The following is a 50,992-nucleotide window of genomic DNA, read 5'->3' as shown; positions in this document are numbered from 1 at the left end:
AGCAGCGCGATCTGCTCGATCAGCTTGGCTTTGGGCACCTGATAGGGAATTTCGGTAATTACGAGCTGCCAGGTGCCCCCGGTCAGCTTCTCGGGCTCACCGAAGCGCGCGCGGGTGCGGAAGGAACCGCGGCCGGTCTCATAGGCCTCACGGATCGCGGCCGGCGCGTCGGCGACGATGCCGCCGGTCGGGAAGTCGGGGCCCTGGACGTACTGGAGCAGGTCGGCGGTGGTCGCCTCCGGCTTGTCCATCAGATGAACGACCGCGTCGATCAGCTCGGCGGCATTGTGCGGCGGGATCGAGGTCGCCATGCCGACCGCAATCCCCGACGCGCCATTGGCGAGCAGGTTGGGGAACAGGCCGGGAAAGACCTCGGGCTCTTCCTCCTCGCCATTATAGGTCGGGCGGAAGGCGACGGTGTCCTCGTCGAGTCCGTCCATCAGCAGGATCGCGGCCTGCGTCAGCCGGGCCTCGGTGTAGCGCATGGCCGCGGCATTATCGCCGTCGACGTTGCCGAAATTGCCCTGCCCGTCGACCAGCGGGTAGCGCAGCGAGAAGGTCTGCGCCAAGCGCACCATCGCGTCGTAGATCGACGCGTCGCCATGCGGATGATATTTGCCCATCACGTCGCCGACGACGCGCGCGCATTTCTTGTAGGCCGAGGTCGGATCGAGCCGCAGCAGCCGCATCCCCCACAGCAGCCGGCGATGCACCGGCTTCAGCCCATCGCGGACGTCGGGCAGCGAACGCGCGGTGATCGTCGACAGCGCATAGACGAGATAGCGCTGCGAGAGCGCCTCGTCGAACGGCGTGTCGGTATAGGGGACGGGAGCGATCGTGTCGGGTGCGGCCATGCTTGCGGACTAGCAGGCGGCGCGGGCGGTTGGGAAGCGGGGGGAGAACACAATAGAAACCGTCATTCCCGCGAAGGCGGGAATCCATATGCGCAGCGCCCGATCATCGGGCGCCGCGTCTATGGATCCCGGATCAAGTCCGGGATGACGAAGAAGAAGTTACACGGCGCGGCTCGATTCACCTTACCAGACGTGCACCCGCTCGCTCGGCGCCAGATAGAGTTTCTCACCGGGCTTGACCCCGAAGGCGGCATACCAGGGGTCGACGTTGCGGACGATGCCGTTGACCCGGAAGGCGTCGGGCGAATGCGGATCCGACAGCAGCTGCGAGCGCAACGCGCCCTCGCGCTCCTTGCCCTGCCAGCTCTGCGCATAGGCGATGAAGAAGCGCTGGTCGCCGGTGAAGCCGTCGATCACCTTCGGCTCGCCGTGGCGCGACACATAGCGGCGGTACGCCGCATAGGCCGCCTCGAGCCCGCCGAGGTCGCCGAGATTCTCGCCGAGCGTCAGCTGGCCCTTGATGTGCGTGCCGGGGATCGGCTCATAGCCGTCGAACTGCTTGACCAGATTCTGCGCGTGCGCGGTGTAGCGATCGGCGGACTCCTTGGTCCACCAGTCGCGCAGCCGCCCTTGCGCGTCGAACTGCCGGCCCTCGTCGTCGAAGCCGTGGCCCATTTCGTGGCCGATCGTCGCGCCCGTCTCGCCATAGTTGACCGCGGGGTCCGCTGCGGGATCGAAGAAGGGCGGCTGCAGGATCGCCGCGGGGAAGGTGACCTGGTTCATCGTCGGATCGTAATAGGCGTTCACCGTCTGCGGGGTCATGTCCCACAAGGTGCGGTCGACGGGCTTGCCCAGCCGGGAGAGCTGCAACCGCCACTCGAAATGATCGGACGCGACGGCGTTGGCGAGCGGATCGGTCGGGCTCACCACCATCGTCGAATAGTCGATATATTTGACCGGATGCCCGATCCGCGGATCGAAGGTTCCAAGCTTCTCGAGCGCGGCCTTGCGCGTCGCCGCGTCCATCCAGGGCGCATGGTTGATCTTGTCGGCATAGGCGGCGCGGAGATCCTCGATCAGCTCCGCCATCTGCTTCTCGGTGTCGGCCGACCAATGTTGCTGGACGTAGAGCTGCCCGACCGCCTCGCCGAGATCGGCGTCGAGCAGCCGCACGCCACGCTTCCAGCGGTCGCTCTGCGTCTGCACGTCGCGCAGCGTATGGCTGTAGAAATCGAAATGCGCGTCGTCATACGCCTTGGGCAGGAACTGCGCATGATCGCTGAGGAAGCGGAAGGCGAGCCAGTCCTTCCAGGTCGACAGCGGCACGTCGCCCAGACGCGCACCGGCGGCGGCCACCGCGCTCGGCTCGGACACCACAACGGTCGGCATCGCGCCGAGCCCGATCTTGGCGAGCACCGGCGTCCAGTCGAGCTGCGGCGCGAGCGTATCGAGCTGCGCGCGGCTCATCGGATTATAGGTCGCCTGCGGATCGCGGCGGCGCTCGGGGGTCCACTGGTCCTGCGACAGCCGCGTCTCGAGCGCGATGATCGCGTCGGCCTTGGCGGCGGCGTCGGGGATGCCCGCGAGCGTCTGGATGCGGATGATGTAGGCGCGATAGGCCTTGCGGATCGCATCGTATTTGGCGCCGGGGAGCAGATAATAGTCGCGCGTCGGCAGACCCAGCCGCGCCTGGCTCGCACCGACGGTATAGCGCGTCGGATCCTTCTCGTCGGGCTCGATGCCGATGTCGACCGGGCTGGCGAAGCCGGGCTCGGCCATCAGCTGCACGAGCTGCGCGCGCGTGTCGATCGCGGCGATCTGCGCCAGATAGGGCTGCACCGGCTTGAGCCCGCGCGCCTCGATCCCGGCTTCGTCCATCCACGCCGCGTAGAAATCGCCGATCTGCTTGGCGATCGGGCCGGTAGGATGCTTCTGCGCCTCCTCGACGATCTGCCGCACGTCGCGCTCGGCGAGATCGGGGAGATCGCTGTTGTAGCCCGCGCTCGCCTTGTCGGGCGCGATCGGCGTGGTCTTGAGCCACGTCCCCTCGGCATAGCCGAAGAAATCGTCGCCGGGCTTCACGCTCTTGTCCATCGAGGCATAGTCGACGCCCCAGGGACCGTAGACCGGTTTGGCGGGCGCTGCGTGGACGACGGCGGACAGGCTGCTCCCGACGAGCAGCGCGACGGCAAGACGGGCGATGGACATGATGGGCCTCCCTATTTGCACCAGGGCTAGCAGCGCGCCGGGCCGCGGACAATCGGAGAGAGGACGGCAAACGACCCTCCCTGAAGGAGAGGGGAGAATGAACTATCGCAGCCGATTGACGCCCTGCCTTACGCCCCGCATCCTGCTGCAAACGGAAGGAAATCCATGTCCGCCATCGCGCTTGTTCTTGCCCTTGCCGCCGCCGATCCCGCGCTGCGCGCAGAGACCAACACGCAGGCGGCGATCGCGCGCGTAAAAAGGCTCAATCCGCAGATCCACGCGGTGCTCGCGCTCGATCCGACCGCGCTCGATCAGGCGCGCGCGCTCGATCGCAGCCGGGCGGCGCGCGGGCCGCTGTTCGGCATGCCGATCCTGATCAAGGACAATATCGAGGCCAAGGGCCCGCTGCCGACCACCGCCGGCAGCCTCGCGCTCGCGGCCAACGTTACCAACCGCGACGCACCGCTGGTCGCGCGGCTGCGCGCCGCGGGCGCGGTGATCCTCGGCAAGACCAACCTGTCCGAATGGGCGAACATGCGCTCCTCCGCCTCGATCTCGGGCTGGAGCGCGATCGGCGGGCAGACACGCAACCCGTTCGCGCTCGATCGCGACCCGTGCGGCTCATCGTCGGGCAGCGGTGCCGCGGTCGCCGCCGGGCTGACCGACGCCGCGATCGGTTCGGAGACCGACGGCTCGATCACCTGCCCCGCTTCGCTCAACGGAATCGTTGGGCTCAAGCCGACGGTCGGGCTGGTCAGCCGCACGCACATCGTTCCGATCAGCCACAGCCAGGACACCGCGGGCCCGATGGCGAAGGACGTGCGCACTGCCGCGCTGGTGCTCGCCGCGATCGCAGGCAGCGACCCCGCCGACCCTGCAACGGCAGCGGCCGACGTGCACAAGACCGACTATCTCGCCGGACTCAAGCCCGATGCGCTCAAGGGCGTGCGGATCGGCGTTCTGCGCTTCGTCGGGCCGTGGTCGCCGCCGGTCGACACGCTGTTCGCGCGGGCGCTGGACGTGCTGCGCGCGCAGGGTGCGACGCTGGTCGACATCGCCGCGATGAAGGATCGCGACAAGATCGGCCCGGCCGAACTCACCGTGCTGCTGACCGAGCTCAAGGCCGACATGAACGTCTATCTCGCGACGACACCGAAGACCGTCGAGTCGCGTACGCTCGCCGACCTGATCGCGTTCAACGCGGCACACCCGCGCGAACTCGCGCTGTTCGGGCAGGACAGTTTCGAGAAGGCCGAGGCGACCAAGGGCCTCGCCGATCCCGCCTATCTGGCGGCGCGTGCGCTGTCGCTGCGGCTGGCCGGGCGAGACGGCATCGACGCGATGCTCGCCGCCAACAATGTCGTCGCCTTGGTCGCGCCGACGATGCCGCCGGCGTGGAAGATCGACGCGGTCAATGGCGATCAGATCGCCGGCGGCGGCCCCGCCGATCTCGCCGCGGTCGCGGGCTATCCGCATCTGACCGTCCCGATGGGCGCGGTGCGCGGACTGCCGGTCGGGCTGTCGTTTGTGGGGCCGGCGTGGAGCGAGGCCAAGCTGCTCGGTCTGGGCTATGCCTATGAGCAGGCGGCCAAGATGCGGCTGGTGCCGACCTTTGCGGCATCGGTCGAGGGGACGGAGCCGACCGCGAGCCTGCTGGCGCCGATGGGGGCGCGATGAAACTAAAAGCCCTCTCCCTCTGGGAGAGGGTTGGGTGAGGGTCTCCCACCTCGAATGTGGGACACGACGCTAACGCGTGGCTCCCCTCTCGCCGCCGGGGAGAGGGGGGTAAATCACCGCGCCGCCATATCTGCCGCGATCCGGTCCGCGAGCTCGCCGATCAGCGCGCCGAACGCCTGCGCGGTCGGCACCGGCGCGATGCCCGCGCCCGGCGTCGTCAGCGACAGCTGCTGCACCGGCCCGCCTGGCCCCGCGCGATAGGCAATCTGCATCGTCGCACCGCTCGCGCCCGTCTGGAAGCCGAGGATCGTGACGTCGAGCGTGCGCGCCTTGCCCGCCGTCCCGACGGTCCCCGGCGGCAGTACGGCGCCGGCCGGCAGCCGCACGGTCAGATCTCGCACCAGCGCGTCGCGCGCCAGCAGCCCGAGCGGCGCGGTCCAGCGGGCGAAATCATCGACCTTGACCTCGCCCGCGCTCTCCTGATGGACGAACTCGGCGCGGTCGAGCGACGCCGGCAGATGCACCGCCGGCACCGCGATCGGCAGGCCGCGATAGCCGCCGTGTACCGCATCCGACGGCGGCGGCGCCGCGTCGAGCGTCAGCAGCACCGTCTTGGGGCTGGTGCAGCCGGCCAGCGCGAGCAGCGCCGCCACACCGACCGATGGCAAGGCTTTCATCATTTCTTCTCCTTCGCCTTGCCGCGGATCAGCGCCTCGGGATGGCGCCCGAGATAGTCGGTGAGCGAGCGGATCGAGCGCGACATCTCGTCGAGCTGCTGGATCGCGTCGGGAAGGCTGCGATCCTGCGCCGCCCCCTCGCCCGACAGCACCGTGCGCGCCGCCGCCGCGGTGCCGTGCAGCTCGTCCGCGGTCTGGCTGAGCTTGGTCATCAGCGGCCCGATCTGCGGCTTGACCTGCGTAAGGATGCCGTCGAGCTGCTTCAGCGTCCCATCGAGATGCGCGATGCTGTCGCGCACCTGTCCCGACCCGCTGATCTGCGCCAGATTGCCGCTCAGCTTGTTCAGATTGTTGCCAATCTGTTCGAGCGGGATGCGGTTGATCTTCGCCATGATCTGGTTGGCGCTGGCGATCAGGTCATCCGCACCCCCTCCGGCCTCAGCGACCGGGATCAGCGGATATTGGCCGCCGTCGTGGCCGAGGTTCGCGGGCCCAGTGCCGTGGTCTGCCGCGAGCTGGATCACGTGCGCGCCGACCAGCGGCGGCGACTGGACCATGTGCGCGCGATAGCCCTGCTGCAGCAGCCGCGTGACCGCGCGGTCGGCGGCCTGACGCCACATGTCGGCCGGCGCGTCGATCGGCAGGTCGATATCGAGCTTGCGCGGGAAGATCGCGAGCACCGCCTCGGTATAGGGCCTGCCGCCGGGCGCGAAGAGCAGCTTGGCCGAGCGGATCCGGCCGATCGTATAGCCCAGCATCGAGACCGTCGATGTGCTCGACAGGTCGCCGGCCGCACCGGTCAGGATCAGGCGATAGGGGATCTCCGGTCCGGTCGGGCCCTGCTCGGCGCTCGACTGGTCGTCATAGAGCGTGAAGCTGGTTCCCGCGGGGGCCTGCGGCGCGGTGCGCGCGCGGTGCGGTACCTCGAACTGCACCGATCCCTGCAGCAGGCTGGCGGGCGATGCCAGCCCCGCCGACAGGCTGGCGCCGCTCAGCGACAGTTTGAGCGGGCTTCCCGTCCAGAATTGCGCGCCCTGCTTGATGTAGCGGTCGTAGGGCGCGTTGACGAACATCTCCATGCGGAACCGGTCGAGACCGACCATCTCGGTCTGCACGATCTTGCCGATCGCCAGCCCGTGATAGCTCACCGCGGCGCCCGCCTGCAGCGAGCCGACCGCGGGCGCGGTCAGATAATAGGGCGTCCCCTTGGCGTCGGGCGGGATCACCGGCGGCTGGTCGAGACCGATGAAGCTGCGCGTCGGCGTACCGCCCTTGCCAGGGGCCATCGCGATGATCACGCCGGCGACCGCGGCGCGGATCGACTGGATGTCGGTGATCGTCGGGTTCTCGCCGATCAGCCAGAAGGTGGTGTTGGAATTGAGCGCCGCCTTCTCGCGCGGATCGAGCCTCAGCGTCACCTCGACATGATGCGCGTCGGGCGAGACGCGGATCTTCGACACCTCGCCCGCCTCGACGCCCGACACGAGCACCTTGGTGTTGCCCGGTGTCACGCCCTCGGCATAGCCGAAGGTGACGACGACATCGACGCCCTTGCGGGTCAGCGCCCGGACACCGAGGAAGCCAACGATGATCAGCGCGGCGAGCGGCACCGCCCACACCAGCCCCGGCCAGCGGCTGCGGATGCTGCGCGCCTCGGGCAGATCGTCTTCCTGTCGTACGTCGTTCACACCCGTCTCCTGGCGGCATCCCACATCAGGCGGGGATCGAAGGTTTTTGCGCTGATGATGGTCAGCACGACCACGGCGGTAAAAGGCACGGACGCCGCCTCGGCGCGTCCGTAGATCAGGGCGTTATAATTCATCACCGGTACGAACGCACCGATCACGAACGGGTCCACCATCGACCAGCGGCCGATCTCCTCGACGACGCGGTAGGTGCGCGCCTTGGCGACGAGATGGCGATCCGACCGGCGCAGCACCGAGACGACACACCAGGTCAGCCCGACCAGCTTGAGGAAGGGAATGAGAAAACTGGCGCAGAAGACCAGGATCGCCAGATCCCACAATCCCGCCTGCGCCAGGTCGATCACGCCTTCGAGCACCGTATATTTGGTCGGCTTGTAGTTGATCGGCAGCGTCGCAAGCGGATAGAGATTGGCCGGGATATAGAGCAGCAGCGCGGCCGAGGTCAGCGCGATCGTGCGGCTGATGCTCTGCGGCTTGCGGTGGCGGACGGGGGCGGCGCAGCGCGGGCAGCCGCGGCCCTCATGATGCGCGGGGAGCAGCAGGTCGCAATCCTGGCACTCGATCGCGTGGGCGGGATCGGCGACCTCGGCGTCGGGCGCGATCCGCGCCCATACCGCCGCCTTGTCGAGCGTCGCACGCACCACCAGCGCGAGCACACCGGCTGCGATGAACGTCACCGCGCCCGGCCCGACCCGCACCGCAATCGAGTCGGTGAGCCGCGCATAGGCGACCGCCAGGCCCAGCAGGAACACCTCCGGCATCGCCCAGGTCTCGAGCCGGTTCGACCAGCGAAAGGCGCGACCCATCCACGGCTCGACACGGCCCAGCTCGAGCAGCCCCAGCACCGCGGTCAGCAGGCCGAAGCGGACGATCGGGAAGAGCACCACGAACAGGAACACGACCAGCGCCAGCCACGGCCAGCCCTCGGTCAGCATCGCGCTTGCCGCCGAGCCGAGGTGGCTGCTGCGCGACACACCGAGCGCATCGGTGCGCAGGAACATCGACAGGTTGGCGGGGACCAGCAGCAGCACGATTGCCAGCGAGCAGGCCAGAGACGCGCTGAGGCTGCGACCCTGCGTGCGTTCGAGCGTGCCGTCGCAGGTGATGCAGCGGACGACGGTGGATCGGACAGCTGCAGGCAGGCGCTGCCGCGTACCGCAATCGGGGCAGCCGACGATCCCGGCCCCCGCCCCGCTATACTCCATGGCCGTCACGATGCGGTCACAACCCTTTCGCGTCCAGCCTGTTCCGCCCGCAGACAGTTCCAGCCACCCCTATGTCGTATTGCAGCCTGCATGGCACGACGACCTTCGTCGTGCATTGACGGATCGTGCGCGATTGTCGAGGCTTCGCGCTACTCCAGGGGACGATCCATGCTCGTATCAGCCGAATTGCGCGAAGACCGTCCGCCCCTCGCGCGCGACCTCCGCCGCGTCGATGCGCATCCCGACCATTGGTATCCGATTGCGTGGAGCCGCGAGCTCAAGGCGGGCAAGATGCTCGCGCGCAAGTTTGCCGGCGAGCCGATCGTCGTGGTCCGCGCTAAGGAGGGCAACGTCTTCGCGCTCGAGGATCGCTGCGCGCACCGCCAGGTCCCCTTGAGCCACGGCGTCGTCAAGGGCTGCACGGTGCGCTGCGGCTATCATGGCTGGGCCTATGACGAAGCGGGCAAGTGCGTCGACGTGCCCTATCTCGGGCGCGAGCGGCTGCCCAACGGGGTCAAGGCCTATCCGACGCATGAGGTCGACGGACTGATCTTCATCTTTCCGGGCAATGCCGATCGCGCCGAGGCCCGCCGCCCGGCGTCGCTCGGCGCGCGCGGGCGGCGCGACTACAAGACGCGCGAGCTCAACCGCGAGGTCGCCGCGCACTATACGTTCATGCACGAGAACCTGTTCGACATGAACCACCAGTTCCTCCACCGCCGCCAGATGGGGATGATCAAGGCCACGTGTCTGGGCCGCGACAGCGGGCCCGACTGGGCCGAGGTGCAATATACGTTCGACCGCGTCTCGGGCTCGGCGACGATCGGCGAAGGCGCGATCCTGGGCCTGATGCGCGCGACCGATGAATCGACGCGCAAGGACCGGATGGTGATCCGCACCGACTATCCCTACCAGACGCTGACCTTCGCGATGGACGACGGCGATCCGGTGCTGTCGGTGTGGCTGGGCTACACGCCGCTCGATGCCGAGCAGAAGACCAACCGCACCTTTGGCTATCTTTCGGTCAAGCGGCCGGGCGTGCCGCTGCTGATCGATGCGGCGTGGCCGTTCATCACCATGTTCACCGAGTCGATCTTCAAGGAGGACAAGGAGATCGTCGAGATGGAGCAGGCCGCGCACGATGCGCAGGGCGGCGACCGCAACCATGAGGTGTTTCCGCCGATCAAGGAGTTGCGCGCCGTACTGGAGCGCTGCGGGGCGTAGCCCGAGGCGGGGTGGCGCATCCCGCAAGAACTCCCTCTCCCCGGCGGGGAGAGGGTCGGGGTGAGGGGAAGCGACGCGTCAGCGTCGCGTCCCAACTTTGAGGCTGGAACCCCTCACCCAACCCTCTCCCTGCGGGAGAGGGCTTTCGGTCGCACTACGCCTTGAGCTTGCGGTCGAACAGCGCCAGCATCTCCGCCCAGCCGCGCTCGGCCGCCGCCTCATCGTAGACCGGAAGGTCGGGCTTCATCCAGCCGTGCGCCGCGCCGGCATAGGTCTCGTGGCGGTAGACGACGCCGGAGTCGCGCAGCGCCGCTTCGAATTTCTCCGCCATCTCGGGCGGATAGCTATGATCCTGGTCGGCGGCCGCGACATAGAGCTCGCCCTCGACCTTGGGCAGGAACAGATGCGCGCTGGTCGGCTGGTCGGTGTAGAGATTGCCGCCGTGGAAGCTCGCCGCCGCCGCGATGCGGTCGGGGAAGGCGCCCGCCGCGGCGATCGCGAGACCGCCGCCCATGCACAGGCCGATCGTGCCGATCGGCCCGGCGACGTCGTCGCGGCTGTCGAGATAGGCGACGAACGCTGCGGTGTCGGCTACCGCCTTGAGCGTATCGGTCGACGCCATCAGCGGCGCGATCACGGTGCCGAATGTGTTCTGCGCGAACACCTCCCTGGGCACCAGCGTGTCGTAATGGCCGTGACGGTAGAACAGGTCGGGCAGCAGCACGACATAGCCATTGTCGGCCAGGCGCGCCGCCATCTCGAACAGCGTCGGCCGGATCGCGAACGCGTCCATGTAGAAGATCGCGGCGGGCCACGGCCCTTCGCCTTTGCCCTCAGGGGTGAACAGGTGGGCTTGGCATTCGCCGTCCCGGGTGGTGATGGCGATCTGTTCGTGGCCCACGCTGTTCTCCTCGATGCTACGGCTCAATAGTGGCGGCGATAGCCGCCGCCCGGCCGGCCGCGCCAGCCCCCACGGTAATGGCCGTAATACCAGACATGGTACGGATAGGGGCGATAGACCCACGCGCCGCCGTAAAACACCCACGGGCGATACCAGGTCGGTGCGGCATAGAAATAGGGCGCCCCGCCATAGCCGCCGTAGGCGAACGCCGGTGCGCCGCCGCGCGTGACATAGCCCGGCGGGCAGCCGGGGCTGGTGTCGCCACTGCCCGATGCACTGCCGACCGCCGCGCCGACGCCGGCGCCGCCGAGACCGCCGAGGATGGCGCCCTCGCCATGGCTGTGGCGCCCGGCGACCGCCGAGCCGAACAGCGCGCCGGCGATGCCGCCGATCACCGCGCCTTCGCCGGTATTGCCATGCGCCTTGACGCAATTGACCTGCGCCCACTGCTGCGCATAGCTCGCATATTGCTGATCGGCCTGCTGCTGCTGCGGGGAGACCGCACCGGGCTGGTAGCCGGGCGGCGGCGGCGGCGGCGCCTTGCCGTCATAGCCGGGGGGCGGCGAATTGTCGTAGGCGGGATCATAGCCGGGCGGCGGACCGCCATTGGGGCCACCATCATAGCCCGGGGGCGGCGCGCCATTATACTGGCCTTGCTGGCCGTAGCCCGGAGGCGGCGCCTGATTATAGCCCTGCGGCGGCTGGCCATAGCCCTGTTGCGGATAGCCCTGCTGGCCGTAGCCCTGCTGCGGGGGATAGCCCTGCTGGTCATAACCCTGCTGGGGATAGCCACCCTGCTGGGGCGGATAGCCCTGGTTCTGGTCATAGCCCTGATCCTGCGGATAGGGCTGTCCCTGCGCGACGGCGCTCGAGGCGAACAACGGCGTCCCCGCCATCGCGAGCCCGGTGGCGAGAAGGATGCTGCGGGTCATCAGTCTTTGGGTCATGAGACACATCCGTTTCCGAGAAGCTGTAGCCCGATCATGACGATGCCAGACTGAACGGCGGCTGAGCCATCGACTCGGCGTTCGTTCAGGCGCCGCACGATCGGGCCATCGCTCAATACGCATCAACCCGTCGCGCGGGTCCGCGGCCGCGCCAGACCTTCAGTGTGCGGGCGCGGCCGGTGTCTGTGTCGGCGCAGGTTGCGCGCCCTCGAGCGCGGCGTCGGCAGCGACGATGTCGGCGGGCATTTGCGGCATCGTCGACCAGGGGAGGCTTTTGTGCAGCGTCGTTGCGAAGCGCTCGAGCCATTCCTCGCCGTCGGGGCCGACATAGGTATCGGCGGTGCGATAGGCCGGATCGGCCATCGCCTGGTCGAGCGTCACCGGCGTCAGATCCTGCGCCTTCAATATGTCGGCGAGCGCATCGATGCTGTCGGCGTTGAGCTGGCTGGCGTGGAGCAGGAAGACGAACGCCGGCTCGCGCCCGAACACCGCGGCGCCCGCCTGACGGTACCAAGGCACGACACGGGCGGTGAAATCCAGATAGGCGGCGCGGATGTGCGCCGCCTGCGCGGCGTCGCCGCGACGCAGCGCGTCATCATAGGGTTCGGCGAACTGCCAGTCCGAATTTTCCATCGTCACCGGTGCCACGCGATAGCCATGCGCCGCGAGCCAGCCCTCGAACCGCTGTCGCGCCGCCAGCGTCGGCCCAGTCTCGAGGAAGGGATAGCGATACCAATGCTCGGTCTTGCCGCGCGTAGCCATCAGCGGGCGGGTCACGACGTCGCCGCGCGCGACGTCGGCGATATAGGTTTCGACCGGCGTGTTGGTCAGCGATGGGTGCGAATAGCTGTGGTTGCCAAGATCGAGCCCGGCGTCGAGCCAGCGCGTCAGCAGCGCGATCCGCCGCGGCTTGTCGGCGGCCTCGAGCTGGATCTCGTTGACGAAGCCGATCGCCGGCCAGTGATGCCGCTCAATCCCGCCGACGAGCGTGTCGGTGAGCGCATCGGCTTCGGCGATCGGGCGGAATTTCCCGAAGATCGGCAGGTCGTCGAAGGTAAGCGCGACCGTGCCGGCATGCGCCGTCGGCGCCGCGCCGATCGCGAGCGCGCCGGCAACGGCTGTGAGGACTAGCCGCCTGAACCCACCAAACCCTTGTGCACCCACGGTCTTCCCCCTTTGTCGTCGCGACCGCCGCCTATCGCGCAGCGGCTTGGCGGCATAGCCCGAAACGGATAGCGTCGGCGAAGACCAATGGATGAGGAACGGTACAATGCGCGGCATGACGATGACAGGCGTGGCAACCGCGCTGATCCTGGCCTCGGCGCCGGCTGCGCTCCTCGCCAAGCCCGCGCCGGCAGCGCCCGCCGCAACGCCGTTCAAGCTCGGTGCCGCGACGCTGGTGCCGCTGCGCGACATGCTCAATGTCGTTCCCAATGACGGCAGCGTGTTCGGCAAGGGGCTCGATCCCGCGCAGGTCGCCGCCGTGCTCGCCAAGGCGGGCGCACCGACCGACAGCCTGACGCTCGGCGTCGACGCGCTGCTCGTCGAGATGCCCGGCCGAACCGTGCTGATCGACACCGGGCTCGGCCCCAAGGTCGGCGGGATGCTCCAGGCCAGCCTCGCGGCCGCGCACGTCGCGCCCGATGCGGTGACCGACATCCTGATCACGCACTCGCACGGCGACCATATCGGCGGCCTGCTCACCGCCGACGGCGCCCTCGCCTTTCCCAAGGCGACGATCCGCATGGCCGCGGCCGAATGGGCGTTCCTCAAATCGCATCCGGCGTCGGCCGCGACGGTCGCGGCGATCGCGGCCAAGGTGCAGACTTTCGCGCCCGGCGCCGAGGTCGTGCCCGGCATCCGCTCGGTGGCGCTCGCCGGCCATACGCCCGGTCATTCCGGCTATGAGATCGTCTCGCAGGGCCAGCGGCTGATCGACATCGGCGACACCGCGCACAGCGCGATCGTCTCGCTCGCCGAGCCCGACTGGACGGTCGGCTACGACACCGACGCCGCCGAGGGCAAGGCGACCCGCCGCGCCGAGCTCGCCAAGCTCGCCGCATCGCACGAATGGCTGTTCGCGCCGCACTTCCCTTATCCCGGCACCGGCAAGATCGTCGCCAAGGGCAGCGGCTTCGCCTTCGTCCCCGGCCATCCCTGAGCCCGGGCACGCCCGGCGCGACAAACCGCGCCGGTCCCCTATAGATAGGCGATGCACCTGCTGTCCCCTCGTCTGATCCTCGGCTGGCTCACCGTCGCGGCCTTCCTGCTCGCGGGGCCGGCGATGATGGCGGCGGCGGCGCCGGTCGTCTCGATCGCGCTGTTCGCCTGGCTGCTCGGCGTGATCCTGTGGTCGGCCTTCGGCGTCGTCCATGAGGCCGAGGAGCTTGCCGAGCGGCTCGGCGAACCGTTCGGCACGCTGATCCTGACGCTGTCGATCGTGGTGATCGAGGTCGCGCTGATCGCCGCGGTCATGCTCGGCGCGAAGAGCGAGCCGACGCTCGGCCGCGACACGATGTTCTCGGTGCTGATGATCGTGCTCAACGGCGTCGTCGGGCTGGGGCTTCTCACCGGCGGGCTGCGCTATCAGCAGCAGAGCTACAATCTTCAGGGTGCAAGCGCCTATCTCGCGGTGATCATCCCGCTCGCGGTGATCGCGCTGGTGCTGCCCAATTTCACCACCTCGACCGCCAGGGGCACGCTGTCGCTGTTGCAGGCGGGCTGCTTCTCGGTCTTCACCATCGCGCTCTACGGGCTGTTCCTGTGGCTGCAGACCGGGCGCCACCGCGGCTTCTTCACCGCCCCCGACGAGCATGCCGACGCCCCCGTTGCGCCACACGGCGAAGGCGGCGCGTCGACCGCGCTGCGCTTCGCGCTGCTACTCGCCAGCATCCTGCCGATCGTGATACTCGCCAAAAGCCTCGCCAAGCTGCTCGATCACGGCATCGAGGTGCTGGGCGCGCCGAGTGCGCTGGGCGGCGTGGTGATCGCGATGATCGTGTTCACCCCCGAGGGCATCTCCGCCTTGCGCGCGGTCGCCGCCAACCAGCTGACGCGCGCGATCAACCTCTGTCTCGGCGCCGCGACCTCGACGCTGGGGCTGACCGTGCCGGCGGTGCTGGCGATCGGGCTGCTGACCGGGCAGCCGGTGGTGCTCGGCGTGTCCGCGGCGAACATGGTGCTGCTCGCGGTGACGCTGGTGCTCAATGCGCTGACCTTCTCGGGCACGCGCACGACGATGCTCGAGGGCGCGGTGCATCTGTCGCTATTCTTCGTCTTCCTCGTGCTGGTGTTCAGCCCATGACCGACCTGACCCTCGACGACGCACGCCGCCGCGATGCCGCCGATCCGCTGGCGCCGCTGCGCGACCGCTTCGTCCTGCCCGACGGCATCTATCTCGACGGCAATTCGCTGGGCGCGCTGCCGCGCGACACTGCGTCGGCGCTCGCCGAGGTGGTGCAGCGGCAATGGGGCGAGGACCTGATCGCGAGCTGGAACCGGCACGACTGGATCGGCCAGCCGCAGCGGCTCGGCGCACGCATCGCGCCGCTGGTCGGGGCGAAGCCGCATGAGGTGATCGTCGCCGACACGACCTCGACCAATTTGTTCAAGCTGATCGGCGCGGCCTGCGCGGCACGGCCGGGTCGCGCGACGATCCTGTCCGAGCCCGGCAATTTCCCCACCGACCTCTATGTCGCCGAGGGTGCGGCGCGGATGTTCGGCGACCGCAGGCTGAAGACCGTGGCGGCCGACGATCTCGTCGCGGCAATCGACGGGGATGTCGCGCTCGTCCTGCTTACCCACGTCCACTATAAGTCGGGCCGCAAGCTCGACATGGCCGCGATCACCGCCGCCGCGCACGAGAAGGGCGCGCTGATCCTCTGGGATCTCAGCCACAGCACCGGCGCGGTCGCGGTCGACCTGAACGGCTGCGACGCCGATCTCGCGGTCGGCTGCGGCTATAAATATCTGAACGGCGGCCCGGGTGCGCCCGCCTTCCTGTTCGTCGCCGAGCGGTTGCAGGAAAAGCTCCGGTCGCCGCTGTCGGGCTGGATGGGGCATGACGCCCCCTTCGCCTTCGACGACGCCTATGCCCCCGCGCCCGGCATCGCGCGCTTCCTGTGCGGGACGCCGTCTGTGCTGGGCATGGCGGCACTCGAGCAGGGTCTCGCAACCGTCGATGGCGTCGATCCCGCCGCGCTGTTCGCCAAGGCCTCGGCATTGGGGGCTTATTATATCCGGCTGATGGACGCGCGCTGCGGCGACGCGGGCTTCACCCTCGCCTCGCCGCGCGTCGATGCGGCGCGCGGTGCGCACGTCTCGCACGCGCACGACCAAGCCTATCCGATCTGCCAGGCGCTGATCGCGCGCGGCGTCGTCGGCGATTTTCGCGCGCCGGACATGCTGCGGATGGGCTTTGCGCCGCTCTACACCCGCTTCGCCGACGTCTGGTACGCGGTCGAGGTGATCTGCGACGTGATCGCGACGCGCGCCTGGGACGACCCCGCCTTCCTGACGAAGGCCAGGGTCACCTAGCGGTTCCCCGGCGAAGGCCGGGGCCCAGGCCCGACGCATCGCCTCGAACGCTGCGGCCCCCAAGAGGCTTCGGCCTGGGCCCCGGCGTGCGCCGGGGAACAGTCGCGCGACGCCGAGTAGCGGAACGCGCCCCCTTTCCGACGGTTCAGTCGGCGACTCAAAAGGAGCCCGAACCATGCCCCATTGCACCACCCGCGACGGCCAGAGCCTGCACGTCAAGGACAGCGGCGAAGGCCGTCCGATCGTACTTATCCACGGCTGGCCGCTGACCGGCGACATGTGGGAATATCAGTCGCTGGCGCTGATCGAGGCCGGCTACCGCGTGATCACCTATGATCGCCGTGGCTTCGGCCAGTCGAGCCATCCCGCCACCGGCTACGACTATGACACCTTCGCCGACGACCTCGCCGACGTGCTCGAAGCCGGCGAAGTGCAGGACGCGACGCTGATCGGCTTCTCGATGGGCGGCGGCGAGATCGCGCGCTACCTGTCGCGCTACGGCTCCGAACGCGTCCGCTCGGTCGCGCTGATCGCCTCGGTCGTGCCGTATCTGCTTAAGGACGACAGCAACCCCGACGGCGTCGACTACAGCGTCTTCCAGGGCATGAAGGATGGGGTCCGCAAGGATCGCTTCGGCTTCCTGCAGAGTTTCGCCAAGCTGCTGTACGGCGTCGGGCTCGTGTCGCACCCGGTCAGCCAGGGTCTGCTCGACTGGAATTTCATCCTCGCGATCATGGCGAGCCCGAAGGCGACGATCGACTGTATCGATGCGTTCGCCACCACCGACTTCCGTGGCGACCTCGCCGCCTTCACCGTGCCGACGCTGATCGTCCATGGCACCGCCGACAAGACCGTGCCGATCGACATTGCCGGCCGTGCCGCGGCCAAGGGCATCCCGCATGCGACGCTGATCGAATATGAGGGCGAGCCCCACGGCCTGTTCGCGACCGCCGCCGACCGGCTGACCACCGACCTGCTCGATTTCGTCGCGTTGTAACACGCGCGTTCCTCATCCCGGGCTCGACCCGGAATGACAACAAGTGAACGCAATACGGGCGAACAAAAAGGGCCGGGGAAACCCCCGGCCCTTTCGTAGCGTCTGTGAGTCGGCTTATTGCGGCGAAGAGCCACCCGACGTGCTGGTCGATCCGGTCGTGCCGGTCGAGCCCATCGACCCCGTCGAGCTCGACGACGACGAGCGCTTGCCGCGCGACGAACGGCTCGAACGCGACGAGGTGCCGGTCGTGCTGCCACCCGAGCTGGTCGACGACATCGAGCCGCTGCCGGTCGAACCCATCGAGCCGGTGCCCATCGATCCGCCGCTGCTCATCGAGCCCGAACCGGTCGAGCCCATCGATCCGGTCGAGCCCATCGAACCGGTCGAGCCCATCGAACCCGCACCCATCGATCCACCGCTGCTCGACATGCCGGCGCCCGAGGCGCCCGCCGAACCCGAGCCACCGGCTGCACCCGACGCGCCTGCGCCGCCGCCGGCTGCACCGCCGCCGCCGCCGCCGCCGGCCTGCGCCATCACGGCCACGGGCGCCAAGGCAATGGCAGCCGCCATGATCACGAATTTACGCATATTTCTCTCCTGTTATGTGTCGGCTATTAACCAATCGGTACCCGATTGGTTCCTCTAGCGGCGGCGCCGAGGCGCCCCCTCGGCCGCCCTGCTTGCTCGTTTGTGCGGCTTCCGGTATAGGCTGGCCATCCAGCGGGCTCGGCCCGCGGTGGCAGGCGCGGAGCGGGTGCGACAAGCATCCTTCTCACGCGCCCTTTTCGCATGGAAAGCAGCCGCCGCGACTCTTGTCCAACGGGTGCCGCGACGGGCAACCGGCCCCCGCGGCAGTTCGGCCAAAGACCTCCGGATCAACCGGATGGCCGGAAACGACTGCTAGGAACGATCCTCCCTATGGCAACTGCCGCCAACCCCACCCGCGACGATTTCGCCGCCCTCCTCGAGCAGACGCTCGGCACCGCCGACAGCTTCGAGGGCCGAGTCGTCAAGGGCACCGTCACCGCGATCGAGAACGACCTCGTCGTCATCGACGTCGGTCTCAAGTCCGAAGGCCGCGTGCCGCTTCGCGAATTCGCGACCGTGCCCGGCGTCAAGCCCGAGCTCAATGTCGGCGACGAAGTCGAGGTCTATGTCGACCGCGTCGAGAACGTTCATGGCGAAGCGATGCTGTCGCGCGACCGCGCGCGCCGCGAAGCCGCCTGGGATAAGCTCGAGGGCGAATTCGCCCAGACCGCGCGCGTCGAGGGCGTCATCTTCGGCCGCGTCAAGGGCGGCTTCACCGTCGACCTCAACGGCGCCGTGGCCTTCCTGCCCGGTTCGCAGGTCGACATCCGCCCGGTCCGCGACGTCACCCCGCTGATGGACATTCCGCAGCCCTTCCAGATCCTCAAGATGGATCGCCGCCGTGGCAACATCGTCGTGTCGCGCCGCGCCATCCTCGAAGAGACCCGCGCCGAGCAGCGCACCGGCCTGATCCAGAGCCTCGCCGAGGGCCAGGTGATCGAGGGTGTCGTCAAGAACATCACCGATTACGGCGCGTTCGTCGATCTCGGCGGGATCGACGGCCTGCTCCATGTCACCGACATGAGCTACAAGCGCGTCAACCACCCGAGCGAGGTCATCAACATCGGTGACACCGTCAAGGTGCAGATCATCCGCATCAACCGCGAGACGCAGCGCATCAGCCTCGGCATGAAGCAGCTCGAAAGCGATCCGTGGGAAGGCGCGTCGGCCAAATACCCGATCGAGGGCAAGTTCACCGGCCGCGTCACCAACATCACCGAATATGGTGCCTTCGTCGAGCTCGAGCCCGGCATCGAAGGTCTCGTCCACGTCTCCGAGATGAGCTGGACCAAGAAGAACGTGCACCCCGGCAAGATCGTCTCGACCTCGCAGGAAGTCGACGTGGTCATCCTCGAGGTCGACGAAGAGAAGCGTCGTATCTCGCTGGGCCTCAAGCAGGCGCAGCAGAATCCGTGGGAGGCCTTCGCCGACAAGCATCCGGTCGGCAGCCAGGTCGAGGGCGAGGTCAAGAACTCGACCGAATTCGGCCTGTTCATCGGCCTGGACGGCGATGTCGACGGCATGGTCCACATGTCCGACATCTCGTGGGGCATGACCGGCGAGGAAGCGCTCGCACTGCATCACAAGGGTGAGACCGTTCAGGCGGTCGTGCTCGACATCGACGCCGAGAAGGAGCGCATCTCGCTCGGCATCAAGCAGCTCGAGCGTGGCGGCGTGTCGTCGGCACCCGCCGGCGAAGGCGCGGGCGCCGGTGGTTCGACCGGCGGAAGCGGCAGTGGCGTCAACAAGGGCCAGACCGTCACGGTCACCGTGCTCTCGGTCGGCGATGCCGGACTCGACGTGCAGGTCGGCGACGATGGCGCGACCGGCTTCATCCGCCGCGGCGATCTCGGCCGCGACCGCGACGAGCAGCGCGCCGAGCGCTTCCAGGTCGGCCAGAAGTTCGACGCGATGGTCACCGGTTTCGACCGGTCCAAGAAGCCGACCTTCTCGATCAAGGCGCTCCAGCTTTCCGAGGAAAAGCAGGCCGTCGCGCAATATGGGTCGTCCGACTCGGGCGCGTCGCTCGGCGACATTCTCGGCGAGGCGCTCAAGGCCCGTCAGAACGACCAGTAAGCTCCGGCCGGCGGCGGGCCTGATCGCCCGCCGCCAATCGGTTGAAAACGGGCCCTTCTCCGCCTCGGCGGAGAGGGGCTTTTTTCGTATAAGCACCGCTTCGCCTACGACCACGGTGGGGCGTGACATTGATCCAGTTTTATGGAATTGGGTAATCTGAGTTAGCGACGACGCACGGCAGGTGACTAGGCGATGATCCGTTCTGAACTGGTGCAGCGGGTTGCCGATGCCAACCCCGACCTGCCGCCGAAGGACGTCGAACGACTGGTGACGACGATCTTCGAGGCGATCAGTGCGCAATTGGCGGCCGGTGGTCGCGTCGAACTCCGGGGCTTCGGCGCCTTCTCGACTCGCGCGCGTGATGCCCGCACCGGACGCAATCCGCGCACCGGCGAACCCGTCGACGTCTCCGCCAAGCGCGTGCCCTATTTCAAGCCGGGCAAGGAAATGCGCGAGCGCCTCAACGTTTGAGCGGGGTGCGCAGGGGTTGACCCCAGGCAGCCGTGCGGGTTTACGGAAGCTCCGCGCGGGCGTGGCGGAACCGGTAGACGCTGGCGACTTAAAATCGCCTTCCCATGGAGTGCGGGTTCGAGTCCCGCCGCCCGCACCACCGCGCCTCGGCTAGAGCTCGACCGGCTGTCCGCGGCGGGCGATCTCGCCAACCAGTTCGCCGAGGAAGGGACTGTCGTTGCGCGCAAGCGCCTCGTCGATCGCATGCTCGATCTGGTCGTCGGATAATTTGGTAAGCGGATTCTCGTACATGACGCGACCTCGTGCGGCTTTGCCCCCGCAATGTCCTGCGCAAAGCCTTGGGCGATCATGGTCAATAAAGCGTGAAGAGGCGGCGGCCTCGGACGACGGTACGACCAAAGTCGTACCCTCCGCCGTCCGCTGATGTGCCACGCGGTATCGGAACGACGCGCCGGCCGTGACGACGATATCGATCCAGCCGACTTTGCCCTAGGCTGCGGCGATGATCGACTATCGGGCGCTGCTTGCCCTCCACCTCATTGCCGTGCCGCTGTTCGTCAGCGGGGTGCTGGTGACCGCCCTGATCCTCCCGTCGCTGGCCGCCGGCGAGGAGACGCCGCGGCGCCAGGCCGAGCGCCACCGCGTCCGCCGCTGGAACCTGATCCTGACCACCCCGGCGATGCTGGTCGTCTGGGTCGTGGGGCTGACGCTTGCCGCGGAAGGCGGCTGGTTCGCCGCCGGGTGGCTCCACGCCAAGATCGCGCTGGTGGTGCTGCTGACGGGTCTGCACGGCATGCAGTCGGGCCGCCTGCGCCGGCTCGATCGGGTCGGCGGCGTGACCCGGGCACCGGTCTGGCCGGTGCCGGCGATCCTGCTGCTCGCGGTCGCGATCGTCGCTCTCGCGATCATCAAGCCCTAGCGGGAACCCGCGTTCCGCTTGACGTTTGCACCCTTTTGCGGCACACGCCGAGCATCGACTTCCGCTGTGCGCGGGTGCCGAATCGCATCCTGGCAGCGCTGGCTACCGCGTGTGAAAGCGACGTCCCCGTCGCGACCCAGCGCCGGATTGCCGCCCGATGATCGTACCCACCCTCCCCGATCGGGGCTGAGCCGTCGCGCGACGGCCGCGCGCGGGCCGTCCGGCCATCCAACCCTACAGACTTGCAAGGAAATCCATGTCGAGAATCGCAGTGCGGCCCTATCTGGTGGCCAAGGACGCCGAAGGCCATTTCCGCGTGACGGTGCGCACCACGCGCTTCAACTCGCAGGGCTATCCGCTGGTCACTTCGACGATGCTCGACGGCGGTTTCCCGACTGCGACCTCGGCCCGCACCTATCTGCGCGACACCTATCAGGCGCAAGCGACCGACATCGCCACCAAATAGTCGCGCGGCGAGACGCCGACGACCATTCTCCCTCTCCAGACTGAACAGGATTACCGACATGGGCCAATTGCGTACCGCCAACAAACGCCGCAACCGCGCACTCGCCAAGGCCGTCGCCGACAAGGCGGTCGTCGCGACCGTCCCCGCGACCGAGACGACCAAGGCCGCCTGATCCATCCCCGCGTCAGCGGGTCTCCATCCACGCGGCGCCCGGCCATCGGCCGCCGCGTGGATGGATTTCGGACCAAGTCCGCGATGGCGGAGAATAAGCGCGCGGCGTTCTAGCCAGCGCGTGCGAATCGCGGCACACCGCGCCGATGATCATCCAGAACGAGACCCAGGACGTCGACGTAACCGGCAGCGGCCCGATGCGGCTGCACCTGTTCCGCCCCGCTCTGCCCAGCCGCTATCCGGGCGTGCTCTTCTATTCCGAGATCTACCAGGTCACCGATCCGATCCGACGGCTTGCCGCGATCGTCGCGGGACATGGCTATGTCGTGGCGGTGCCCGAAGTCTATCACGACTATGAGCCCGCCGGCACGGTGCTGCGCTACGATTCCCCGGGTACCGATCGCGGCAACGCGCTCAAGATCACCAAGCCGCTCGCCGGCTTCGATACGGACGCGCGCGCTGGCCTGGACGCGCTGCGCCGCCATCCCGCCTGCACCGGCCGGCTCGCGACCTTCGGCGTCTGCCTGGGCGGCCATCTCGCCTATCGCGCGGCGCTCGAGCCGGATGTGTCGGCTGCGGCCTGCTTCTATCCGACCGACATTCATTCGGGCACGCTCGGCGCCGGACAAAGCGACGACAGCCTCGCCCGGATGCGCGAACTCACCGCGGAAACCCTGTTCGTGTTCGGCCGGCAGGATCCGCACGTACCCTTCGAAGGGCGGCAGGCGATCCGCGACCGGCTCGAGGCGGTCGGGGCGCGGTACGAATGGCATGAGGTCGAGGCGCAGCATGCCTTCCTGCGCGACGAGGGGCCGCGCTACGATCCGGCGCTGGCGCTGCAGGCGATCGGCTGGATGCTCGCGCTGTTCCAGCGCACGCTGCACGCGACCGACTGAGCGGTCGCGGCGGCGACGGCTCATTTCTTGCGGTTCTTTCGCGCGGCGTAGCGCGCGTCGCGCGCCGCCTTCTTCTCGGCCTCGGTCAGCTCGACGGCCTTGACCTTCTTGGCCTCTTCCTCGAGCGCCTTCGCCTTCTTGTCGGCGATTTCCTGGAGCTTGGCGGCCTTCTTGGCCTCGCGGGCCTCGGCTTCGGCGGCCTGGCGCGCCTCGAAGGCGGCGCGGCGCTCGGCCAGTACGGCTTCGTCGACGGGCGGCTTGGCCTTGAGCTTTTCGAGCGCCTTCATCCGCGCCTGCTTGGCGAGTTCGGTGCGCTCCTGGAAGCTCGGATCCTTGAAGAAACTCATAAAGTGAAATGCTCTCCGATTTGAAAGACAGGCCGGTGCATGGTGCCGATGCGACCGGTCCGAAGACCGGCCGCATCGGCGTCACGCATCAGGCCGACTGAAGGTTGACGGCCGAGGTCTTGCCGCGGCGATCGGTTTCCATTTCGTAGGAAACGCGCTGGTCCTTGTCGAGCGTGCGCATGCCGGCGCGCTCGACGGCGCTGATGTGCACGAACGCGTCGTCGCCGCCACCCTCAGGCGCAATGAAGCCATAGCCCTTGTCGGCATTGAAGAATTTGACGGTGCCGGTGATCATATCGATATCCTTATTCGTAGGCGTCGGGCATGCGCCGGTGAAGACGCACCCCGATATGAGCAAGACTGAAGTAAGGACAAAAGGAACCGATCACGGCCCGATATCCGTCGCATGCGACGTCAAGCCCGTGCTCCCTAGCCGGAGTCGCGGCAAAAGACCACCGTCTGCCGTGATTCGTCCCGAAAGGGATTCGTCTCGTCCGTTAACCAGGACCGCGACGCCGCTGGTGCGTTAGGAGGTCGGAATGGAGACGATGGGATGAGCGACGAGGCGATGGCGGCCCGCTATGACTATGCCGCGCAGGTCGGCCGGCAGTCGCTGCAGATGCTGCGCGTCGCCGCTCAGACGGACGATCGCGGCGTACGCGACGAGCTGCTCGCCTATGCCGACCGGATGGCGGCGCACGCGCAGTGGCTGTGGAACGGGCTCCATCCCGACGGCGTGCGGTCGGTGTTCCGCTGGTCGCTGGACGACGCGCCGATCGCGATATAGGCGGCGGCAGATCCGGGCGCGGCCACCGCGATCCCGCACCGACCGGCGCGCGCGAACCGCGTCTGCGAGCACCCGCCTATCTTTGCAGAGCAATTTGCCCTATTGGTGATCCCGCTGACGTCGCTTGCGACGGATAACGGGCCGCCTTGGCTCCCTTTGTCCCTTTCTTGCTTCTTCGACGCCGGGATGTCGCCACGGTGGCGACATGCCCGTCACACGGACAAAGGATATCCGATATGATCACCGGCACCGTCAAATTCTTCAATGCCGACAAGGGCTATGGCTTCATCGCACCCGAGACCGGCGGCGACGACGCGTTCGTGCACATCAGTGCGGTCGAGCGCGCCGGCATGCGCACGCTCGATAAGGACCAGCGCGTTTCCTACGAGCTCGAGACCGATCGCCGCGGCAAGACCTCGGCGGTCAATCTCCAGTCGGCCTGATCCGGACGACGGCGGGCGCCAATCTGGCGCCCGCCGCACTCCAGCCGCTCGGGAGCCGCATATGTCGATGTTGATCTTCTATCGCGAACAGGCGGCACAACAGCAGGGCGAAGCCGACGCGGCGCTGCTCGACAATGTCCGCGAGCGCTGCCAGCGCGCGGCCGACGCTTGGCGCGTGCTCGCCGAGCGGATCGAACGCACCGACACGGTGCGCGCCACCCGGCTTGCCGAGAGCGACGATCTGACCGCCGCCGAGCTGACCGCGGATGCCGACGAGCACCCCGATCTCGACCTGCCGATCGTGACGCCGCTGCGCGCCTAGGCTGCCGCAATCCAGACTGCCCGGCGCGCCTGCGTGCCGGTTCTCTTCTCAGAAGGACGACATCCATGTCGCGCGCCATCAACGTCAACGCCACGCAGGATCATGTCCTCGCCACCTGCACCAAGCACAAGGCGACCATCAGCGTCATCGAGTCGCTGCACTCGGGCGGCACCCGCGTGGTGTTCAAGAACGCGCACGACGCCGCCGTCGTCGCCAAGGCCTACGGCTCCAAGCTGCTCACCGGCGAAGTGACGCGCACCCCGATGCGGTTGCGCCACAACTGAGCCTGCTCGTCGTGGCAGGCGCGGCACGCGCCGCGGCGATCCGGCACCGACGCCGGGACGGGATCGCCGCGCTTCGCGCGCCGTGACGCGGTATAGGCTCAACCTTCCCGCGGCACCACGATCACCTTGCCGATCGCGCGCCGCCCGGCCAGCCAGGCGATCGCCTCGCCGCCCTGCGCGAGCGCGAAGCGGCGGTCGATCCGCGGGCTGATCCGGCCTTCCGCCCACCAGGCGAGCAGCTGCGCGACATTGGCCGCCTCGCGCGCCGGTTCGCGCATCGCGAAGCCGCCCCAGAACACGCCGCGCACGTCGCAGGCCTTGAGCAACGTCAGGTTGAGCGGCAGCCTGGGGATGCCGGCGGGGAAGCCGACGACCAGATAGCGTCCCTCCCAGGCGATCGAGCGCAGCGCGGGCTCGGCATAGTCGCCGCCGACCGGATCGTAGACGACGTGCGCGCCATCGCGGCCGACCGCCGCCTTGAACGTCTCGGCCAGCGCCTTCGACGCCGCCTTGTCGAACGGGGCGCGGCCGTAGATCAGCGTGCGATCCGCCCCCGCCGCCGTCGCCGCGGCGGCCTTGGCCTCGTCCGACACCGCGGCGACGACGGTCGCGCCCAACGCCTTGCCGATCTCGATCGCGGCCAGGCCGACGCCGCCCGCCGCCCCCAGCACCAATAGCGTCTCGCCGGGTTTGAGCTGCCCGCGGTCGACCAGCGCGTGATAGCTGGTCGCATAGGTCATCAGCAGCGCGGCCCCCTCGGCGGGATCGCGCCCCTCGGGCAGCCTGACCGCGCGGACCGCGGGCACGATCGCCTGCTCGGCCAGCCCGCCGTGACCGATCACCGCCATCATCCGGTCGCCCATCGTCCAGCCCTCGACACCCTCGCCCACCGCCTCGACGGTGCCGGCGATCTCGCTGCCCGGCGCGAACGGGCGCGGCGGCTTGAACTGATACAGATCCTCGATGATCAGCACGTCGGGATAGTTGATCCCGCACGCGTCGACGCGGACGCGCAACTCACCCCGGCCCGGCTCGCCGATCGGCAGCTCGAGCAGCTGCAGCGTGTCCGGCCCGCCCGGTGCCGTCGAAACCAAAGCCTTCATGGCATCATCTCCCGTGTCGCGATTGCTTTCCGCGTCCTCTTCGCACAGTCACCAGCCGGCAATCGACGAAGGGACAGCCATGGACTCCGAAGCGGCGCCGACGCCCGAGACGCTGGTCGCGCAGCTGCGCGCGCTGCTCGACATCGAGGCGATCGACACCGACCTGTATCGCGGGCCCCGTAAACCCGGCGGACGCGGCCGCGTGTTCGGCGGCCAGGTGATCGCGCAGGCGCTGGTCGCGGCGATGCGCTCGGTCGGCGAGGGCCGGACCGCGCACTCGCTCCACGCCTATTTCATGCGCCCCGGCGACGAGACGCTGCCGATCGTCTACCGCGTGGTGCGCGACTTCGAGGGCCGCAGCTTCGCCACCCGCCGCGTCATCGCGATGCAGCGCGGCGAGCCGATCCTCAACATGGCCGCCTCCTTCCAGCGCCCCGAAGAGGGGCTCGCCCACCAGGTCGCGATGCCCGACGTGCCCGCGCCCGAGTCGCTGACCCCGGATCGCGATCTGCTCGAGCGTGACCGCGCCGGCATCCCCGACGAACTGATCCATTTCCTGCTCCAGCCGCGCCCGATCGAGATCCGCTCGGTCGACCCGCGCTCGCTGCTGCATCCCGAGAAGCGACCGCCCTATTCCGCCGGCTGGTTCCGCGTCGTGGCACCGCTCGGCGACGATCCCGATCTGCACCGCGCGGTGCTCGCCTATGCGTCGGACATGATCATGCTCGGCACCTCGATGCTGCCGCACGGGGTCAGCGTCGTGAAGGACAAGATGCAGAATGCCAGCCTCGATCATGCGGTCTGGCTGCACGAGCCGTTCCGCTTCGACGACTGGCTGCTGTTCACCACCGACAGCCCGTGGTCGGGCCATGCCCGCGGCTTCAACCGCGGCCAGATCTTTTCGCGCGACGGCCGGCTGGTGGCGAGCGTCGCGCAGGAAGGGCTGATCCGCCACCGCCCCGGCTGAGCGCATCACAGCACCTCGAACAAGCCCGCCGCCCCCATGCCGCCGCCGATGCACATCGTGACCACCACATGCTTCACGCCGCGCGCCTTGCCGGCGAGCAGCGCATGGCCGACCATCCGCGCGCCCGACATGCCGTAGGGATGCCCGATCGATATCGCGCCGCCGCCGACGTTGAGCCGGTCGTCGGGGATGCCGAGCCGGTCCTGGCAATAGAGCACCTGCACCGCGAAGGCCTCGTTGAGCTCCCACAGCCCGATATCGTCCATCGCCAGCCCGAAGCGCTGGAGCAGCTTGGGCACCGCGAACACCGGGCCGATCCCCATCTCGTCGGGTTCGGTGCCCGCCACCGCCATGCCGACATAGCGGCCCAGCGGCGTCAGCCCGCGTTTGGCGGCCAGCGCGGCGTCCATCACCACGCAGGCGGAGGCGCCGTCGGACAACTGGCTGGCGTTGCCCGCGGTGATCACCCCGCCCTCGACCACCGTCTTGAGGGCGGCGAGCCCCTCGGCGCTGGTGTCGGGCCGGTTGCCCTCGTCCTTGGCGAGCGTGACCGTCTGGTGCGAGATCGCCTTGGTCGCCTTGTCGGTAACCGCCATCGTCGCGGTGACCGGCACGATCTCGGCGTCGAACGCACCCGCCGCCTGCGCCGCGGCGGTCCGCTGCTGCGAGCGCAGGCCATAGGCGTCCTGCCGGTCGCGGCCGATGCCATAGCGGCGGGCGACGACCTCGGCGGTCTGCAGCATCGGCATATGGATGTCGGGCACCATCGCGAGCAGCTCGGGGTCGCGACCGACGCGCATCTCGGGGGTCTGCACCATTGAGATCGACTCGACGCCGCCTGCGACCACCACGTCCATCCGGTCGACGATCACCTGCTTGGCCGCGGTCGCGATCGCCATCAGCCCCGAGGCGCATTGGCGGTCGATCGACATCCCCGGCACGGTGACCGGCAGGCCCGCGCGCAAGGCCGCGGTACGCCCGATCGTGTGCTGCACGCCCTGCAGCATCGCCGCGCCGATCACGCAGTCGTCGACCTCGGCGGGATCGATCCCGGCGCGTTCGACCGCGGCGCGGATCGCGTGCGCGGCGAGCGTCGGCGAGGGCGTCGCGTTGAACGCCCCGCGATAGGCGCGGCCGATCGGGGTGCGGGCGGTGGAGACGATGACGGCGTCGCGCATGGGCTATCCTTCGGGGATGATCAGAGGAGGAACTGGCTGATCCAGACGGCGGTGAGCGCGGGCTTGTCGACGCCCGCGATCTCGACGGAGACGTCGGTCTGCTGCTGATACTGGCCCGGCCGCTTCTCCTCGACCGCGGCGAGCGTGAACAGGCCGCGGATCCGGCTGCCGGCACGCACCGGGTGGACGAAGCGGACGCGGTCGAAGCCGTAGTTGATGCCCATCGTCATCCCCGCGATCGGCGGTCTCTGGCTGGTCTCGTACAGCTGGGTCAGCAGCGAGATCAGCAGGAAGCCGTGCGCGATCGTGCCGCCGAAGGGGGTCGCGGCGGCGCGGGCCGGGTCGATGTGGATGAACTGGTGATCGCCGGTCGCGACCGCGAAACGATCGATCATCGACTGGTCGACGAGCAGCCATTCCGAACGATAGGTTTGCCCGATCTGCTGCGGCAGATCGGCGGGTGAGATCGCGTGCACGGCATCCTCTCTGCGTTTGCGCCGACTTGTAGCGATCTTGCCGCGTCCGCCGCAAGGGGCGCGCCCAGGAAAACGAACATACGGTATGCTGGCGCGTCGAAGCGATAGCTGCCGAGACGGACCGTCATTCAGACGTCTCCGTCGTCCCGGCTTCCGCCCGGACGACGGCTGAAGACGGACGCGCCGACATGGCCCGCTTGCTATCGATCGGCCGCTAGGCGTCGTCGAACAGCCCGGTCGCGAGCGTCGAGGCGTAGAGCCGGACCGCACAGTCGCGTGGCATCGCCGAGGCCCAGCGGCGCAGGTCGTAGGCGGCATTCAGCGTCGCCATCACCACCTGGCTCGCGATCATCGGATCGATCGGGCGGATCGAGCCCTCGCTGATCCCGTCGACCAGCGTGCCCGCGAAGCGCAGCGCCATCCGGTTCGAGCTTTCGACGACGCGCTCGCGCAGGTCGCCGGGCAGCGCCAGCAGCGCGGTGGTGCGCAGCAGCGGCCAGTCGCCCGCGAACTGGACGTCGAGCAGCGTCGCGATCGCGGTCGACAGCCGGTGCCACTGGTCGCCGCCGGTCGCGTCGCCGAGCCGTTGTGCGCGCGAGACGCGGGCATAGCTGCGCCGGAAGCATTCGAGGACGAGATCGTCCTTGGCGTCGAGATGGTGGTAGAAGCTGCCCTTGGTCACCTTGAGTTCGGCGACGATGCGATCGACCGAGGCGCCGCGATAGCCGCGCTCGTTGATCAGCCGCGTCGCGGCGCGCAGGAAGGCGGGCCCGGACCCATCCGCCCCGCCGTCGTCGGGCGTATCGAGATCGCCGATCGGGTCGGGCGTCCACACCGCGCCGGTGGGCGCGATACCGTGCGCGAGCAGCTCGAATAGCCGCGCGCGCACCCGGTCGAAGTCGCTGACCGAATAGCGATTGACCCACACCGGCAGCCAGAAGGTCACCTCGGTCAGCATGTGCGCGCGGGCGGTGAGCAGCGCCTTGCGCGCCGGATCGTCGCCATAGGCGCCGAAATAGCCGCGGATCAGCCGGAACACCGCCTGATAATGTTTCTCGAGCGGCGCGCGCACCGCATCGTCGAGCGCGCGGATGTCGGACAGCGTCGCGATCGGCCGCTCCTCGTGCCGGAGCACGCGGCGGTGGTGATCGAAATGCAGCTGGAGGTAGCGGGCGACGCGCGCCTGCGGATCGGGCTCCGCCCCCGCGTCTCGCGCCATCGCTTCGAGCCGCTCGATCGTATGTTCGAACACCGCCGCGGCGAGCTGCTCCTTGCGGCGGAAATAATAGGTCACGCTGGTCGTGTTGAGGTTCACGCTCTGCGCGATCTCGAGGAAGGTCATCCCCTTGACCCCGCGCTGGTTGATCAGCGCGGTCGCCGCATCGAGGATCAGCTCGCGCTTGCGCTCGAACCGGTCCGATCCGCGTTCGCTGCGCGGCGGCGGAGACAGGTCTGGGGCGGCGCGGTTCAGCTCGGGCATGGCGATGCTGTATGCCCGAGCCGGCGGCGCAACGCCACCGGGTGCGACTCAAACGACAGGTATGCGATAACAGGCATGGCGTTCGGCATTGTCGGAATATCCGGTATCGGATAGCAAGGCCCCGACAAGCGGCGCCCACGCCGCGCGACGCAGGACGAGAGATGCCCGCCAGCCCCGCCCCCGACATCGATCTCGCCCGACTCGAACCCTGGCTCGCCGCGCATGTCGAGGGCTTTGCCGGCGCGGTCGCGGCGGAGAAATTCGCCGGCGGTCAGTCCAACCCGACCTACCGGCTGACCGCCGCCAGCGGCAGCTACGTTCTGCGCCGCAAGCCGTTCGGGGCGGTGCTGCCCTCGGCGCATGCGGTCGACCGCGAATATCGGCTGATCGCGGCGCTGTATCCCACCGGCTTCCCGGTCGCCCGGCCCTATGCGCTGTGCGAGGACGAAGGCGTCATCGGATCGCCCTTCTACGTCATGGAAATGGTCGAGGGGCGCACCGTCTGGGACGGATCATTGCCCGCCGCGAACCCGGCCGAGCGACGCGCTGTCTACGAGGCGATGATCGACCGGCTGGCCGACCTCCACGCGATCGATCCCGATGCAGTGGGCCTGGGCGACTACGGCCCACCCGGCAATTATTTCGAACGCCAGGTACGGCGCTGGACCAAGCAGTACCGCGCCGCGCAGACCGACGATCTGCCCGAGGTCGAGCGACTGATCGCCTGGCTGCCGGCGACGCTCCCCCAGCAGGACCGCGTCTCGATCATCCATGGCGACTATCGCATCGACAATCTGATCTACGCGCCCGACGCCGCGCGCATCGCCGCGGTGCTCGACTGGGAGCTGTCGACGCTGGGCGATCCGCTCGCCGACTTCGCCTATGTCGCGATGAACTGGGCGATGCCGGCGGGCGAGCAGAATGCCTCGATCGGCGGCCTCGACCTCGCGGCGCTCGGCATCCCGACGCTCGAGGCGATCACCGAGCGCTATTGCGCGCGCGCCGGCCGCAGCGGCGTCCCCGATCTCGACTGGTATTTCGCCTACAACCTCTTCCGGCTGCTCGGCATCGTCCAGGGCATCAAGAAGCGCGCGCTCGACGGCAATGCGTCGAGCGCCAAGGCGACCGAGATGGCCGCGCGCGTGCCGATGCTCGCCGCCGCCGCCTGGGGTTTTGCGCGCAAGGCCGGCGCACCCGCCTGATCCATAGGAGAGTTCGAAAATGTCGCTGTTCGATCTGACCGGCAAAATTGCCGTCATCACCGGCTCGTCCAAGGGGATCGGCCGCGCGATCGCCGAGGAATATGCCGCCCAGGGCGCCAAGGTGGTGATCTCGAGCCGCAAGGCCGAGGCCTGCCAGGAGGTCGCCGACGCGATCAACGCCAGACATGGCGACGAGCGCGCGATCGTCATCCCCGCGAGCATCTCCTCCAAGGACGCGCTGCAGGCGCTGATCGACGGCACGCGCGCCAAATGGGGGCAGATCGACATCCTCGTCTGCAACGCCGCCTCCAACCCCTATTATGGCTCGATGGACGGGATCAGCGACGAGCAGTTCCGCAAGATTCTCGACAACAACATCCTCTCCAGCCACTGGCTGATCCAGATGGTGCTGCCCGAAATGGTGGCGAGACGGGACGGCGCGATCATCCTCGTCTCGTCGATCGGGGGCTTGCGCGGCTCGCCGACGATCGGCGCCTACAATGTCTCCAAGGCCGCCGACTTCCAGCTGGTGCGCAACTATGCGGTCGAGAATGGCGCGCACAACATCCGCGTCAACGCGATCGCGCCGGGCCTCATCCGCACCGACTTTGCCCGCGCGCTGTGGGAGAATCCCAAGGCCGAGGAAAGCGTCAACCGGATGACGCCGATGCGCCGGATCGGCGAGCCGCGCGAGATTGCGGGGGCGGCGGTGTTCCTGGGATCGGCGGCGGGCGCCTATGTCACCGGGCAGATGATCGTCGTCGACGGGGGTGCCACGATATGAGCGGCGTGTTGCAGGGCAAGGTCGCGATCGTCACCGGTGCGGCCTCGGGGATCGGCCGCGCAACCGCGCTGCTGTTCGCGCGCGAGGGCGCGTCGGTGATCGCCTCCGACCTGTCCGAGGCGGTCGACGAGACGGTCGCGGCGATCCGGCGTGAAGGCGGCACCGCCGACGCCGTGCGCGCCGACGCGGGGGACGAGCGCGCGGTCGCGGCGCTGGTGCGGCGCGCGGTCGATGCGTTCGGCGGGCTCGACATCTTCTACGCCAACGCCGGGATCACCGGCGGCATGCTCGGCGGCTATTTCGACGCGACCGCCGAGACCTGGGCGGAGACGCTGCGGGTCAATCTGATCGGGCCGTTCCTGGCGGTCAAATATGCAGCACCCGAAATCGAGACGCGCGGCGGCGGCGCGATCCTCGCGACCGCCTCGGTGGCGGGGCTGCGGTCGGGCGCGGGGCCGGCGCAATATTCGGCGTCGAAGGCGGGCGTGATCAATCTCGTCCAGACCGCTGCGCAGCAGCTCACCGGCACCGGCGTGCGCGTCAACGCGATCTGCCCCGGGCTGATCGAGACGGGGATGACCAAATTCGCCTATGATCAGGCGCGCGCGGTCGGCAAGGAAGACCGCATCGGCCAGGTCAATCCGCTGCAGCGCGGCGGCGAGCCCGAGGAGATCGCCTCGGTCGCGCTGTTCCTGGTCTCGCCGGCAGCGAGCTACGTCAACGGCCAGGCGATCGTCGTCGATGGCGGGCTGACCTCGTCGATGCCGACCGCGCGGCGCGTCCAGAAGGGCACGATGACATGGTGAGCCTCGCGACGATGCTCGCGGGTGCCGACCGCCGCGCCGACGGCCTGTCGGTGGCGATCCCCGACAATTGGCTGCAGGGGCGGACCGCCTATGGCGGGGTGAGCAGCGCGCTCGCGCTCACCGCAGCGCGCGGGCTGGCCGACGATTTGCCGCCGCTGCGGTCCGCGCAGATCAGCTTCGTCGGGCCGCTCGACGGCACCGTCTCCGCCTCCGCCCGGATGTTGCGCCGGGGCCGGTCGGCGAGCTTCGTCGATGCGCAGGTCGACGGACCGGACGGCAAGCTCGGGCTGCGCGCGACGCTGCTGTTCGCGGCCGACCGCGACTCGGCGATGGACCATCAGGACGCGCCGCCGCCCAACAGTCTGCCGTCCCCTGAGGCCGCCTCCGAAATGCCGATACGTCCCGGCGTCCCGGCCTTTTTCCACAATTTCGAATATCGTTCGATGAAGCCAGAGGGGCGCTCCGCGGCCGACCTGCTGATGTGGGTGCGGTTCAGGGATGCCGCCGGGCTCGATCCGATCACCGCGCTGCTCGCGCTCGCCGATGCGCTGCCGCCTGCCGCGATCCGACTGACCCGCGAACCCAAGCCGGTCAGCTCGATGACCTGGCTGCTCAACCTGCTGACCCCCGCCCCCGCGACGCGCGACGGATGGTGGCTGCTGCGCTCGACCGCGGAGCATGTTCGCAACGGATTCAGCAGCCAGTCGATGGCGATCTGGAACCGCGACGGCGAGCCGGTGGTGCGCGCCATGCAGAGCGTCGCGGTGTTCGGCTAGGCTACCGCGCAGCCGGCGCGTCTGACCTTCGAGGCCGGACACCCTCACCCAAGCCTCTCCCTGAGGGAAGGGCTTAAGCTGTAGGATTTGCGGACGCACCTCTCCCGTCGCTCGCGAGAGAAACGGCCGGCGTGCCCGCGTGCCTCGTGGCAGGCGGAGGTGTGCGGGGTTCTCTTCCCGCGAGGGCCTTCATCGTCGCCGGTCGCCTGATGCCGCAAGAAGCTCTCAGAGCCGAAGCGGCCTTTGCAGCGCGGAAATCGATGCGATCCCATTGGGGCGGACGCCTGGTTCTCTGCCGGGGCCCCTCGTGGCACGGGGGTGGCAAGCAGGCGCTGGCCTGGTTGAACATGGGTAGCGGGCTTGTCCCTCCGGATGCCCGGCACGCCGGCCGTTCGGGCGGCCGATCGCACCGCCACCCCGTCCCGCCCGCTGCGTCGCCCTGATCGGAGGCGACAGCGGACGGGGACAGCGCATAACCTAAACGGTTCTTTTTGTCAAGCTTTTGTTTCTAGCTTTTCGGGTGAGCCGGGTACGCGCGCTATCCTGTCCGACCGATAGCGTCGGCGATCAACACCCAGCGCGCCGCCATTGTGTGATCGTGAATCGCAAGATGCGCCGCTTGTCCCGCAGCAACGGACCACGCGTCGTCGCCATATCGGCCGACGATGTCCGCCGCCGTCTCGGCTATCCTATTGGCGCTGAGGCATTTCTGGGACATGGCCGGCCTCAGCGGTTCGCCGAGGGGTCGGCGCCATTCCTGGTCGCAAGCGACTCAACCCGCGCAGACGGTCACGCTAAGGACAATGTGCGGCCGTTGATACACATCGATGGTCTACACCCGGCCAAGCGGCCGCCCCCTACCCTGCTGTCCCGTTTCCCCTCGCCTTGGGCGGGAACACCGGTTCAGCCGCCCGTCGCGAACCACCCCAGCAGTTCGGCCTTGAGGATCTTGCCATTGGCGTTGCGCGGCAGCATCGCGTCGCTGAACAGCACGCGCACCGGCACCTTGAACGCCGCGAGCCGCGCGCGCACCCAGTCCTGCAACGCCGCCTCGCTCGTCGTTGCGCCCGGCGCGCAGTGGACGACCGCGGCCGGCACCTCGCCGAGCAGATGATCGGGCACGCCGACCAGCGCGGCGTCGGTGACCGCGGGGTGATCGTAGAGGATGTTCTCGACCTCGGTCGAATAGATGTTCTCGCCGCCGCGGATGATCACGTCCTTGGCGCGATCGACGATGAAGCAGAAACCCTCCTCGTCGAGCCGGGCGATGTCGCCGGTGCGCACCCAGCCGTCGACGAAGGTCGCAGCGGTCGCGGCGGCATCGTTCCAATAGCCCTTCACGATCTGGGGTCCCCGCGCCCATAGTTCGCCCACCTCGCCGGTCGGCATCTCCTGCAACCCGTCCTCGCTCATGATCCTGAGGTCGCAGACCGGCAGCGGAGGCCCGCAGCTGTCGGGGCGGTGGAGATAATCCTCGGCGCTGTGCGTGGTCACCGTCGCCGAGGTCTCGGTCATCCCCCAGCCGTTCGAGGGCAGCGCGTGCAGGTCGCGGTCGATCCGCCGCACCAGCTCGGGCGCCGACGGCGCGCCGCCATAGGCGATCGTCTCGAGCGAGCTCAGATCATAGCGGTCGCGGTCGGGATGTTCGAGCAGCTGCCAGGCGATCGCGGGCACGCCGCCGGTGGTCGTCACCCGCTCGCGTTCGATCAGCGCGAACGCGGTCGGCGTATCCCATTTGCGCATGAACACGATCGTGCTGCCGGTCGCGATCGCGCCCATCAAAAAGGCGTTGCAGGCGGTGACGTGGAACATCGGGATGACGATCAGCCCGACCTTGGGGCCGGCCGGCAGCGGCGTCTCGCCGCGGCGGAGCGCCGAGCGCTGGCTGGCATAGGAGGCCGACATCACGCAGGTCAGGATGTTGCGATGCGTACCGAGCGCGCCCTTGGGGCGGCCGGTGGTGCCGCTGGTGTAGAAAAGCGTCGCGTCGTCGTCGGGCGCGATCGCGACCGCGGGCAGATCGATGTCGGGCAGATCGGCATAGAAGCGCGGCGTCCCGATGATCGCCTCGAGCGCGGTCGCGGCGGCGTCGAGCGTCCCCTCCTGCCGCGCCACGATCACCATCGCGAGATCGGGCAGCGCGCCCCGGTGCGGCTGGACGCGGGCCCAGCGCTGCGCGTCGCAGATCAGCAGCTTCGCCCCCGAATGACCGAGCGCATAGCCGAGTTCGGTGCCCGTCCACCACGCGTTGAGCGGCACCACGATCGCGCCGAGGCTGGTGACCGCGAAGAAAATCACCGGCCATTCGGGCAGGTTGCGCATCGCCAGCGCGACGCGGTCGCCCCGGCCGATCCCGCGCGCGGCGAGTTCGGCCGCCAGCGCCGCGCTCGCGCGGAACCAGCCCTCGTAGCTGACGCGCTCCTCCTCATAGACAAGCATGGTCGCGTCCGCGAAATTGGCGCGCGCCAGCCGGGCCAGCATCGCGAGAGTGGGCGGCTGGTTCTTCCAGCAGCGCGTCGCGACGCCGTCGCCGCCGCCCGGAATCATCACCGTCTCCATCTCGAACGGCGCGCCGGGCGCGCACAGCAGCGCCTCGACATCCGCCAGCGACATCGCCGGCCAGCCACCGTCCCGCATGTCGTCATCGATCGTCGCAGCGACGCGTTCGTCGGCCATAGCGCTCATCCAATCCTAAACCCGGTTTGCCGGTGTCGATTTCTCGGCAACGCTATTCTTGATTCAATCGCGCCTCAAGCGGTATGAAACCGACAACCCGATATCGTGACTCACCGGCCGCTCGAAAATGCGGTACGGCGGGCACCCCGATCTGAGAGGAGCGCGCATGGCCGTCATCACCACCCGCAAGGAGGGCGACGTGCTCGTCGTCGTCTCGGACAATCCGCCGGTCAACGCGCTTGGCGCGGACGTGCGGATCGGGCTGGTCGAGGCGATCCGCGCGGCCGATGCGGATTCGGCGGTCGCGGCGGTGGTGATCCGCGGCGCCGGCCGCACCTTCTTCGCGGGCGCCGACATCACCGAGTTCGGCGCGCCGATGCGCGGGCCGCAACTCCCCGAGGTGGTCGACATCATCGAGGCCTGCACCAAGCCCGTCGTCGCCGCGATCCACGGCACCGCGCTCGGGGGCGGGCTCGAGGTCGCGCTCGCCTGCCATTACCGCGTCGCGGTGCCCTCGGCGAAGCTGGGGCTGCCCGAGGTCAAGCTCGGTATCCTGCCGGGCGCGGGCGGCACGCAGCGGTTGCCGCGTGTGGTCGGAGTCGAGGCGGCCTTGCCGATGATCGTCTCGGGGGATCCGATTCCCGCCAAGACGGGCCAGGCGATCGGGCTGATCGACCGCATCGTCGGCGAGGACAGCCTCGAGGCCGACGCGATCGCCTTTGCGCGCGACATGGCGGCCAAGGGCGGGCATCCCGTCGCGAGCCGCGGCACGGCCACCGCAGAACCCGGTCTGTTCGACCATTTCCGCAAGGAGAACGCCCGTCGCCTCAAGGGCTATGAGGCGCCCGAGGCGTGTATCCAGGCGATCGAGGCGGCGACCACTCTGCCCTTCGACCAGGGCATGGCCAAGGAGCGCGCGCTGTTCACCCAGCTCGTCAGCGGTACGCAGAGCCAGGCGCTGCGCCACATCTTCTTCGCCGAGCGCGCCGCCGCCAAGATCAACGACATCCCCAAGGATACGCCGCTGATCCCGATCAGGAAGGTCGGCATCCTCGGTGCCGGCACGATGGGCGGCGGGATCGCGATGAACTTCCTCTCCGCGGGCATCCCGGTCACGATCGTCGAGCGCGAGCAAGCGGCGCTCGACCGCGGCGTCGCGACGATCCGCCGGAATTACGAGGCGACCGCCAGCAAGGGCCGGATGACCGCGGCACAGGTCGAGACCGCGACCGGGCTGCTCACCCCCACCCTCTCCTATGACGATCTCGCCGATTGCGATCTGGTGATCGAGGCGGTGTTCGAGCTGATGGCGATCAAGAAGGATGTGTTCGGCACGCTCGACCGCATCGTCAAGCCGGGTGCGATCCTCGCCTCCAACACCTCCTACCTCGACGTCGACGAGATCGCCGCCGCCACCAAGCGCCCCGAGTCGGTGATCGGGCTGCACTTCTTCTCGCCCGCCAATGTGATGAAGCTGCTCGAGATCGTGCGCGGCGCCAAGACCGCGCCATCGGTGCTGGCGACCTGCATGGCGCTGTCCAAGACGATCAAGAAGGTCGCGGTGGTCGCGGGGGTGTGCGACGGCTTCATCGGCAACCGCATGCTCTCGCCGCGTCAGCGCGAGGCCAATGCGCTGGTGATGGAGGGCGCGACGCCGGCCGATGTCGACCGGGTGCTGCTCGATTTCGGCTTCCCGATGGGGCCGTTCCAGATGTCCGACCTCGCCGGCCTCGACATCGGCTGGGATCCCGACGCCTCCGACGGCGCCGAGAATTTCCGCGACGCGCTGTGCGAGGCGGGCTTGCGCGGCCAGAAGAACGGCCATGGCTTTTACGACTATGACGACAAGCGCAACCGCACCCCCTCGCCCAAGGTCGAGCAGCTGATCCGCGAATTCGCCGCGAAGAAGGGCATCGCGCAGCGCACGATCGACAGCCAGGAGATCCTCGAGCGGCTGCTCTACCCGATGGTCAACGAGGGCGCGCTGATCCTCGAGGAGAAGATGGCGCAGCGCGCGTCCGACATCGATATCGTCTGGCTCAACGGCTATGGCTGGCCGGCCTGGACCGGCGGCCCGATGTTCTGGGCCGACACGGTCGGGCTCGACGTCGTCGTGGCGGGGCTCGAGAAGCACGCGCCCCGGATGGCGGGGCATCGCCTCTCTACGCTGCTCGCCGACAAGGCGGCCAAGGGCGAGCGCTTCACCTCATGAGCGAGCTCGACGACTTCCGCGCGGAGACGCGCGCCTGGCTCGAGGGGAACTGCCCGGCCGAGATGCGCACGCCGATCCGCTCGGACGACGATGTCTGCTGGGGCGGCCGCAACCCGACCTTCTCGTCGCCCGAGCAGAAGCTGTGGCTCGATCGGATGGCGGAGCGCGGCTGGACCGTGCCCGACTGGCCCCGCGACTATGGCGGCGGCGGGCTGTCGCCGGCGGAGAGCAAGGCGCTGCGCGAGGAGATGGCGCGCCTCGGCTGCCGCAGCCCGCTCTATTCGTTCGGCATCTCGATGCTCGGGCCCGCGCTGCTCAAATATGGCACCGAGGCGCAGAAGCAGGACCATCTGCCGAAGATCGCGCGCGGACAAATCCGCTGGTGCCAGGGCTATTCGGAGCCCAATGCCGGCTCCGACCTCGCCAGCCTCGCCACCTCGGCGGAGGAGGACGGCGACGACTTCATCGTCAACGGGCAGAAGGTGTGGACCAGCTATGCCGACAAGGCCGACTGGATCTTCTGCCTCGTCCGCACCGACAAGACGGTCAAGCAGGGCGGCATCTCCTTCCTGCTGTTCGACATGGCCTCGCCCGGCGTGTCGACGAGGCCGATCCTGCTGATCTCGGGCTATTCGCCCTTCTGCGAGACCTTCTTCGACGATGTCCGCGTGCCCAAGGCCAATCTGCTCGGCGAGCGCGACAAGGGCTGGGACGTCGCCAAATATCTGCTCGGCCACGAGCGCGAGATGATCTCGGCGATGGGGCTGGGCACCGGCGGCGGGCCATCGCTGGGCAAGATCGCGGTCGAGGCGATCGGCGCCGAGCCAGACGGGCGGCTCGACGATCCGGTGCTGCGCGCGCGGATCGCGCTGTTCGAGGTGCGCGCCGCCGCGTTCCGCGCGATGTCCGAGCGCTTCCTCGACGAGCTCAAGGCGAAGCGCACGCATCCCGCGCAGCCTTCGATGATGAAATATGTCGGTACCGAGCTCAACAAGCAGCGTCACGAGCTGATGATGGCGGCGGGCGGATCGGACGCGCTCGAATGGGAGAGCGATCGCTCGCACGGCGGCGCGGGGGCGCGGGCCTGGCTGCGCACCAAGGCCAATTCGATCGAGGGCGGCACCTCCGAGGTGCAGCTCAACATCATCGCCAAGCGCATCCTGGCGCTGCCGGGGGCGTGATCCCCTCCGTCGCCCCGGCGAAAGCCGGGGCCCATGGATGCGGCGCCTCGGACGTGGGCGCTGTGCCCGGATAACGACCGTGCCGCCGTCTATGGATCCCGGCTTTCGCCGGGACGACGGGGGAGAAGAAGAGGATGTCCATGCCGCTGTTCCACACCGACGACCAGGCGATGCTGCTCGACACCGCGCGGCCCTTCCTCGCCGAGCAGGCGCCGGTCGCGCATATGCGTGCCTTGCGCGATGCCGACGACCGGACCGGCTTCGATCCCGCGCTGTGGGCGCGCTTCGCCGAAATGGGGTTTTGCGGCATGCTGATCGACGAGGCCGACGGCGGGCTCGGGCTTGGCGCCGTCGAGGCCGGTATCGTGCTCGAGGAGATCGGGCGCAACCTCACCCCCTCGCCCTTCCTGGCGACCGCGGTCGGCGCGGTCACCGCGCTCAAGGGCGGATCGCGCGACCAGCGCGCGCGCTGGCTGCCGCGGATCGCGGCGGGCGAAGCGGTCGCGGCGCTCGCAATCGACGAGGGCGGCAAGCATCGCCCCAACCGGATCGCGCTCACCGCCGCGCGATCGGGCAACGGGTTCACGCTGCGCGGGACGAAACGCTTCGTCGCGCACGGCCATGTCGCCGACCTGTTGATCGTCGCGGCGCGCACCGCGGGGGGTAGCGACGAGCCGGACGGCATCACGCTGTTCGCGGTCGACAAGGGCGCGGCGGGTCTCACCGCCGCCGCCGATCGCCTCGCCGACGCCAGCCTCTCCGCGCAGCTGCGCTTCGACGACGTGCAGGTCGACGCCGACGCGGTGATCGGCGAGCTCGACGGCGGCTGGGCGGGGCTGACGCGCACGCTCGACGCGGTGCGCACGGGCGCCGCCTCCGAGCTGCTTGGCGTCGGCACGGGCGCGATGGCGCGCACGACCGACTATCTCCAGCAGCGCAAACAGTTCGGCGTCGCGATCGGCAGCTTCCAGGCGCTCCAGCACCGCGCCGCGCATCTCTACAGCGAGCTGGAGATCGCGCGCGCGGCGGTGCTCAAGGCGCAGCAGCTGCTCGATGCGGGCGATCCGGCCGCCGAGCGCGCGGTGATGGTCGCGAAAGCGATGGCGGGGCTCGCCACCACGCTCGTGGTGCAGGAGGGCGTGCAGATGCACGGCGGCATCGGCATGACCGACGATTACGACATCGGCTTCTTCATGAAGCGCGCCCGCGTGCTCGCCGAACTGTTCGGCGACAGCGATTTCCATGCCGACCGGCTGGCGCGGGCGTCGGGCTACTGACCGTCTCATCCTCCCCGGGTTTTCCCGGGGAGGGGGACCGCTCGCGCAGCGAGTGGTGGAGGGGCCGCGCCTCGAACGCCGCGCTTGCCGCCTTTCCCCTCCACCACCGGCTGCGCCGGCGGTCCCCCTCCCCGACGAATGTCGGGGAGGATGTTAATCACGCGGCGGCGCGTATTTTCCCAGCTCCGCGCGTGCGATCGCGCGGGCATGGACCTCGTCGGGGCCGTCGGCGAAGCGCAGCGTGCGCACCGCCGCCCACTCCGCCGCGAGATGGAAATCGCCCGACACGCCGCCCCCGCCATGCGCCTGGATCGCGTCGTCGAGGATCCGCAGCGCCATCGTCGGCGCCTGCACCTTGATCATCGCGATCTCGTTCCTCGCCGACTTGTTGCCCGCGCGGTCCATCATGTCGGCGGCCTTGAGGCACAGCAGCCGGCTCATTTCGATGTCGATCCGGGCGCGCGCGAGCCGCTCCTCCCAGACGCTCTGCTCGGCGATGCGCTTGCCGAACGCGGTGCGCGACAGCAGCCGCTGCGCCATCGCCGCGAGCGCGCTCTCCGCCACCCCGATCGTGCGCATGCAATGATGGATGCGCCCCGGCCCGAGCCGCCCCTGCGCGATCTCGAAGCCGCGCCCTTCGCCGAGCAGCATGTTCTCGGCGGGCACGCGGACGTTCTCGAGCAGCACCTCGCCGTGGCCGTGCGGGGCATGGTCATAGCCATAGACCGACAGCATCCGGTCGATCGTCACGCCCGGCGTATCGAGCGGAACGAGGATCATGCTCTGGCTGCCGTGCCTCGACCCTTGCGGGTCAGACTTGCCCATCACGATCGCCACCGTGCAGCGCGGATCGCCGACCCCCGACGACCACCATTTGCGACCGTTGACGACATAATCGTCGCCGTCGCGGACGATCGAGGCCTGGATGTTGGTCGCATCCGACGAGGCGACGTCGGGCTCGGTCATCAGGAAGGCGGAGCGGATCTCGCCGTCCATCAGCGGTTTGAGCCAGCGATCCTTCTGCGCGCGCGTGCCGTAGCGGTGGAGCACCTCCATATTGCCGGTGTCGGGCGCCGAGCAGTTGAACACCTCGGACGCCCAGTGCAGCCGCCCCATCTCCTCGGCGCACAGCGCATATTCGAGGTTGGAGAGTTGCGTGCCCTCGAAGACGAAGCTGTCGTCGACATGCGCCTGGCCGGCATGCGGCGGCATGAACAGGTTCCACAGCCCCGCGGCCCGCGCCTCGATCTTGAGCGCCTCGATCACGGGCAGCACCTTCCAGCGCGCGCCCTCGCGCTGCTGGGCGTGATAATCGGCGTCGCGCGGGGCGATCTCCTCGTCGATGAAGCGCCGTACCAGATCTTTGAAATGCGCCTCTCGGTCGGTCAGCGTGAAATCCATGATGGCGTCCTCTCGGGCTTTGTCGGCTTTGGCGCGACTGTGCCGCCGCCATACCGGAGACGCAAGTGAGACTGTGGCGCGACGATGCCCCTATGCCGCCGCGCCCTCGATGAGCGGCGCCAGCGTCTCGCACCACCAGCCGATCTCGTCCGCCGTCGCCAGCCGGCGCTGCGCGATCTCGAGCTCGGCATAGGGCAGGTCGGGAAAGGCGTGGCGCGGCACGGTGTGGTCGGTCGCGTCCATCCGATAGGGGTCGTTGTCGCCGACGACGAGCGTGGGCGACCGCATCAGCCCGTCCAGCAGCCGCCGCGCGAAGCGGTCGTTGCGGCCGTCGTGGAGCACGCCGATGTCCCACGGCCGCGCCGCCTGCCCAGCAAGCGCCGCCGTGAAGCTGTGCAGCGACAGCAGGATCGTCGCCTGCCCCGCCGCGCTACGCCGCGCGATCTCGGCGGCAATCGCCTGCTGATAGGGCGCGTGGATCGCCGCGATCCGTGCCGCGCGCGCCGCCGCGCTCAGCCCGATATTGCCCGGAATCGCCGTCGCGTCGCTGACCTCGGGGATCGCGTCCGCCGTGTCCGGATCGCGGTTGCAGTCGATCACCAGCCGCGAATAGCTCTGCCGCACGAACACCGCGTCGAGCCGCGACGCCAGCGCTTCGCCGAGCGCACCGACGCCGATGTCCCAGGCGATGTGGCGCGTGCGATCCGGCTCCGAAAGCCCCAGCGTGCCGAGCCGCTGCGGGATGCGATTGCCGGCATGGTCGCCGATCAGCAGGAACGGCGCGCGGCCCCGCGGGTTGAGTATCGCGACCGCCGCTGGATCGGCCCTGTCCAGCAAAGCGTCGTGCAACGCTTCGCGCCCGGCCGAACCTGTGGAATAGTCGTCGTCCATGCCATTCCTCACCATCCGCCACGTCACCACCTACCGCTACCGGCAACCGGTGGCCTTTGGCGAGCATCGCCTGATGGTCCGCCCGCGCGAAGGGCACGACCAGCGGCTGATCGCGGCCAAGCTCGACATCGATCCGGCGCCGCGCGACCTGCGCTGGCTGCACGACGTGTTCGGCAATTCGGTCGCGGTCGCGCGCTTTTCGGGCCGCGCGGCAACGCTGCGCTTCGAGAGCGACGTCCGGATGGAGCATATCCCGATGGAGCGCGACAGCGTCGCGATCGAGGATTATGCCCAGCGCTACCCCTTCACCTACTCGTCGGAGGACATGCCAGATCTGCTGCGCTCGATCGAGCGCGGGCACCACGACCCCTATCGCATCGTCGACGACTGGGCGCGGCGCTTCGTGCGGCAGGACGGCAAGACCGACACGCTGACGATGCTCGCCGAGATCACCTCGACCATCCGCCGCACCTTCACCTATATCGCGCGCTACGAGGCGGGCACGCAGACCCCGGTCGAGACGCTGCAGAAGCGCCAGGGCACCTGCCGCGACTTCGCGGTGCTGATGATCGAGGCGGCGCGCGCGCTCGGCCTCGCGGCGCGCTTCGTGTCGGGCTATGTCTATTCGCCCGGCATGGGCGAGGGCCGCGTCGGGGGCGGCAACACCCACGCCTGGGTGCGGATCTTCCTGCCGGGCTCGGGCTGGATCGAATTCGATCCGACCAACGGCATCGTCGGCAGCCGCGGGCTGGTCCGCGTCGCGATCGCGCGCGATCCCTACCAAGCCGTGCCCTTGTCGGGCACCTGGGCGGGCTTTCCGGGCAGCGACCAGGGCATGGACGTCTCGGTCGAGATCAAGCTCGACGGGCAGACCGCCGACGACAGCGCCGCCGCCGCCACCATTCTCAACGCCGCCGCACTATGACGGGAGACAAGGGCCCATGCTGATCCGAACCGGCTACAATATCCGTTTCGATACGGACGTCCCCGTGCCGATGCTGGCGCTGCTCAGCGTGCACCCGTCGCGGCACCAGGATCTGCGCACCCCGCACCGCATCGTCGCCGCGCCCGACGTGCCGATGTATGATTATGTCGACAGCTTCGGCAATGTCTGCACGCGGATGACGATCCCGGCAGGCGGCGTCGATCTTGCCTGCGACTTCGTCGTCGAGGATCATGGCGCCCCCGACGCCTACGCGCCCGATGCCATTCAGCTGCCCGTCGAGCAGCTGCCCGACGAGGTGCTGATGTACCTGCTGGCGAGCCGCTATTGCGAGACCGACCGCTTGTCCGACACCGCCTGGTCGCTGTTCGGCAATGCCCCGACCGGCTGGGCACGGGTGCAGGCGATCGTCGCGTTCGCCAACAACCATGTCGAGTTCGGCTATCATCACGCGCGCTCGACCAAGACCGCGTGGGACGCGTACCAGGAGCGCCAGGGCGTGTGCCGCGACTTCGCGCATCTCGCGGTGACGCTGTGCCGCTGCATGAACATCCCGGCGCGCTACTGCACCGGCTATCTCGGCGACATCGGCGTGCCGGTCAGCGACGCGCCGATGGATTTTTCGGCGTGGTTCGAGGCCTATCTGGGCGGGCAGTGGTATACGTTCGACGCACGCCACAACACGCCGCGGATCGGGCGGATCCTGATGGCGCGCGGCCGCGACGCGACCGACGCCGCGCTGACCACCGTGTTCGGGCCGACCCGGCTGACGCGGTTCGACGTGCATACCGACGAGGTGACCTCGCTTTGACCGAACTCTCAACCGCCAACCCGCTGCTCGACGACTGGACGGGACCCTTCGCGGCGCCGCCTTTCGATCGCATCCGCGCGGCGCATTTCCTGCCCGCGCTCGATGTGGCGCTTGCGGCGCATCGCGCCGAGATCGAGGCGATCGCGACCGATCCCGCCCCCGCCGACTTCGCCAACACGCTGCTCGCGCTCGAGCGATCGGGCGCGGCGCTGGCCAAGGTGCGGCGGACCTTCTGGACGCTGTCCTCGGCGCAGGCCGATGCGGATCTGCGCGCGATCGAGGAAGAGATGTCGGCGCGGCTGACCCGCCACGGCACCGCGATCGGCCACGACCGCCGGCTGTTCGACCGGGTCGCCGCGGTGTGGCGCGCACGCACGACGCTGGGTGCCGAACAGCTGCGGCTGGTCGAGAACAGCTATCGCGGCTTCGTCTCGGGCGGCGCGCTGCTCGATCCCCAGGCGAAGGCGCGCTTTGCGGCGATCGACGAGCGGCTCGGCGAATTGTCGGTGCGCTTCGGCCACAATGTGCTCGCCGCCGGCACCGACTGGTCGCTGCTGCTCGACGAAGCGGGCTGCGCGGGGCTGCCCGACAGCGTCCGCGCCGCCGCCCGGCGCCGGGCCGAACTGGCGGGGCAGGACGGCTGGCGGTTCACGCTCGATCGCGGTCAGGTCGAGGACCTGCTCGGCTTCGCGACCGACCGCGGCGTGCGCGAGACCGTGTGGCGCGCGTTCACCGGCCGCTGCGACGGCGGTCCGCACGACACCTGGCCGATCCTCACCGAGATCGTGGCGCTCCGGCAGGAGCGCGCGCATCTGCTCGGCCACGCCAGCTATGCCGAGGAAAAGCTCGAGGACAGCATGGCGGGCAGCCCGCAGGCGGCGATGGGGCTGCTCGAGCGCGTCTGGGCACCGGCGCTCGAGCGCGCCGCCGACGAGCAGGCCGAGTTGCAGGCGCTCGCCGACGCACCGATCGAAGCGTGGGACTGGCGCTTCTATGCCGAGCAGATCCGCCGCGACCGGCATGCGCTCGACGGCGCGGCGGTGAAGCAGCATCTGACGCTCGACGCGGTGCGCGCCGCCGCGTTCGACTGCGCCGGCCGGCTCTACGGGCTTTGCTTCGAGGAGCGCAGCGACGTCCCCGGCTGGCACGCCGACGTCCGCGCCTGGGCGGTGAGCAATGTCGGCGGCGGGCCGGTCGGGCTGCTCTACACCGACTATCTCGCGCGCCCCGAAAAGCATGGCGGCGCGTGGATGGGGTCGCTGCGCGTGCAGGAGCGGCTCGACGATCGCGTGCTGCCGATCGTCTACACCGTCGCCAATTTCGCCAAGGCGCCGCCGCCCGAACACACCCGGCTGTCGATCGACGAGGCGCGCACGCTGTTCCACGAATTCGGCCATGCGCTGCATGCTTTGCTCTCCGACGTCACCTATCCGAGCCTGTCGGGCACGGCGGTGGCGCGCGACTTCGTCGAGTTCCCGAGCAAGTTCATGGAGCATTGGATCGTCTCGGCCGAGGTGCTCGCCGGCTTCGGCGTTCCCACGCCGCTGATCGCGGCGATCGGCCAGGCGGACGCCTTCGGCCAGGGCTTCGCGACGGTCGAACTCGCCGGCGCGTCGATCGTCGACCTCGCCATCCACATGACGACCGACCCCGCCCCCGACGTCCGCGCGATCGAGGCCGCTACGCTGGAGCGGCTCGGCATGCCCGCGACGATCGGGATGCGCCACCGGCTGCCGCATTTCACCCACATCTTCGACGGCGGCTATGGCGCGGCCTATTACAGCTATCTCTGGTCCGAGGTGCTCGACGCCGACGCGTTCGCGGCGTTCACCGAGGCGGGCGACATGTTCGCGGGCGACCTCGCGACCCGCTTCCGCCGCGAGATACTCGAGCGCGGCGACACGCGCGATGCAATGGCCGACTTCGTCGCGTTCCGCGGGCGCGAGCCCGACGAGCGGCATCTGCTGCTGGAACGCGGGTTGCTGGGGTAGGCCTCCCTCTCCCCGTCGGGGAGAGGGTCGGGGTGAGGGGGAGCGACGCGCAAGCGTCGCGTCCCACGTTCGGGGCTGGACACCCTCACCCAACCCTCTCCCTGAGGGAGAGGGCTTTAGAGCAGCACGAACCCGACGGCACGCTCCCCGACGATCTCCGTCGCCGCCATCCGGCCACCATCGGGCAACACCACCGCCGTATCCCCCCACCACGCCGCGCCCGGCTCGGGCGAGCCCGCGTCGATGCACGCCGGCGAACAGCGTAGCGCGCACAGCAGGATCGCGGTCCCACCCCCGCCGCTGCGCGCGAAGGCGATCGCGTCGGCGCTGCGCACGCCGGTGAGCGTCAGGAACGTCAGCGATCCGTTGGCAAGCACCGCCGGATGCGCCGCGCGCGCGCCGAGCAGGTCGGCGAGCAACCGCTGCTTGGCCGCGCCGTCGCGCCAGCTCGCGCCCGTGCCGGCCAGCATCGCCTGGAGCGCGGCATAGTCGACCGGCCGGCGGTTGTCGGGGTCGACCAGGCTGAAGTCCCAGCCCTCGCTGCCCTGATAGCAGTCGGGCACGCCCGGCAGCGCCGCGCGCAGCATCACCTGCGCCAGCGACTTGGCCGCACCCGCCGGTGCGATCCGCTCGGCAAAGGCACGCGCCTCGGTCGCGAAGGCGCCCGGTGCGAGCAGCCGGTCGAGATAGTCGGCGCAGGCCTGCTCATAAGCCTCGTCGGGCGCCGCCCAGGACGAACGCAGCTTGGCCTCGCGCAGCGCCTTGAGCTGCCAGCCGCCGAGCCGCTCGGCGAAGCCCGCCATCGCCGCGGCATCGTCCGCCGCCAGATCGAGCGGCCAGGCGCCGACGATCATCTGATGGAGCATGTGCGCGTCGCCGCGATCGATGCCGTCGGGGACGTCCGCCGCCCATGCCCGCGCGGTCTCGGCCCACAGCTCGGGCATCTCGCTCAGCACCGCGAGCCGCATGCGCAGATCCTCGCCGCGCTTGTGGTCGTGCGTCGCGGTGGTCAGCATCGCATGGGGATGGCGTGCCGACCGGTCTTCGATCACTTGCGCGAAGGCGGACGCGTCCGCCCCGAGCCGCTCGGGATCGCAGCCGACGTCGTTGCGCGAGAGCAGCCGGCCGTAGCGATAGAAGGCGGTGTCCTCGACCGCCTTTGCGGCGATCGGCGCGCTGAGCTGCTGGAAGCGGCGCACCGCATCCTGGCGAAGCGCGCGGTCGCCGGGGCCGGTGCCCGCGAGCCAGTCGCCGATGCGGTCGACCGTTCCGGCTTCCGCTGCGCCGGCGAGCGCCTTCGCGGCCGCGACGGCACGCATGCGGATCGCGCTATCGCTGTCGGGGGCGGCATCGCCGGTGCCGTAGGTGCGATAGACCGGGAAGACCTCGAGCAGCCAGGCGATCGCGCGGCGCAGCGCGGGCAGCGCGAGATCGCGCGTCGCGACGTCCGACGCGGCGAGGCGCGCGAACGCCTGTGCGGTCGAGTCGAGCTGCCCCGCGAAGCCGCGCGCGACCATGTCGCGGCGCGCGGGATGCTCCTCCAAGGCGAAGTCGGCGGGGCGGCCGCTCAGCGCGTGCCACAGCGCCGCGAGCGGTTCCGCCCCCGCCGGATCGTGGAGCAGCGCGGAGACCTCGTTGAGGAAATCATAGCCGCTGGTGCCGTCGATCCCCCAGTCGGTGGCGAGCGTCTCGCCCGCCCCCAAAATCTTCTCGATGACGATATAGGCGTCGTCGCCGAAGGTGGTGCGCAGCTTGCGGCAATAGGCGGCGGGGTCGGCGAGCCCGTCGACATGATCGACGCGGACGCCGGCGATCAGCCCCTCGCGGTACAGCCGCAGCGGCAGCGCGTGGACCGCATCGAACACGACCTCCTCCTCGATGCGGATGCCGGCGAGCTCGGTGATGTCGAAGAAGCGCCGCCAGTTGATCGCGTCGTTGGCCGCGCGCCACGAGGCGAGCCGCCAATTCTGGCGCTCGCACAGCTCGTGCAGCGCGGCGCGGCCCGCCTCGGTCCTGCCGTCGAAGCGCGTGTCGAGATCGCGCGCGTCGGCGAGCGCCGCCTGATCCTCGGGACGCAGCGGGAAGACGTGGCTGTCATAGGCGACCAGCGCGAGCCGATCGCCTACGCGCTTCACGCGCAGGTCGCCCGACCCCAGCACCTCGCCATAGGCGCTGCCCAGAAAGGGCGCGAGCAGCGTGCCGTCGAGCGCAGGGTTGGCGGGGTGCCAGTCGATGTCGAAGAAGCGCGCATAGTCGCTCGCCTCGCCCTTCTCGAGGACGTCGAGCCACCAGCCGTTGTCGCCATGGCCGACCGCGACATGGTTGGGCACGATGTCGATGATGATGCCGAGCCCCTCGGCCTTGAGCGCGGCGGCAAGCGCACGGAACCCCTCCTCGCCGCCGAGTTCGGGGTTGATGCTGGTCGGATCGACCTGATCATAGCCGTGCATCGATTGCGTCCGCGCGGTGCCGATCGGCGAGGCGTAGACATGGCTGATGCCGAGCTTCGCCCAATAGGGCGCGAGCGGGATCGCGTCGGCAAAGGGAAAGCCGGCGTGGAACTGCACCCGGTAGGTGGCGCGGGGGATCATGCGGGGCGTTCCTTGGTCAGCGTGGCGAGACGCGCGACGACGGCGTCGTCGGCGAAGAGCGGTTCGGGCGCCGCGGGCAGGCGGCGGCGCCAATTGGGATGCTCGTCGATCGTGCCGGGCAAATTGGGCGCCTGGTCGAGCCCGACCAGATCCTCCAGCGCGACGATCGCGAGTTCGCACGTCGACCGTGCGACGAGCGCGATTGCGGCGTCTACCGCGGCGACGGGCGCGTTCTTGGCGGGCACGGCACCGGTCGCGTCCGCCGACACCGCCGCGCGATCCCAGAAGCGCGCACGGTCCGCATCGCGCTGCGCCGGCGTATCGGCGTCCGCGCCGAGTTCCTCGCGCCACGCGATATCGACGCCGCGCCACCAGCCCGCGAACGGGGTGAGATCGTGCGTGCTCGTCATCGCCGCGGCGACCGGCGACCAGCGTGTCGGATCGGTGAAGCCGCCGTCTTCGGTGCGCTCGAACGGCAGCACGCGCATGCCGAGCAGGTGGCAATCGCTCAGCTGGTCGCGGAAGCCCGGAGGCACGACGCCCAGATCCTCGCCGATCACGATCGCGCGCGCGCGGTGCGCCTCGAGCGCCAGCAGGCGCAGCAGATCCTCCAGCGGCTGGCGCAGATAGACGCCGTCGAGCGGGCGTGCGCCCTCCGGGATGACCCACAGCCGGCCGAGCCCGAGCGCATGGTCGACGCGCAGCCCGCCGGCATGTGCCAGTGCTGCGCGCACGGTCCGCAGGAAGGGTTCGTAGCCGTCGCGTGCCAGCGCGGTCGGCGACAGGCCGGTGATGCCCCAGCCCTGCCCCGCGGCCTGGAAGGTGTCGGGCGGCGCACCGAGCGTCAGACCATGCAGCAATTCGCCGCGCCGGCTCCAGGCGTGGCTGCCGCCCGGATCGATCCCGACCGCGAGATCGGCGACGAGTCCGATCGCCATGCCCGCACCCCGCGCTGCGTCCTGCGCATCAGCGAGACCCCGCGTCGCGCGCCATTGCAGGAAGAGATGGAAGCGGACCGCATCCGCATGCTGCGCAGCAAAGTGCGTGACATCGCGGCTTTCCGGGTCGTGAAACGCCGTGGGCCAATCCTGCCAGCCGCCGGCGATGCCCTGATCGTGGACATGACCGTGCAGCGCCTCGAACAGCGCATGGCCGCGCAGGGGCGCGCCGCCTGCTGCGACGAAGGCGTCGAAATCGGGATCGCCGTCAAACGCAGCATAGGCCGCGCGCAACCGCGCGATGCGTGCGGTGGAGGCGGCCGGCCAGTCGATCAGCGCGTCGCCGTCGGGTTCGTCGCCGACGCCCGGATCGGCGAACAGCGGATTGAGGAAGTCGCGGCTCGACGGCGAATAGGGGCTGAACCGCGTCGGGTCGGCGAGGAACAGCGCGTGGACCGGGCTGATCGCGAGCGCGTCGGCACCGTGCGCGCCGGCGACGCGCGCGAGATCGGCGAGGGCTGCGAAATCACCGAAGCCAGATGGCCGCGCACCACGCAGCGCATAGAGCTGCGCCGCCAGGCCCCAGCCGCGCGGGCGCCCGGTCAG

Annotated in this window: 46 protein-coding genes, 1 tRNA gene and 1 pseudogene (1 of these 48 cut by a window edge); 28 read left to right on the top strand and 20 right to left on the bottom strand. The window is 69.1% G+C overall.

Annotated features, from left to right (window positions below; translation table 11 throughout):
* Positions 1–854 (bottom strand): annotated as a pseudogene (parC, locus tag Q0326_RS03160) (DNA topoisomerase IV subunit A); it reaches 1,472 nt to the left of the window's first position.
* 183 nt (positions 855–1,037) lie between these two features.
* Positions 1,038–3,062 carry a M13 family metallopeptidase gene (locus tag Q0326_RS03155; protein ID WP_298687015.1) on the bottom strand — a complete coding sequence of 675 codons (2,025 nt, stop codon included), beginning with the start codon at positions 3,060–3,062 and terminating at the stop codon, positions 1,038–1,040.
* A 165-nt stretch (positions 3,063–3,227) separates the two neighbouring features.
* Here Q0326_RS03155 and Q0326_RS03150 point away from each other — a divergent pair, with 165 nt between their 5' ends.
* Positions 3,228–4,739, top strand: coding sequence for an amidase (locus Q0326_RS03150; RefSeq protein WP_298687013.1), 1,512 nt, complete (start codon positions 3,228–3,230; stop codon positions 4,737–4,739).
* A gap of 113 nt (positions 4,740–4,852) precedes the next feature.
* On the opposite strand, the gene Q0326_RS03145 is transcribed toward Q0326_RS03150, so the two are convergent.
* Genes Q0326_RS03145 through Q0326_RS03135 form a run of 3 tightly spaced genes read right to left on the bottom strand, consistent with a single transcriptional unit; the run spans position 4,853 to position 8,327 of the window.
* Entirely contained in the window at positions 4,853–5,419 is a 567-nt protein-coding gene (locus Q0326_RS03145) for an ABC-type transport auxiliary lipoprotein family protein (protein ID WP_298687011.1), read from the bottom strand.
* A complete protein-coding gene (locus Q0326_RS03140; RefSeq protein ID WP_298687008.1) occupies positions 5,416–7,104 on the bottom strand; it encodes an MlaD family protein in 1,689 nt (562 codons plus the stop codon). The genes Q0326_RS03145 and Q0326_RS03140 overlap by 4 nt, the downstream gene beginning before the upstream one ends.
* Positions 7,101–8,327 carry a paraquat-inducible protein A gene (locus Q0326_RS03135; RefSeq protein ID WP_298687033.1) on the bottom strand — a complete coding sequence of 409 codons (1,227 nt, stop codon included), beginning with the start codon at positions 8,325–8,327 and terminating at the stop codon, positions 7,101–7,103. The genes Q0326_RS03140 and Q0326_RS03135 overlap by 4 nt, the downstream gene beginning before the upstream one ends.
* Positions 8,328–8,495: 168 nt before the next feature.
* On the opposite strand from Q0326_RS03135, the gene Q0326_RS03130 reads away from it, so the two are divergent.
* Positions 8,496–9,551 (top strand): aromatic ring-hydroxylating dioxygenase subunit alpha, encoded by a 1,056-nt coding sequence (locus Q0326_RS03130; RefSeq protein ID WP_298687006.1) that lies wholly within the window; start codon positions 8,496–8,498, stop codon positions 9,549–9,551.
* Between the two features lie 154 nt (positions 9,552–9,705).
* Here Q0326_RS03130 and Q0326_RS03125 read toward each other — a convergent pair whose 3' ends face one another.
* The 3 genes from Q0326_RS03125 to Q0326_RS03115 form a co-directional block, all read right to left on the bottom strand.
* Positions 9,706–10,452, bottom strand: coding sequence for a dienelactone hydrolase family protein (locus Q0326_RS03125; RefSeq protein WP_298687004.1), 747 nt, complete (start codon positions 10,450–10,452; stop codon positions 9,706–9,708).
* Between the two features lie 23 nt (positions 10,453–10,475).
* Complete coding sequence (locus tag Q0326_RS03120) at positions 10,476–11,399, bottom strand: hypothetical protein (RefSeq protein ID WP_298687002.1); 924 nt, start codon at positions 11,397–11,399, stop codon at positions 10,476–10,478.
* Positions 11,400–11,558: 159 nt separating this feature from the next.
* A complete protein-coding gene (locus Q0326_RS03115; RefSeq protein ID WP_298687000.1) occupies positions 11,559–12,563 on the bottom strand; it encodes a polysaccharide deacetylase family protein in 1,005 nt (334 codons plus the stop codon).
* Between the two features lie 91 nt (positions 12,564–12,654).
* Between Q0326_RS03115 and Q0326_RS03110 the strand changes: the two genes are divergently transcribed.
* The 8 genes from Q0326_RS03110 to Q0326_RS03075 all read left to right on the top strand — a co-directional run bounded on the left by Q0326_RS03110 (position 12,655) and on the right by Q0326_RS03075 (position 20,206).
* Complete coding sequence (locus tag Q0326_RS03110; protein WP_298686997.1) at positions 12,655–13,560, top strand: MBL fold metallo-hydrolase; 906 nt, start codon at positions 12,655–12,657, stop codon at positions 13,558–13,560.
* A gap of 51 nt (positions 13,561–13,611) precedes the next feature.
* Positions 13,612–14,703: a calcium:proton antiporter gene (locus Q0326_RS03105; RefSeq protein WP_298686994.1), complete on the top strand. Its 1,092-nt coding sequence runs from the start codon at positions 13,612–13,614 to the stop codon at positions 14,701–14,703.
* Positions 14,700–15,935: a kynureninase gene (gene kynU / locus Q0326_RS03100; RefSeq protein WP_298686992.1), complete on the top strand. Its 1,236-nt coding sequence runs from the start codon at positions 14,700–14,702 to the stop codon at positions 15,933–15,935. Before Q0326_RS03105 ends, kynU begins: the two co-directional genes overlap by 4 nt.
* A gap of 175 nt (positions 15,936–16,110) precedes the next feature.
* Positions 16,111–16,932, top strand: coding sequence for an alpha/beta hydrolase (locus Q0326_RS03095; RefSeq protein ID WP_298686990.1), 822 nt, complete (start codon positions 16,111–16,113; stop codon positions 16,930–16,932).
* 139 nt (positions 16,933–17,071) lie between these two features.
* Entirely contained in the window at positions 17,072–17,578 is a 507-nt protein-coding gene (locus tag Q0326_RS03090; RefSeq protein WP_298686988.1) for a hypothetical protein, read from the top strand.
* A gap of 272 nt (positions 17,579–17,850) precedes the next feature.
* Positions 17,851–19,596: a 30S ribosomal protein S1 gene (rpsA, locus tag Q0326_RS03085; protein ID WP_298686985.1), complete on the top strand. Its 1,746-nt coding sequence runs from the start codon at positions 17,851–17,853 to the stop codon at positions 19,594–19,596.
* Between the two features lie 192 nt (positions 19,597–19,788).
* Complete coding sequence (locus Q0326_RS03080) at positions 19,789–20,067, top strand: integration host factor subunit beta (protein ID WP_298686983.1); 279 nt, start codon at positions 19,789–19,791, stop codon at positions 20,065–20,067.
* A gap of 55 nt (positions 20,068–20,122) precedes the next feature.
* A tRNA-Leu gene (locus tag Q0326_RS03075) sits at positions 20,123–20,206 on the top strand.
* Between the two features lie 11 nt (positions 20,207–20,217).
* Here the strand turns inward: Q0326_RS03075 and Q0326_RS03070 are convergent.
* Positions 20,218–20,358 (bottom strand): hypothetical protein, encoded by a 141-nt coding sequence (locus Q0326_RS03070; RefSeq protein WP_298686981.1) that lies wholly within the window; start codon positions 20,356–20,358, stop codon positions 20,218–20,220.
* A gap of 211 nt (positions 20,359–20,569) precedes the next feature.
* Here Q0326_RS03070 and Q0326_RS03065 point away from each other — a divergent pair, with 211 nt between their 5' ends.
* From Q0326_RS03065 to Q0326_RS03055, 3 genes are all read left to right on the top strand, one after another.
* Positions 20,570–20,986, top strand: coding sequence for a CopD family protein (locus Q0326_RS03065; RefSeq protein ID WP_298686979.1), 417 nt, complete (start codon positions 20,570–20,572; stop codon positions 20,984–20,986).
* Between the two features lie 256 nt (positions 20,987–21,242).
* Positions 21,243–21,452 carry a hypothetical protein gene (locus tag Q0326_RS03060; protein ID WP_298686977.1) on the top strand — a complete coding sequence of 70 codons (210 nt, stop codon included), beginning with the start codon at positions 21,243–21,245 and terminating at the stop codon, positions 21,450–21,452.
* A gap of 317 nt (positions 21,453–21,769) precedes the next feature.
* Positions 21,770–22,519, top strand: coding sequence for a dienelactone hydrolase family protein (locus Q0326_RS03055; RefSeq protein ID WP_298686975.1), 750 nt, complete (start codon positions 21,770–21,772; stop codon positions 22,517–22,519).
* Between the two features lie 20 nt (positions 22,520–22,539).
* On the opposite strand, the gene Q0326_RS03050 is transcribed toward Q0326_RS03055, so the two are convergent.
* Positions 22,540–22,866, bottom strand: coding sequence for a DUF6481 family protein (locus Q0326_RS03050; protein ID WP_298686973.1), 327 nt, complete (start codon positions 22,864–22,866; stop codon positions 22,540–22,542).
* 88 nt (positions 22,867–22,954) lie between these two features.
* On the bottom strand, positions 22,955–23,161 hold the full coding sequence (locus Q0326_RS03045; RefSeq protein WP_298686971.1) for a cold-shock protein: 207 nt from the start codon (positions 23,159–23,161) through the stop codon (positions 22,955–22,957).
* A gap of 258 nt (positions 23,162–23,419) precedes the next feature.
* Between Q0326_RS03045 and Q0326_RS03040 the strand changes: the two genes are divergently transcribed.
* From Q0326_RS03040 to Q0326_RS03025, 4 genes are all read left to right on the top strand, one after another.
* Complete coding sequence (locus Q0326_RS03040) at positions 23,420–23,653, top strand: hypothetical protein (RefSeq protein WP_298686969.1); 234 nt, start codon at positions 23,420–23,422, stop codon at positions 23,651–23,653.
* Positions 23,654–23,889: 236 nt separating this feature from the next.
* Positions 23,890–24,096 (top strand): cold-shock protein, encoded by a 207-nt coding sequence (locus Q0326_RS03035; protein WP_223799179.1) that lies wholly within the window; start codon positions 23,890–23,892, stop codon positions 24,094–24,096.
* Between the two features lie 61 nt (positions 24,097–24,157).
* A complete protein-coding gene (locus Q0326_RS03030; protein ID WP_298686963.1) occupies positions 24,158–24,418 on the top strand; it encodes a hypothetical protein in 261 nt (86 codons plus the stop codon).
* Positions 24,419–24,483: 65 nt separating this feature from the next.
* Positions 24,484–24,702 (top strand): hypothetical protein, encoded by a 219-nt coding sequence (locus tag Q0326_RS03025; protein WP_298686961.1) that lies wholly within the window; start codon positions 24,484–24,486, stop codon positions 24,700–24,702.
* 98 nt (positions 24,703–24,800) lie between these two features.
* On the opposite strand, the gene Q0326_RS03020 is transcribed toward Q0326_RS03025, so the two are convergent.
* Positions 24,801–25,805: an NADPH:quinone oxidoreductase family protein gene (locus Q0326_RS03020; RefSeq protein ID WP_298686959.1), complete on the bottom strand. Its 1,005-nt coding sequence runs from the start codon at positions 25,803–25,805 to the stop codon at positions 24,801–24,803.
* A 79-nt stretch (positions 25,806–25,884) separates the two neighbouring features.
* On the opposite strand from Q0326_RS03020, the gene Q0326_RS03015 reads away from it, so the two are divergent.
* Positions 25,885–26,772, top strand: coding sequence for an acyl-CoA thioesterase II (locus Q0326_RS03015; protein ID WP_298686957.1), 888 nt, complete (start codon positions 25,885–25,887; stop codon positions 26,770–26,772).
* Between the two features lie 5 nt (positions 26,773–26,777).
* On the opposite strand, the gene Q0326_RS03010 is transcribed toward Q0326_RS03015, so the two are convergent.
* From Q0326_RS03010 to Q0326_RS03000, 3 genes are all read right to left on the bottom strand, one after another.
* Positions 26,778–27,950 carry an acetyl-CoA C-acyltransferase gene (locus Q0326_RS03010; protein ID WP_298686955.1) on the bottom strand — a complete coding sequence of 391 codons (1,173 nt, stop codon included), beginning with the start codon at positions 27,948–27,950 and terminating at the stop codon, positions 26,778–26,780.
* A 20-nt stretch (positions 27,951–27,970) separates the two neighbouring features.
* The gene (locus tag Q0326_RS03005) at positions 27,971–28,426 is read right to left on the bottom strand and encodes a MaoC family dehydratase (RefSeq protein WP_298686953.1); all 456 of its coding nucleotides are present in this window, start codon (positions 28,424–28,426) and stop codon (positions 27,971–27,973) included.
* 214 nt (positions 28,427–28,640) lie between these two features.
* Positions 28,641–29,906 (bottom strand): TetR/AcrR family transcriptional regulator, encoded by a 1,266-nt coding sequence (locus Q0326_RS03000; protein ID WP_298686951.1) that lies wholly within the window; start codon positions 29,904–29,906, stop codon positions 28,641–28,643.
* 161 nt (positions 29,907–30,067) lie between these two features.
* Here Q0326_RS03000 and Q0326_RS02995 point away from each other — a divergent pair, with 161 nt between their 5' ends.
* From Q0326_RS02995 to Q0326_RS02980, 4 genes are read left to right on the top strand one after another with little or no spacing between them, the layout of a single operon-like run.
* Positions 30,068–31,108: a phosphotransferase family protein gene (locus tag Q0326_RS02995; protein ID WP_298686948.1), complete on the top strand. Its 1,041-nt coding sequence runs from the start codon at positions 30,068–30,070 to the stop codon at positions 31,106–31,108.
* A 19-nt stretch (positions 31,109–31,127) separates the two neighbouring features.
* Positions 31,128–31,892, top strand: a complete 765-nt coding sequence (locus Q0326_RS02990; protein ID WP_298686946.1) for an SDR family oxidoreductase — start codon at positions 31,128–31,130, stop codon at positions 31,890–31,892.
* Entirely contained in the window at positions 31,889–32,698 is an 810-nt protein-coding gene (locus Q0326_RS02985; protein ID WP_298686944.1) for an SDR family NAD(P)-dependent oxidoreductase, read from the top strand. The genes Q0326_RS02990 and Q0326_RS02985 overlap by 4 nt, the downstream gene beginning before the upstream one ends.
* Positions 32,692–33,474: a thioesterase family protein gene (locus Q0326_RS02980; RefSeq protein ID WP_298686942.1), complete on the top strand. Its 783-nt coding sequence runs from the start codon at positions 32,692–32,694 to the stop codon at positions 33,472–33,474. The genes Q0326_RS02985 and Q0326_RS02980 overlap by 7 nt, the downstream gene beginning before the upstream one ends.
* A gap of 903 nt (positions 33,475–34,377) precedes the next feature.
* Here the strand turns inward: Q0326_RS02980 and Q0326_RS02975 are convergent.
* Positions 34,378–36,150 (bottom strand): AMP-binding protein, encoded by a 1,773-nt coding sequence (locus tag Q0326_RS02975; protein ID WP_298686941.1) that lies wholly within the window; start codon positions 36,148–36,150, stop codon positions 34,378–34,380.
* A 166-nt stretch (positions 36,151–36,316) separates the two neighbouring features.
* On the opposite strand from Q0326_RS02975, the gene Q0326_RS02970 reads away from it, so the two are divergent.
* From Q0326_RS02970 to Q0326_RS02960, 3 genes are all read left to right on the top strand, one after another.
* Positions 36,317–38,362 (top strand): 3-hydroxyacyl-CoA dehydrogenase NAD-binding domain-containing protein, encoded by a 2,046-nt coding sequence (locus Q0326_RS02970; protein WP_298686939.1) that lies wholly within the window; start codon positions 36,317–36,319, stop codon positions 38,360–38,362.
* Complete coding sequence (locus tag Q0326_RS02965) at positions 38,359–39,543, top strand: acyl-CoA dehydrogenase family protein (protein ID WP_298686936.1); 1,185 nt, start codon at positions 38,359–38,361, stop codon at positions 39,541–39,543. The genes Q0326_RS02970 and Q0326_RS02965 overlap by 4 nt, the downstream gene beginning before the upstream one ends.
* Positions 39,544–39,683: 140 nt before the next feature.
* On the top strand, positions 39,684–40,820 hold the full coding sequence (locus Q0326_RS02960) for an acyl-CoA dehydrogenase family protein (protein WP_298686934.1): 1,137 nt from the start codon (positions 39,684–39,686) through the stop codon (positions 40,818–40,820).
* Between the two features lie 153 nt (positions 40,821–40,973).
* Here Q0326_RS02960 and Q0326_RS02955 read toward each other — a convergent pair whose 3' ends face one another.
* Together Q0326_RS02955 and Q0326_RS02950 are read right to left on the bottom strand one after the other, a co-directional pair.
* The gene (locus tag Q0326_RS02955; RefSeq protein ID WP_298686932.1) at positions 40,974–42,221 is read right to left on the bottom strand and encodes an acyl-CoA dehydrogenase family protein; all 1,248 of its coding nucleotides are present in this window, start codon (positions 42,219–42,221) and stop codon (positions 40,974–40,976) included.
* A gap of 90 nt (positions 42,222–42,311) precedes the next feature.
* A complete protein-coding gene (locus Q0326_RS02950) occupies positions 42,312–43,112 on the bottom strand; it encodes an N-formylglutamate amidohydrolase (protein WP_298686930.1) in 801 nt (266 codons plus the stop codon).
* Here Q0326_RS02950 and Q0326_RS02945 point away from each other — a divergent pair.
* The 3 genes from Q0326_RS02945 to Q0326_RS02935 are packed head-to-tail and all read left to right on the top strand — an operon-like array spanning position 43,111 to position 46,857.
* Entirely contained in the window at positions 43,111–44,037 is a 927-nt protein-coding gene (locus Q0326_RS02945; RefSeq protein ID WP_298686927.1) for a transglutaminase N-terminal domain-containing protein, read from the top strand. The two genes, Q0326_RS02950 and Q0326_RS02945, sit on opposite strands and share 2 nt — an antisense overlap.
* Before the next feature lie 16 nt (positions 44,038–44,053).
* Positions 44,054–44,866: a transglutaminase family protein gene (locus tag Q0326_RS02940; RefSeq protein ID WP_298686925.1), complete on the top strand. Its 813-nt coding sequence runs from the start codon at positions 44,054–44,056 to the stop codon at positions 44,864–44,866.
* Positions 44,863–46,857: a M3 family metallopeptidase gene (locus tag Q0326_RS02935; protein ID WP_298686923.1), complete on the top strand. Its 1,995-nt coding sequence runs from the start codon at positions 44,863–44,865 to the stop codon at positions 46,855–46,857. The genes Q0326_RS02940 and Q0326_RS02935 overlap by 4 nt, the downstream gene beginning before the upstream one ends.
* Positions 46,858–46,973: 116 nt before the next feature.
* On the opposite strand, the gene treY is transcribed toward Q0326_RS02935, so the two are convergent.
* Positions 46,974–49,448 (bottom strand): malto-oligosyltrehalose synthase, encoded by a 2,475-nt coding sequence (gene treY / locus Q0326_RS02930; RefSeq protein WP_298686922.1) that lies wholly within the window; start codon positions 49,446–49,448, stop codon positions 46,974–46,976.
* The coding region (gene malQ / locus Q0326_RS02925) for a 4-alpha-glucanotransferase (RefSeq protein WP_298686920.1) at positions 49,445–50,992 on the bottom strand (1,548 nt) is incomplete at its 5' end. The genes malQ and treY, both read right to left, overlap by 4 nt.

The organism is uncultured Sphingomonas sp. (genome assembly GCF_937859915.1).
Taxonomy (GTDB): domain Bacteria; phylum Pseudomonadota; class Alphaproteobacteria; order Sphingomonadales; family Sphingomonadaceae; genus Solisphingomonas.
The sequence above is the reverse complement of the archived record's forward strand: the minus strand, read 5'-3'. Positions and strand labels throughout refer to the sequence as shown.

Coding starts and splice junctions, on each gene's coding strand:
- Q0326_RS03080 (WP_298686983.1), top strand. CDS start 19,789: ATGATCCGTTCTGAACTGGTGCAGCGGGTTGCCGATGCCAACCCCGAC.
- Q0326_RS03020 (WP_298686959.1), bottom strand. CDS start 25,805: ATGAAGGCTTTGGTTTCGACGGCACCGGGCGGGCCGGACACGCTGCAG.
- Q0326_RS02940 (WP_298686925.1), top strand. CDS start 44,054: ATGCTGATCCGAACCGGCTACAATATCCGTTTCGATACGGACGTCCCC.
- Q0326_RS02995 (WP_298686948.1), top strand. CDS start 30,068: ATGCCCGCCAGCCCCGCCCCCGACATCGATCTCGCCCGACTCGAACCC.
- Q0326_RS02990 (WP_298686946.1), top strand. CDS start 31,128: ATGTCGCTGTTCGATCTGACCGGCAAAATTGCCGTCATCACCGGCTCG.
- kynU (WP_298686992.1), top strand. CDS start 14,700: ATGACCGACCTGACCCTCGACGACGCACGCCGCCGCGATGCCGCCGAT.
- Q0326_RS03060 (WP_298686977.1), top strand. CDS start 21,243: ATGTCGAGAATCGCAGTGCGGCCCTATCTGGTGGCCAAGGACGCCGAA.
- Q0326_RS03110 (WP_298686997.1), top strand. CDS start 12,655: ATGAGGAACGGTACAATGCGCGGCATGACGATGACAGGCGTGGCAACC.
- Q0326_RS03155 (WP_298687015.1), bottom strand. CDS start 3,062: ATGTCCATCGCCCGTCTTGCCGTCGCGCTGCTCGTCGGGAGCAGCCTG.
- Q0326_RS03000 (WP_298686951.1), bottom strand. CDS start 29,906: ATGCCCGAGCTGAACCGCGCCGCCCCAGACCTGTCTCCGCCGCCGCGC.
- Q0326_RS02980 (WP_298686942.1), top strand. CDS start 32,692: ATGGTGAGCCTCGCGACGATGCTCGCGGGTGCCGACCGCCGCGCCGAC.
- Q0326_RS02955 (WP_298686932.1), bottom strand. CDS start 42,221: ATGGATTTCACGCTGACCGACCGAGAGGCGCATTTCAAAGATCTGGTA.
- Q0326_RS03065 (WP_298686979.1), top strand. CDS start 20,570: ATGATCGACTATCGGGCGCTGCTTGCCCTCCACCTCATTGCCGTGCCG.
- Q0326_RS03055 (WP_298686975.1), top strand. CDS start 21,770: ATGATCATCCAGAACGAGACCCAGGACGTCGACGTAACCGGCAGCGGC.
- Q0326_RS03010 (WP_298686955.1), bottom strand. CDS start 27,950: ATGCGCGACGCCGTCATCGTCTCCACCGCCCGCACCCCGATCGGCCGC.
- Q0326_RS02975 (WP_298686941.1), bottom strand. CDS start 36,150: ATGGCCGACGAACGCGTCGCTGCGACGATCGATGACGACATGCGGGAC.
- Q0326_RS03045 (WP_298686971.1), bottom strand. CDS start 23,161: ATGATCACCGGCACCGTCAAATTCTTCAATGCCGACAAGGGCTATGGC.
- Q0326_RS02945 (WP_298686927.1), top strand. CDS start 43,111: ATGCCATTCCTCACCATCCGCCACGTCACCACCTACCGCTACCGGCAA.
- Q0326_RS02965 (WP_298686936.1), top strand. CDS start 38,359: ATGAGCGAGCTCGACGACTTCCGCGCGGAGACGCGCGCCTGGCTCGAG.
- Q0326_RS02960 (WP_298686934.1), top strand. CDS start 39,684: ATGCCGCTGTTCCACACCGACGACCAGGCGATGCTGCTCGACACCGCG.
- Q0326_RS03105 (WP_298686994.1), top strand. CDS start 13,612: ATGCACCTGCTGTCCCCTCGTCTGATCCTCGGCTGGCTCACCGTCGCG.
- rpsA (WP_298686985.1), top strand. CDS start 17,851: ATGGCAACTGCCGCCAACCCCACCCGCGACGATTTCGCCGCCCTCCTC.
- Q0326_RS02950 (WP_298686930.1), bottom strand. CDS start 43,112: ATGGACGACGACTATTCCACAGGTTCGGCCGGGCGCGAAGCGTTGCAC.
- Q0326_RS03095 (WP_298686990.1), top strand. CDS start 16,111: ATGCCCCATTGCACCACCCGCGACGGCCAGAGCCTGCACGTCAAGGAC.
- Q0326_RS03030 (WP_298686963.1), top strand. CDS start 24,158: ATGTCGATGTTGATCTTCTATCGCGAACAGGCGGCACAACAGCAGGGC.
- Q0326_RS03070 (WP_298686981.1), bottom strand. CDS start 20,358: ATGTACGAGAATCCGCTTACCAAATTATCCGACGACCAGATCGAGCAT.
- Q0326_RS02985 (WP_298686944.1), top strand. CDS start 31,889: ATGAGCGGCGTGTTGCAGGGCAAGGTCGCGATCGTCACCGGTGCGGCC.
- treY (WP_298686922.1), bottom strand. CDS start 49,448: ATGATCCCCCGCGCCACCTACCGGGTGCAGTTCCACGCCGGCTTTCCC.
- Q0326_RS03035 (WP_223799179.1), top strand. CDS start 23,890: ATGATCACCGGCACCGTCAAATTCTTCAATGCCGACAAGGGCTATGGC.
- Q0326_RS02970 (WP_298686939.1), top strand. CDS start 36,317: ATGGCCGTCATCACCACCCGCAAGGAGGGCGACGTGCTCGTCGTCGTC.
- Q0326_RS03150 (WP_298687013.1), top strand. CDS start 3,228: ATGTCCGCCATCGCGCTTGTTCTTGCCCTTGCCGCCGCCGATCCCGCG.
- Q0326_RS03050 (WP_298686973.1), bottom strand. CDS start 22,866: ATGAGTTTCTTCAAGGATCCGAGCTTCCAGGAGCGCACCGAACTCGCC.
- Q0326_RS03120 (WP_298687002.1), bottom strand. CDS start 11,399: ATGACCCAAAGACTGATGACCCGCAGCATCCTTCTCGCCACCGGGCTC.
- Q0326_RS03135 (WP_298687033.1), bottom strand. CDS start 8,327: ATGGAGTATAGCGGGGCGGGGGCCGGGATCGTCGGCTGCCCCGATTGC.
- Q0326_RS03025 (WP_298686961.1), top strand. CDS start 24,484: ATGTCGCGCGCCATCAACGTCAACGCCACGCAGGATCATGTCCTCGCC.
- Q0326_RS03130 (WP_298687006.1), top strand. CDS start 8,496: ATGCTCGTATCAGCCGAATTGCGCGAAGACCGTCCGCCCCTCGCGCGC.
- Q0326_RS03040 (WP_298686969.1), top strand. CDS start 23,420: ATGAGCGACGAGGCGATGGCGGCCCGCTATGACTATGCCGCGCAGGTC.
- Q0326_RS03015 (WP_298686957.1), top strand. CDS start 25,885: ATGGACTCCGAAGCGGCGCCGACGCCCGAGACGCTGGTCGCGCAGCTG.
- Q0326_RS03145 (WP_298687011.1), bottom strand. CDS start 5,419: ATGATGAAAGCCTTGCCATCGGTCGGTGTGGCGGCGCTGCTCGCGCTG.